The organism is Parendozoicomonas verongulae (assembly GCF_009711465.1).
Taxonomy (GTDB): domain Bacteria; phylum Pseudomonadota; class Gammaproteobacteria; order Pseudomonadales; family Endozoicomonadaceae; genus Sansalvadorimonas; species Sansalvadorimonas verongulae.
Genome location: NZ_SMME01000863.1, coordinates 1 through 57671 on the forward strand (window position 1 = coordinate 1; position 57671 = coordinate 57671).

55 protein-coding genes are annotated in these 57671 nt (G+C 49.7%); 12 read left to right on the plus strand and 43 right to left on the minus strand.

The window, feature by feature from the left end; genetic code table 11:
• Nucleotides 1-1915: hypothetical protein (locus tag E1189_RS18010; protein WP_196221507.1), on the minus strand; the 1915-nt coding region annotated here is incomplete at its 3' end.
• A 956-nt stretch (nt 1916-2871) separates the two neighbouring features.
• Between E1189_RS18010 and E1189_RS18015 the strand changes: the two genes are divergently transcribed.
• The 4 genes from E1189_RS18015 (at nt 2872) to E1189_RS18030 (ending at nt 6081) form a co-directional block, all read left to right on the plus strand.
• Entirely contained in the window at nt 2872-3171 is a 300-nt protein-coding gene (locus E1189_RS18015) for a YciI family protein (RefSeq protein ID WP_155162138.1), read from the plus strand.
• Nucleotides 3172-3279: 108 nt separating this feature from the next.
• Nucleotides 3280-4467, plus strand: a complete 1188-nt coding sequence (locus E1189_RS18020) for a dipeptidase (protein WP_230460505.1) — start codon at nt 3280-3282, stop codon at nt 4465-4467.
• A gap of 168 nt (nt 4468-4635) precedes the next feature.
• Nucleotides 4636-5205, plus strand: a complete 570-nt coding sequence (locus tag E1189_RS18025) for a YdcF family protein (RefSeq protein WP_196221508.1) — start codon at nt 4636-4638, stop codon at nt 5203-5205.
• Between the two features lie 96 nt (nt 5206-5301).
• Nucleotides 5302-6081, plus strand: a complete 780-nt coding sequence (locus E1189_RS18030; protein ID WP_155162140.1) for a hypothetical protein — start codon at nt 5302-5304, stop codon at nt 6079-6081.
• A 64-nt stretch (nt 6082-6145) separates the two neighbouring features.
• Here the strand turns inward: E1189_RS18030 and E1189_RS18035 are convergent, their stop codons facing one another.
• From E1189_RS18035 to E1189_RS18060, 6 genes are all read right to left on the minus strand, one after another.
• Entirely contained in the window at nt 6146-7639 is a 1494-nt protein-coding gene (locus E1189_RS18035) for an OprD family outer membrane porin (protein ID WP_155162141.1), read from the minus strand.
• Nucleotides 7640-7810: 171 nt separating this feature from the next.
• Entirely contained in the window at nt 7811-8809 is a 999-nt protein-coding gene (locus E1189_RS18040) for a type II asparaginase (protein WP_230460506.1), read from the minus strand.
• Between the two features lie 134 nt (nt 8810-8943).
• Nucleotides 8944-10479 carry an apolipoprotein N-acyltransferase gene (gene lnt, locus E1189_RS18045; RefSeq protein ID WP_155162142.1) on the minus strand — a complete coding sequence of 512 codons (1536 nt, stop codon included), beginning with the start codon at nt 10477-10479 and terminating at the stop codon, nt 8944-8946.
• Entirely contained in the window at nt 10479-11351 is an 873-nt protein-coding gene (locus E1189_RS18050) for a CorC family transporter (RefSeq protein ID WP_155162143.1), read from the minus strand. Before E1189_RS18050 ends, lnt begins: the two co-directional genes overlap by 1 nt.
• Nucleotides 11344-11814, minus strand: coding sequence for an rRNA maturation RNase YbeY (gene ybeY, locus E1189_RS18055; protein ID WP_230460507.1), 471 nt, complete (start codon nt 11812-11814; stop codon nt 11344-11346). The genes E1189_RS18050 and ybeY overlap by 8 nt, the downstream gene beginning before the upstream one ends.
• On the minus strand, nt 11814-12854 hold the full coding sequence (locus tag E1189_RS18060) for a PhoH family protein (RefSeq protein WP_230460508.1): 1041 nt from the start codon (nt 12852-12854) through the stop codon (nt 11814-11816). The genes ybeY and E1189_RS18060 overlap by 1 nt, the downstream gene beginning before the upstream one ends.
• Before the next feature lie 334 nt (nt 12855-13188).
• On the opposite strand from E1189_RS18060, the gene E1189_RS18065 reads away from it, so the two are divergent.
• On the plus strand, nt 13189-15171 hold the full coding sequence (locus tag E1189_RS18065; protein WP_155162145.1) for an SDR family oxidoreductase: 1983 nt from the start codon (nt 13189-13191) through the stop codon (nt 15169-15171).
• A 120-nt stretch (nt 15172-15291) separates the two neighbouring features.
• On the opposite strand, the gene E1189_RS18070 is transcribed toward E1189_RS18065, so the two are convergent.
• Nucleotides 15292-15840 (minus strand): hypothetical protein, encoded by a 549-nt coding sequence (locus E1189_RS18070; RefSeq protein WP_155162146.1) that lies wholly within the window; start codon nt 15838-15840, stop codon nt 15292-15294.
• Between the two features lie 160 nt (nt 15841-16000).
• A complete protein-coding gene (locus E1189_RS18075) occupies nt 16001-16630 on the minus strand; it encodes a TetR/AcrR family transcriptional regulator (protein ID WP_155162147.1) in 630 nt (209 codons plus the stop codon).
• Between the two features lie 156 nt (nt 16631-16786).
• On the opposite strand from E1189_RS18075, the gene E1189_RS18080 reads away from it, so the two are divergent.
• Both E1189_RS18080 and E1189_RS18085 read left to right on the plus strand, forming a co-directional pair.
• Nucleotides 16787-17845: an efflux RND transporter periplasmic adaptor subunit gene (locus tag E1189_RS18080; protein WP_155162148.1), complete on the plus strand. Its 1059-nt coding sequence runs from the start codon at nt 16787-16789 to the stop codon at nt 17843-17845.
• Between the two features lie 5 nt (nt 17846-17850).
• Nucleotides 17851-20892: an efflux RND transporter permease subunit gene (locus E1189_RS18085; RefSeq protein ID WP_155162149.1), complete on the plus strand. Its 3042-nt coding sequence runs from the start codon at nt 17851-17853 to the stop codon at nt 20890-20892.
• 243 nt (nt 20893-21135) lie between these two features.
• On the opposite strand, the gene ylqF is transcribed toward E1189_RS18085, so the two are convergent.
• Together ylqF and E1189_RS26300 are read right to left on the minus strand one after the other, a co-directional pair.
• Entirely contained in the window at nt 21136-22065 is a 930-nt protein-coding gene (gene ylqF, locus E1189_RS18090) for a ribosome biogenesis GTPase YlqF (RefSeq protein ID WP_155162150.1), read from the minus strand.
• 144 nt (nt 22066-22209) lie between these two features.
• The gene (locus E1189_RS26300; protein ID WP_155162151.1) at nt 22210-22602 is read right to left on the minus strand and encodes a hypothetical protein; all 393 of its coding nucleotides are present in this window, start codon (nt 22600-22602) and stop codon (nt 22210-22212) included.
• A 138-nt stretch (nt 22603-22740) separates the two neighbouring features.
• Here E1189_RS26300 and E1189_RS18100 point away from each other — a divergent pair, with 138 nt between their 5' ends.
• Nucleotides 22741-23238, plus strand: a complete 498-nt coding sequence (locus E1189_RS18100; protein ID WP_155162152.1) for a TDE2712 family protein — start codon at nt 22741-22743, stop codon at nt 23236-23238.
• A 63-nt stretch (nt 23239-23301) separates the two neighbouring features.
• On the opposite strand, the gene E1189_RS18105 is transcribed toward E1189_RS18100, so the two are convergent.
• Both E1189_RS18105 and E1189_RS18110 read right to left on the minus strand, forming a co-directional pair.
• Nucleotides 23302-23760 (minus strand): DUF2062 domain-containing protein, encoded by a 459-nt coding sequence (locus E1189_RS18105; RefSeq protein ID WP_196221510.1) that lies wholly within the window; start codon nt 23758-23760, stop codon nt 23302-23304.
• 34 nt (nt 23761-23794) lie between these two features.
• Nucleotides 23795-24214: a YacL family protein gene (locus E1189_RS18110; protein ID WP_155162154.1), complete on the minus strand. Its 420-nt coding sequence runs from the start codon at nt 24212-24214 to the stop codon at nt 23795-23797.
• A 118-nt stretch (nt 24215-24332) separates the two neighbouring features.
• Between E1189_RS18110 and E1189_RS18115 the strand changes: the two genes are divergently transcribed.
• A complete protein-coding gene (locus tag E1189_RS18115) occupies nt 24333-25007 on the plus strand; it encodes a transglutaminase-like domain-containing protein (protein ID WP_155162155.1) in 675 nt (224 codons plus the stop codon).
• Nucleotides 25008-25248: 241 nt separating this feature from the next.
• On the opposite strand, the gene E1189_RS18120 is transcribed toward E1189_RS18115, so the two are convergent.
• Nucleotides 25249-25875, minus strand: coding sequence for a YceH family protein (locus E1189_RS18120; protein ID WP_155162156.1), 627 nt, complete (start codon nt 25873-25875; stop codon nt 25249-25251).
• 121 nt (nt 25876-25996) lie between these two features.
• On the opposite strand from E1189_RS18120, the gene E1189_RS18125 reads away from it, so the two are divergent.
• Nucleotides 25997-27241, plus strand: a complete 1245-nt coding sequence (locus E1189_RS18125; RefSeq protein ID WP_155162157.1) for a hypothetical protein — start codon at nt 25997-25999, stop codon at nt 27239-27241.
• Here E1189_RS18125 and E1189_RS18130 read toward each other — a convergent pair.
• The 7 genes from E1189_RS18130 to E1189_RS18160 form a co-directional block, all read right to left on the minus strand.
• A complete protein-coding gene (locus E1189_RS18130) occupies nt 27238-27876 on the minus strand; it encodes a hypothetical protein (protein WP_155162158.1) in 639 nt (212 codons plus the stop codon). The genes E1189_RS18125 and E1189_RS18130 overlap by 4 nt on opposite strands.
• Nucleotides 27877-27990: 114 nt before the next feature.
• A complete protein-coding gene (locus E1189_RS18135) occupies nt 27991-28611 on the minus strand; it encodes a YgjV family protein (protein ID WP_155162159.1) in 621 nt (206 codons plus the stop codon).
• A gap of 101 nt (nt 28612-28712) precedes the next feature.
• On the minus strand, nt 28713-30017 hold the full coding sequence (brnQ, locus tag E1189_RS18140) for a branched-chain amino acid transport system II carrier protein (protein WP_155162160.1): 1305 nt from the start codon (nt 30015-30017) through the stop codon (nt 28713-28715).
• Nucleotides 30018-30062: 45 nt separating this feature from the next.
• Nucleotides 30063-30746 (minus strand): class I SAM-dependent methyltransferase, encoded by a 684-nt coding sequence (locus E1189_RS18145; protein WP_230460509.1) that lies wholly within the window; start codon nt 30744-30746, stop codon nt 30063-30065.
• A gap of 182 nt (nt 30747-30928) precedes the next feature.
• On the minus strand, nt 30929-32542 hold the full coding sequence (gene pckA / locus E1189_RS18150; RefSeq protein WP_155162161.1) for a phosphoenolpyruvate carboxykinase (ATP): 1614 nt from the start codon (nt 32540-32542) through the stop codon (nt 30929-30931).
• Between the two features lie 165 nt (nt 32543-32707).
• Nucleotides 32708-33184, minus strand: a complete 477-nt coding sequence (locus E1189_RS18155) for a cobalamin biosynthesis protein (protein WP_155162162.1) — start codon at nt 33182-33184, stop codon at nt 32708-32710.
• Nucleotides 33185-33231: 47 nt separating this feature from the next.
• Nucleotides 33232-35985 (minus strand): hypothetical protein, encoded by a 2754-nt coding sequence (locus E1189_RS18160; protein WP_155162163.1) that lies wholly within the window; start codon nt 35983-35985, stop codon nt 33232-33234.
• 190 nt (nt 35986-36175) lie between these two features.
• Here E1189_RS18160 and E1189_RS18165 point away from each other — a divergent pair, with 190 nt between their 5' ends.
• On the plus strand, nt 36176-37609 hold the full coding sequence (locus tag E1189_RS18165) for a hypothetical protein (RefSeq protein WP_155162164.1): 1434 nt from the start codon (nt 36176-36178) through the stop codon (nt 37607-37609).
• Between the two features lie 15 nt (nt 37610-37624).
• Here the strand turns inward: E1189_RS18165 and E1189_RS18170 are convergent, their stop codons facing one another.
• From E1189_RS18170 to E1189_RS18180, 3 genes are all read right to left on the minus strand, one after another.
• A complete protein-coding gene (locus E1189_RS18170) occupies nt 37625-40816 on the minus strand; it encodes a PAS domain S-box protein (protein WP_155162165.1) in 3192 nt (1063 codons plus the stop codon).
• A gap of 261 nt (nt 40817-41077) precedes the next feature.
• A complete protein-coding gene (gene ssb / locus E1189_RS18175; protein ID WP_155162166.1) occupies nt 41078-41785 on the minus strand; it encodes a single-stranded DNA-binding protein in 708 nt (235 codons plus the stop codon).
• A gap of 117 nt (nt 41786-41902) precedes the next feature.
• Nucleotides 41903-43255 carry an MFS transporter gene (locus tag E1189_RS18180; protein ID WP_155162167.1) on the minus strand — a complete coding sequence of 451 codons (1353 nt, stop codon included), beginning with the start codon at nt 43253-43255 and terminating at the stop codon, nt 41903-41905.
• A 222-nt stretch (nt 43256-43477) separates the two neighbouring features.
• Between E1189_RS18180 and uvrA the strand changes: the two genes are divergently transcribed.
• Nucleotides 43478-46300 carry an excinuclease ABC subunit UvrA gene (uvrA, locus tag E1189_RS18185; protein WP_329602108.1) on the plus strand — a complete coding sequence of 941 codons (2823 nt, stop codon included), beginning with the start codon at nt 43478-43480 and terminating at the stop codon, nt 46298-46300.
• A 118-nt stretch (nt 46301-46418) separates the two neighbouring features.
• On the opposite strand, the gene E1189_RS18190 is transcribed toward uvrA, so the two are convergent.
• From E1189_RS18190 to rplN, 19 genes are all read right to left on the minus strand, one after another.
• On the minus strand, nt 46419-47579 hold the full coding sequence (locus E1189_RS18190; protein ID WP_155162169.1) for a pyridoxal-phosphate-dependent aminotransferase family protein: 1161 nt from the start codon (nt 47577-47579) through the stop codon (nt 46419-46421).
• A gap of 71 nt (nt 47580-47650) precedes the next feature.
• Nucleotides 47651-48913 (minus strand): amino acid permease, encoded by a 1263-nt coding sequence (locus tag E1189_RS18195; protein ID WP_155162170.1) that lies wholly within the window; start codon nt 48911-48913, stop codon nt 47651-47653.
• Nucleotides 48914-49064: 151 nt separating this feature from the next.
• Complete coding sequence (gene rplQ, locus E1189_RS18200; RefSeq protein ID WP_155162171.1) at nt 49065-49451, minus strand: 50S ribosomal protein L17; 387 nt, start codon at nt 49449-49451, stop codon at nt 49065-49067.
• Between the two features lie 32 nt (nt 49452-49483).
• Nucleotides 49484-50485 (minus strand): DNA-directed RNA polymerase subunit alpha, encoded by a 1002-nt coding sequence (locus tag E1189_RS18205; protein WP_155162172.1) that lies wholly within the window; start codon nt 50483-50485, stop codon nt 49484-49486.
• Between the two features lie 30 nt (nt 50486-50515).
• Nucleotides 50516-51136 (minus strand): 30S ribosomal protein S4, encoded by a 621-nt coding sequence (rpsD, locus tag E1189_RS18210; protein ID WP_155162173.1) that lies wholly within the window; start codon nt 51134-51136, stop codon nt 50516-50518.
• An 18-nt stretch (nt 51137-51154) separates the two neighbouring features.
• Entirely contained in the window at nt 51155-51544 is a 390-nt protein-coding gene (gene rpsK / locus E1189_RS18215) for a 30S ribosomal protein S11 (RefSeq protein ID WP_087112141.1), read from the minus strand.
• Between the two features lie 44 nt (nt 51545-51588).
• Nucleotides 51589-51945, minus strand: a complete 357-nt coding sequence (gene rpsM, locus E1189_RS18220; protein WP_155162174.1) for a 30S ribosomal protein S13 — start codon at nt 51943-51945, stop codon at nt 51589-51591.
• Nucleotides 51946-52142: 197 nt separating this feature from the next.
• Entirely contained in the window at nt 52143-52259 is a 117-nt protein-coding gene (gene rpmJ / locus E1189_RS18225; RefSeq protein ID WP_155162175.1) for a 50S ribosomal protein L36, read from the minus strand.
• Between the two features lie 32 nt (nt 52260-52291).
• Complete coding sequence (secY, locus tag E1189_RS18230) at nt 52292-53617, minus strand: preprotein translocase subunit SecY (RefSeq protein WP_155162176.1); 1326 nt, start codon at nt 53615-53617, stop codon at nt 52292-52294.
• Entirely contained in the window at nt 53618-54052 is a 435-nt protein-coding gene (gene rplO, locus E1189_RS18235; protein ID WP_155162177.1) for a 50S ribosomal protein L15, read from the minus strand.
• Between the two features lies 1 nt (nt 54053).
• A complete protein-coding gene (rpmD, locus tag E1189_RS18240) occupies nt 54054-54239 on the minus strand; it encodes a 50S ribosomal protein L30 (RefSeq protein ID WP_155162178.1) in 186 nt (61 codons plus the stop codon).
• A gap of 7 nt (nt 54240-54246) precedes the next feature.
• A complete protein-coding gene (gene rpsE, locus E1189_RS18245) occupies nt 54247-54756 on the minus strand; it encodes a 30S ribosomal protein S5 (RefSeq protein ID WP_155162179.1) in 510 nt (169 codons plus the stop codon).
• Between the two features lie 9 nt (nt 54757-54765).
• Nucleotides 54766-55116, minus strand: a complete 351-nt coding sequence (gene rplR, locus E1189_RS18250) for a 50S ribosomal protein L18 (RefSeq protein WP_155162180.1) — start codon at nt 55114-55116, stop codon at nt 54766-54768.
• Between the two features lie 25 nt (nt 55117-55141).
• Entirely contained in the window at nt 55142-55675 is a 534-nt protein-coding gene (gene rplF / locus E1189_RS18255; RefSeq protein WP_155162181.1) for a 50S ribosomal protein L6, read from the minus strand.
• 12 nt (nt 55676-55687) lie between these two features.
• Entirely contained in the window at nt 55688-56080 is a 393-nt protein-coding gene (gene rpsH, locus E1189_RS18260) for a 30S ribosomal protein S8 (protein WP_155162182.1), read from the minus strand.
• Nucleotides 56081-56105: 25 nt separating this feature from the next.
• The gene (gene rpsN / locus E1189_RS18265; protein ID WP_155162183.1) at nt 56106-56411 is read right to left on the minus strand and encodes a 30S ribosomal protein S14; all 306 of its coding nucleotides are present in this window, start codon (nt 56409-56411) and stop codon (nt 56106-56108) included.
• Nucleotides 56412-56424: 13 nt separating this feature from the next.
• The gene (gene rplE / locus E1189_RS18270; RefSeq protein WP_155162184.1) at nt 56425-56964 is read right to left on the minus strand and encodes a 50S ribosomal protein L5; all 540 of its coding nucleotides are present in this window, start codon (nt 56962-56964) and stop codon (nt 56425-56427) included.
• Nucleotides 56965-56975: 11 nt separating this feature from the next.
• Nucleotides 56976-57290 (minus strand): 50S ribosomal protein L24, encoded by a 315-nt coding sequence (rplX, locus tag E1189_RS18275; RefSeq protein ID WP_329602109.1) that lies wholly within the window; start codon nt 57288-57290, stop codon nt 56976-56978.
• A 9-nt stretch (nt 57291-57299) separates the two neighbouring features.
• Nucleotides 57300-57668, minus strand: a complete 369-nt coding sequence (rplN, locus tag E1189_RS18280) for a 50S ribosomal protein L14 (protein ID WP_155162185.1) — start codon at nt 57666-57668, stop codon at nt 57300-57302.
• Nucleotides 57669-57671 lie beyond the last annotated feature (3 nt).

Below are 57671 nucleotides of genomic sequence, written 5' to 3' on the forward strand. Positions count from 1 at the left end.
CAGACTCCTCAGCAACTGCTCTCCCCCCCAACCCCAAGACTGTAAGCATATTAATAATAGGATCTCTCGATATAATTTCACCAATACTATCATTAAATTGCACAATTAAATGAGTAAAGTGTCGGAGAAACCCTTGCTTGTCCTCATCTATTGCAACCCTTGAAAAGTATGTTTTTGGTGGGGGAGCCTCAACTTGGGGTTCTACCTGTGCACTCATCTCTGCAGTAGGCATTTTTTCTTTATGTCCTAACCAATGGTCTAAATCTACACCGTATCCTAATGCGAAATTCACCTTCAGGTTATTACGAGCTCCCTCATCCAGGATATCATACATATCGCGAAACACTCGGCGATTATCTGTGCGGACCTGATCATAGATCATTCTCAGGTGCTGATATTGAAGGGGTTGTAGATCATCCCACAGTGTATGACCTTCTATTATTCCTGTCGCATCAGTTAGCAGGATAACTGTTATCAAGTCTGAAGGTTTTGATAAAAGCAGATACTTGGCATACCTTTCAAAAAAATAACTAGCAAGGACTGGTTGTTTGCTTGATGTTTGCCTGGACATTTTGAATACAAGTTTATTACTAACCGCTGTGTCAGAAGATGTTCGAAATTGATTTTCATCGGGTTGATATTGGTAGTGATGTTGCAACATTCTATAGCTGTTGTAATACAAATTATTAAATAAAGAATAATCTTCTATGACAGTATATTTAGGGGCACCGATAGGATGTGCTTCTCTTATAAAATCCAGAACTCTCTCTCTTGCAGGGAGTGCCGGGTCACTTTGAAAAATTAATTCTGGACTGGCTACCCAGTGAACCCTCTCGCGGTTTAACATCGAGGGAATGCTGGTCACAGCCTGGCTGGGATCTATAAAGTTAGTGACCAGAAAGGAAGCAGGATCTGCATTAACTCTTGTTACAAGCCCTGAAACCAGAAGGCCGGTGTAGTATAAAACATCCTGACTTTGATTATATCTCCCCAAAGCACTGGCTAATCTTTCTATCAGCTGGTACGTATTGCCATTAGAAGCTCTATGTGCGTTGAAAAATGTATTGATAATCTCTAACTGATCCTCAGCTTGCAACATATGCGGGGGAGATAAAGACAGAAAGTGCAACAATAGCTTATGGGGAGAGTAGCCTCCCAGGCGTCCAAAGGCACTTTGAATGGAAGGCGATCTTTTTATTCCCTGCCCTATAAAAGTCAGAAGAGCTCGCTGTTGATCCATTTGTACATCAAGGGATGGCATCTTGTGGGTTAACAGAGTCACGTCCACACTATCATCTTCATCGTCAGAGACAACTATAACTCGTTGCTGCTGCTGTTGCTGCTGGGCTGGTGTCATGATGCTTGGAGAGGGCACGCTAAGAGAAGGACCGGTATTAACTCCAGCTTCAATGGCCGTTTTATCATAAGACCATCTTTGTACTCCATCTGTTGAGGAGTAAGCAGTTCTGGTCAGGTGGCTGTCCACATAAGAGGCACCCGCCATGGAGGAAGGGGGGTCCATAACAGACTGGCGGCCAGCGTTTGGTGAATAATCAGTCGAGGAGTAGTGACTGGATGATACAGAAGGAAAACGGCTTGGGGCTTCATAAGAATCAAAGAAACCTGAGTAGCCTTCAGATTCTGGGAGTGAAGCCTGCCTGGGGTCATACACTCTCTGAGTGAGAGCCCTCGAGGGCAGCTGGCTGACTTGCCAGCTGCGCAGTTGAGGCTGACTTTGCGCTGCATATGCTCCTGGTTGTGACATTGCTACAGACGTAATATTGCTCATTTGAGCAGCGGGAGGCTGTGATATATAGGGAGATAGCCCTTTCTCCGCCACCCTCGCATAACATTGTTTACATAAGGTATAGCGTTTACCACGCTGATCCTTATATTGTTGCGTGTCCGTATTCATACAGGGTCTCTCCCATGACCCCATGGACAAAAGTTCGCCCGGTAATTGATTATATTCGCAGGATGTAATACTGACGAAGCTCTCATCACCATGTTCTCTGCCATGTTGTTGTGCGTGTGTGGGCACAGTGGAAGAATCCATGGGTAAGGGAGGAAGGCTGAGCAGGGATTTCTTTGAGAAAGTATTTATATGTCTAGTTAATTTGGCTTTATAGGCCTGAATATCAGTCTGGCAATCGAGACACAACGGATACGTCTTCCCTTCAAAGAGGTAGTTGGTACGCGCTTCGTTTCCACAGGGGCTGTCTGTTTTCTGCCCGATTTCGTTCCAGAAGCTGGCTGACTGGCATGACTCTACAACCTCATAGGACGGCATAGAACCACTGTAGCTGCCACCTCTGCCGGGCTCGTCACCTCCTCCTCCAGAACCACGGGAAGCACCGTACCCTCCCTGCCAGCCCAACTGGGATTTCTCGCCATGTCTGTTGGTTGATGAGCCCTGACTACTTGCACCCTGGGGAGAGTTTCCAGATGACCCTTGAGGGTTTTGAGGGCATGTCCGGACAGGAAGAGACTGCTGGCTAAGGTTTAATACAGACGATGAATCGCCATTCACACCCTCCTTGTGCTGTATTGTGAATTCCAGAACAGCAGGCTTCAAAAGAGGGGACTCAGAAGAAGGGGACTTTGCCTGAAGAGAATATGGAATCCAGAGAAGCACAATAAACAGCAAACTATAAAAATAAATCCTCTGTCGCATGCTTGTGTCGAGCATAAACATTTTTTCCCCACCTTTTTATTGACCGCAGGGAGTGTAATCCAATTTTTTTTTTTTGCCGGTTAAAGTCTGAAAAGCACGTGCAGTGCTGCGGGTATCTTACAACTTCTGCTATGTGTGATCTGCCGCAGTATGGGATAGACTACCGGCGTTTTCTTTCCAATACGACAGGAGCCCCCATGCTATACGCTGTTATGACACAGGACGTCGATAATTCCCTGCCACTTCGTAAAACCTGCCGTACCCAGCACCTGGCCCGCTTAGAGGAGCTGAAGTCTGAAGGGCGTCTGGTTATGGCCGGGCCTTTTCCGGCGATCGACAGCAACAACCCCGGCGAAGCAGGCTTCACCGGCAGTTTGATTGTGGCGGAGTTTGATAGCCTTGAAGCGGCGCAGACCTGGGCTGATGCTGACCCTTACGTGGAAGCGGGCGTGACCGATAGCGCAGTTGTTAAACCATTTCGGAAGGTTCTGCCCTGACGGAGTGCTGCTCAGGCTGGCAATGTTGTCAGCCTGCTTGATAAAGACAACACTGACCAAACCTGTTTAAATCATTCTGACAATAACACCAATAAAAAACGCAACAAAATGATGAAAAGGCTTTTCAGTACAGGTTCGTTTCTACTTTTAAGCATTGTTGTACTGCTGATCCTCTGGCTGGTACCTCCTGCCGTTGAGCGCAGCATGAATAAAGTAAAGCCCCATGATCCTTACGAAGTGTCTGAAGAGGCTCAGGCATTGCACGACAGCCTTCTTATAGCTGACCTCCATGCCGACAGCCTGCTGTGGAGCCGCGACCTGAAAGTGCACTCGAACTACGGCCATGCCGACTTGCCAAGAATGAGGCGGGGTAATGTGGCGATTCAGGTATTTCCAGCGGTGACCAAATCCCCCAGCGGTTTGAACTACGAAAGCAATGTGGCGGAATCCAGAGATAACATTACCCTTCTGGCTATTGCGCAAACCTGGCCTCCCAGAACCTGGCGCAGCCTCACGGAGCGTGCGCTTTATCAGGCTGAACGATTGGCTCGATTGGAAAAACAGATACCGGAGCAGGTTCGGATTATTCGATCTGCCAAAGACCTCAAGGTTGCACTGGCCACACGCAATAATGAAAACCGCATGGTTGCAGCGCTGCTGGCTACAGAAGGCTCCCATGCTCTGGAAGGGAAGCTGGCCAATATTCAAACCCTTTATGATGCCGGCTACCGGATGATGGGGTTGCATCACTTCTTCGATAACCGCCTGGGCGGTTCCCTTCACGGTGTTACCCGGGAGGGAATGACAGACTTTGGCCGTGCTGCAGTGAATATTATGGAGGAGATGGGCATTATCGTTGATCTTTCTCACTCCTCTGCGGCGGTTGTGAATGATGTTTTGAATACTGCCAGTCGCCCGGTGGTAATATCTCATACCGGCCTGCAGGGGATGTGCGATTCCCCACGAAATATTTCTGACCGGCTGATAGAGCGTATTGCAGAGAAAGGTGGTTTGATTGGTATCGGCTTCTGGGAAGATGCGGTGTGCGATGATTCCCCTGCCGGTATTGCCCGCATGATAATGTATGCCATTGATATTGCAGGCGTGGATCATGTGGCGCTGGGGTCTGGTTTTGACGGGGCCGTGAAAACCTCTATGGATGTTTCAGAAATTGCCGCACTGACACAGGCCCTGTTAGACGAAGGGCTTTCTGAAGACGATATCCGCAAGGTTATGGGAGAAAATACACGGGACTTTCTGCTTAAGTGGCTTCCACAGAATGCTGTGAGACTTTAAAGGGCGTACCTCATGCTGAAAAGTTTATTCCAACCACCGGGCATACAGCTGGTTATGCTGGTAGTTGCCTTACTCTGCTGGTTTCGTTTTCGACATTTTTCCTTTGTGCTCGTATGCTTTGCTTTTGTTTCCTTGTACTTGCTCTCGACTGCCGCAGTTTCAAACGCTTTGCTGAAAGGCTTAGAGACTGGTGCCGTATTTCACGCATCCAAAGATGGCAGCCAGACTGCTGATGCCATTGTTATCCTCGGAACCGGCGTGCTGGGTAATACACCTGAATACGATATGAAACCTCAACCGGGAGCACTGTTAATACAGCGACTCCGCTACGGGTTAAAGCTTCATAAGGAAACCGGCCTGCCCATTCTTGTATCAGGGGGAAGCCGTTACAACATCAATGAAGCTCAGGTTATGAAAGCCTTTCTTGAAGAGCATGGCGCTACGGTTCGGTGGACAGAAGCGGATAGTCGCAGCACTCGAGATAATGCCCGAAACAGCGCAGCACTACTCGGGCAAAGTCGTGTACTGCTTGTCACTCACGCATGGCATATGCGTCGGGCAGCTGGTGAATTTGAACGTGCAGGCTTCGAGGTTACCCGTGCCCCTACTGCAAGGTTTGGAACACGCTTATCACCCTCCCGGTTTGATGCCTGGTTGCCCGATGTGCGTTATCTACGCAAAAGCCAGCTGGCACTCCATGAATATACAGGTATGGCCTGGTACTGGTTTTCAAAGTGAGTCTTGCCAACCCATAGATTCGGCTTTTACACTGGGAAAACCAAGGTGTAATCGCCGTTAAATATAACAACAAAAAATCCAAGGGATAGGATAGCCATGGCTGACCTGAGACGTGCTTTTTCGTTCACGCTGTTAAGCGCTTTACTCTCACTTTCCAGTTCTCTCTTTGCTGATAATCAGCAACTACTGCAAAAAGTCTACGATCTTTCTGGCCTTGAGAAACAGTTTGTTTATATGGGACATACCTTCACAGAAGAAGGCTTGCGCATGGGACGAACGGAGCTACCGGACAATGAAATGAGCAACCAGTTATTGTCCCGCTTAGAGGAGGGGCTCTCTGCTAAATATGCCCCGGAACGTCTCAAAAATACTGTACAGCATGTGCTGGCCAGGGAGCTTGATCAGGCGAATATTGAGGAAATTATTCAAATCATGGAGGGGCGCATCTGGCAAAAAGCTGTTCGGCTGGAAAACAGGGCCAATAATCCGGACAACCTGAGCGAGCTGGAACAGTATGTTTCTGTACAGTTGCAGGAGAAACTTCCCAGACAGATTCGTCTCGATTTAATAAGAGATCTGGTTCAAAAAACCAACGCTGTTGATACCACTATGAATATGATGGTGAGCGGAGCGCTGTCTGCAGCTGAAATCATGATGGGCAGTGAAAAGATTCCCGCACAATTTGAACAAAGCATGCGCACCCAGATGACGTCAATGAAAGCCGAGTATGAAGAGATGGTGACAAGGCAATTTTTATTTACTTACCGTTTTATGTCTGATGAACAGCTGAAAACCTATGTGAGTTATTACAATACCCCTGCCATACAGTCACTCAATAAAGCTGTTACTACTTCACTGGTAGAAGCCTTTCAGTAAGCAACTCACTAAAAAGACTCACCCAATAACGGTGAGTCTTTCTTAAAAGACAAATGAGCAGACTTTAGAAAACCATGGATTTGTATTCAAGATAAACCCGTTTTGCGTTTCTGTCGCCGGCAAGCTCTGAGCCATCCAGTCTCTTACCACTGGGTCGATACATACCATAACGAATCCGGAAAGAGAGGCCCTCAAGGGCTGCACCCTGAAATGCATATTTGATATCAATATCGGTTTCTTTCTCTTTCAGGCTCTTGCCACCATCCTTAAAGCCGTCACCACTGGTATAGGAAGCTTCTGCAGAAAGTCCGGGGACAAACTCATCAAACTTGTAAGATGCACTTATAACCCAAGCTTTCTCATTATCGAAGAAGAAATCACCAACCAAGGGTGCGGTCGGCAGCATGAAACCACCATAGGTATTTATGCCAAAGTCATAGTAATAACGGCCTAGCTGTTTTTTGCCATCTTTATCTTTGTATACAGCTTTCGTTTTGGAGAAACCCAGAAGCAGACTTAAATCACCGATATTGGTTGTAAAGTTAATATGCTTGATGTCGGCATCTTTATTAAAGGATGTATCGCCAAATGTATAGCCAGTCCAGAGCTTACCGTCCTCTTTGGCTTTGTAATACATCAGGTTCACGCCAATGGCCAAGTCGTCGGAGATATTAAAGGTATAACCGGCATTCAGGTTGTAAGAGTAGAGAAAGTCTTTAGCGTGGGCATCTTTGTAGCTGAGGGACAGCCCCATCAGGTCATAACCAAGCTCTGCTCCCCAGATAGAATCAATTTTTTCTGCTAGTGCGAGAACTTTGGTTGAGTTACCATCTTTGCTACCATCTTTATTATCCTCATCATACTTTCCCAACGTCGTGCTATTTGGTGTTCCTTTCTTCTTGAACGACTTCAGCTCATCAAAGTTTGAAGAGTTACGCGTCGAGATCCTGTTGACCCATGCAAGGCCATAGTGTAGCCCGGCAATACCGCCACCAATATCAACCCCCTGCCACGAAGAAGGGATAGCGCGGGAGCTTGATCCGGCAATCAATCCGGTATAAATCCTTTCTCGGCCCCCTTTGAAAGTCAGAAGGGGTTCTTCATCGTCCTCCAACTGAACCTTTGCTTTAACGTAGGATTGGCCCAACTTACTGAAGCCGGTATGCGTCCCGTCATCTTTTGTAACGAAAAGCTGTCGGTCTTTATCGTAGGGAGAACTCATATTACCGACAGTGTAGAGCGAGGCATCAAAACCAATAAAGTCAGCTACCAAACCCGATTTGAAGTTAAGCTGGACGCCTAATGCATCACCACCTTCTCTCACTTTGCTGGTTTTTTTCAGGTCACTTCCATCTTTCGTCATATAAGGTTTAGTTTTACGATGAAACTCCACCAGCCGAATACGGGCTTCCAGACTGTTGAAGTCCATAAAGCTCGTCATCTCATCTTCAAAATAACTACCACTGGGGCGGTTCTCTCCAGTAGCAAGGGAGTCAGCAGCAAAAACAGGCATGGCGATGGTTGCCAGGCCGGGTACAAGAATTGAACGCAGGTTCATAAACCAAGACCTATAGGCTCAGAATGAATACCCGGTACAAGATAGATGCTGTTTTGAGGTTTTGCGCAATGACAGTGAGGGGGATTTCTTGTTTTTTTCCGGGAAGAATCCGGAGAAAAGTCAGCGCTCCGGTTACCAATACCGGAGCGCTCCTATAAACGTCAGTCAACGTTAGTAGGTTTTGAAGAACTCGCGGATGCGGTCACGATCCTGAGTTACAGTCAGTGCCAGCTGCAACAGGATGCGAGCCTTTTGTGGATTCAGCAGCCCGGCTGCAATAAAGCCGTACCGTGCATCGTCCACTTCACCGGCTTCGGTCACGGCACCGCTCAGAGCACGGGACGCGCGAATCACTGTTATGCCGCTCCTGGCTGCTTTCGCCAGAGCATCGCCTACAGTCTGATTGAAGTTACCATTACCAAACCCAGCGTGGATGATGCCATCATAGCCGTTAGCAGCAAAGGCCTCGACTGCAATCGCACTGTCACCACCAGCGTGGGCATAAACAATGCCCACCTTTGGCAGCTCTTTCACATTGTCCACATTAAATTCAGAATCTGTAGTATGAATACGCTGAGGCTTACGCTGGAACTCTACATTCTGAGCATGTACGTGGCCAAGAGGGCCAAAGTTTGGAGCCTGAAACGTGTGAATAGCTGTCGTGCAGGACTTGGTTACATCACGGGCGCCAAACACTGTATCGTTAGTTACAACCATCACACCGCGGCCGCAAGAGTCTGGGCAAACAGCGGTCGCCACAGCTTCAAACAGATTCATAGGGCCATCGGCACTGTGAGCATTCGCAGGGCGCATGGCACCAGTTACCACAACGGGTTTGCTGGAGCGAATGGTAAGATTCAGGAAGTATGCAGTTTCTTCCATGGTGTCTGTACCATGGGTAATCACCAGACCATCAACATCGTCACGAGCCAACAGCTCGTTGCAGCGCCTGGCCATCGGCAGCCAGTTGCTCTCATCCATATCCTGAGAGCCGATGCTGGCAATCTCTTCACCAGACACTTCAGCCAGATTACGAATCTCAGGAATTACGGAAAGAAGATCTTCAACACCAATCTGGCCAGAGGTATAAGCACCGCCAGTTTCAGCGGCAGCTGCACCGGCAATAGTGCCACCAGTTGCGAGAATAACAATGTGTGGTTTTCTGGACATGAGCAGTCCCTGCAGAAGAACAGATAGACAAAGGATAGTGGGAAATCAGCACAGGCTGACCCCGGATCATGGGATGCGGCACAGACTAATAGTAGAACTGTGCCGAAACAAGACGACTTTACAAACTTTAATATTTAAGAGCTGTAAGTACCCGGAGCACTATCAGAACGCCTGACACGCCCAAACAACACAAACCCCAACGCCAGAATCAGCACTGGCCAGGAGCCAAAGTCCATAAAGGGTGTGCTGCCTGTCATACCGGGAATCTCCCCTTCCAGTACACCAGCCTGATAGCGTGGGATAGAGCTGAGTATCCGCCCAAAAGGATCAATCAGCGCAGTCATACCATCATTTGTCACTCGCAACTGATAACGGCCGGTTTCGAGGGAGCGCATACGCACCATCTGAAAATGCTGCTCCGGGCCAATGGATGTGCCAAACCAGGTATCGTTCGAGACAGTCAGCAAAATGTCCTTACCAATCGCTTCACGGGCGGCAAAGTCCGGATACACCACTTCGTAACAGATATAAGCAGCAACAGGCTTACCCTGAATTGACAACCCCATTTGTTCCGGCGTACCGGCAGAGAACGACGACATGGGCAAATCAAAGAAACTGATAATGCCGCGAATCAAACCCTCAAAGGGCACAAACTCCCCAAAGGGCACCAGCTTCTGTTTGAAGTAGTGGCCTTCCGCTTCTCCCAGCCCCACGAGACTGTTGTAGTAGATACTGCGATTGTCGTCTTGCCCTTCATACCATGGCATACCCAGAATCAAAGCTGTGTCGGTCTGGCTGGCCTGAGTTTCCATCTGTTCCATCAGCCTCGGCACATTCTGGTAAAAAGTTGGAATCGCATTTTCCGGCCAGAATACCAAATCCTTTTGCCACTGGTTTTCGGAGAGTGCCCAGTATTTCTGGACTGTTTTATCCAGATGACCCGGTTCCCACTTCAAATCCTGAGAAATATTGCCCTGCACAGCACTGAACGACAGTGGTTCCTCAGTATCCGAAACCGTCCATTCAAAACCTTTCAGTGCAAAACCACCTGCTGCAAACAGAGCAACGCCAATAGCTACACCCAGCAAAGACCTACCTTGCTTCCGTGAAGAGACACATAGCGCACCAACCAGTGAACCTGTGAGTGCAACCAGCAACGTTAAACCGTACACACCCGTGACTGGAGCCAGGCCCGAAAACGGTGTATCCAAAAGGGTGTAGCCGGAAATAAGCCATGGAAACCCTGTCAGCAACCAGCTACGCAGCCACTCTCCAAAAACCCACAAGCCTGAAAATATCAGAACCTTTCGCCAATGAGCCTGCGCGCGAGAAAGACGGCTGTAGAGATATCCAACGGGAACAAAAAAAGCGAGAGAAAGGGCCAGTACAAACAACCCCGTTAGAAAGCCTGCCAAAACAACAGGTGCATCACCAAACTGATGGATGCTCACATAAACCCAGGATGCACCAGTGCCATACAGGCCCAGGCCATAAAACAGGCTGCGAATCGCTGCCGCCCTGGGAGACGGGGCTTTAGTGAGAAGAACAAACAGCGCTGCCACACTGGCCATCATCAAAGGCCAGTAATCGAAGGGGCTAAAGGCCAGTGTCGCAACGGCACCAGCCAGCCCGCCCAACAGATGGCCAGGCCAGAGTTTTGAGTTAAACATTACAGATGCGCGGTAGCTTTAGTCACTCGAAGAAGGCGTATACGACGGTTATCTGCATTCAGAATCTGGAAGCAGAGCTTATCCATCATCACAGTTTCGTTACGTTTGGGCAGGTGCCCGAACTGCTGCATCACGATACCGCCAATGGTATCAAACTCGCCGTCGCTGAAATCGGTATTGAAGTGTTCGTTGAAGTCTTCGATGGGGGTAAGGGCTTTCACCACAAACTCCTCGTTGCCGAGTGGTTTGATAAAACTGTCCTCTTCCACATCGTATTCATCTTCAATATCGCCAACAATCTGTTCCAGAACATCTTCAATGGTTACCAGGCCGGCTACACCACCGTATTCGTCAATAACGATAGCCATGTGATTGCGGTTGGTGCGGAAGTCATTCAACAGAACATTCAAGCGTTTGCTTTCCGGTACAACTGTGGCTGGTCGCAGGTGGTCCTTGATGGTGAACTTTTTACGGTTGTCTTCAAGAATCAGGGGGAGGAGGTCTTTAGCCAGAAGAATGCCCAGTACCTCGTCCTTGTTATCACCGATAACCGGAAAACGGGAGTGGGCAGCCTCAATCACAGCAGGAAGAAACTCTTCAGGCCGGCGTTCAGAATCAATGCATACCATCTGGGAACGGGGAACCATAATCTCCCGCACCTGCATTTCAGAAACCTGCAGTGCTCCTTCGATAATCCGAAGTGCTTCACTGTCTATCAGGTCGCTGTGTTGCTCAGTATCACGGAGCTGGTCGAGCAGCTCATCACGGGTCTGGGGGTCGCCTGAGAAAACCTGTTTCAGTTTTTCCAGCCACGTTTTATTGGAGCCGGAATTGGAACTGTGGTTACCGTTTCCCGGGTGGTCGTCAGCCATTGTCTTCTGTTTGTTCCTCGTAGGGATCATTAAAGCCTAAAGAGAGCATAATGCTGGTTTCCAATGCTTCCATGGTTTCAGCCTCATCATCTTCGATGTGGTCATAACCCAGCAAATGCAGTGTGCCATGGATTACCATATGCGCCCAGTGAGAGGTGAGAGTTTTCTGCTGTTCATCGGCTTCGCGCTCCACAACCGGGGCACAAATCACCAGATCACCCAACAGGGGAAGTCCCAACTCTACAGGCAAATCCGAAGGAAAGGAGAGCACATTGGTGGCGTAATCCTTCTGGCGCCATTGAGCGTTCAGCTCCCGGCCCTCTTCAACATCCACAATGCGAACGCTGATTTCTGCTTCATCCCGCTCATCACGAACGGCAGCTGTCGCCCAGGCTACAAGCTGTTCTTCAGAAGGCAGGTTGCCGCTTTCGCCGGCAACCTGTAAATCGATAAATACTGACATCAGTGACTGCCCTGAGGTGCGCGCTGTTCTTTATGCATCTCATGGCGATCATAGGCCTCAACAATCCGTTGCACCAGCGGATGACGAACAACATCACGGGAGCTGAACTGGGTCATTCCAATACCTTCTACACCCTCCAGCACCTCCTTGGCATGGCGCAGGCCAGACTTGGTGTTGCGAGGCAGGTCAACCTGCGTGATGTCACCGGTGATGACCGCAGTAGAACCAAAGCCGATACGGGTGAGGAACATTTTCATCTGTTCTGTCGTGGTGTTCTGGGATTCATCCAGAATAATAAAGGCATTATTCAGAGTGCGGCCACGCATGTAGGCAAGAGGTGCTACCTCAATCACGTTTTTCTCAATCAGGCGAGTCACCCGATCAAAGCCCAGCATTTCGTAGAGAGCATCGTAGAGAGGGCGCAGGTAGGGGTCGATCTTCTGTGCCAGATCACCGGGCAGGAAGCCCAGTTTTTCACCCGCTTCCACCGCAGGGCGCACCAAAAGAATGCGCTGAATCTCTTCACGCTCCAGAGCCTGCACCGCACAGGCCACCGCCAGAAAGGTTTTGCCAGTGCCCGCAGGGCCGATACCGAAGTTGATATCGTTTTGCATGATGGTACGAACATAATCCTGTTGATTCTTGCCACGGGGGCGAATCATGCCCTTACGGGTGCGGATGCTCACTTCCTGTTCACTGGAGTGGGTGTCCAGCTCTTCCATGCCGGTTTCCTGAATGTACAGGTGCACCATATCAGGGGTGAGGTTGCCACCATTGCCTGTCTCTTCGTAGAGGCGCTGGAGAACATGACTGCCAGCACGAACGGGGTCATCATCCCCCGACAGCTCAAAACGCTGCCCTCGGCTGCTGATACGGATACCCAACCGGTTTTCGATCTGTTTCAGGTGTTCATTGAATTGGCCGCAGAGTTCCGCGTAGCGGCGGGCGTCGAAGGGCTCGATATCGAACTGCAGAGAATCTGGATGTGCGTTCAAAATGTAGTAATCAGCCTTTAGCAATGGAGTTATCTGTTTAAGCATATATCGGGGCAGAAAGCTTTAAAAGCAAGGGCGGGAGAGTTAATAAAGACAAAAAGAGGATTCCTCATCATTAAGACCCAAACCAGTCGATTCGCAAAAGATAAAGTTCAGACCACACCACCATTGTAAAATCTTGGTAAAGAAATTTCAGCACTTTGAAAAGGATGTGTAATGTCAGCGATCTTTGCACAATTGTTAGCCAGAAGTGCCCCCCTGAACTGTTTTCACAGCAAGCAACTTTTGCCATATTGTGCAGCTGGTGTTGGGTAGCCATTCCAGGCTTGTCGAGACACAAAAAAACAATCTTTACAGTGCTTTAGATAGAGGGATTTTAATGAATTATTTCGTTACCGGTGGCACAGGATTTATAGGCCGTTTTCTGGTAGAAAAACTTCTGGCACGTGGCGGTACGGTTCACGTATTAGTGCGGGAAAGCTCCCTCGATAAGCTGGAGGCACTAAAAGAGCGTGTGGGAGCCGGAGCCGAGCGCATCCACCCTGTAGTTGGTGATCTCACCCAGGCGGCGCTGGGTCTGAGTGATAACGATCAGGCAGCCCTGACGGGCAAGATTGATCACTTCTTCCACCTCGCAGCCATCTACGACTTGCAGGCCGATGCAGACTCTCAAGAGCGCGCCAACGTTGAGGGCACCCGTGCTGCTGTTGTATGTGCGCAAAATCTAAAGGCAGGTTGCTTCCACCATGTCAGCTCCATCGCGGCTGCTGGCTTGTATCGCGGCACCTTCCGTGAAGATATGTTTGAAGAGGCAGAGCACCTCGATAATCCTTACCTGCGCACCAAGCATCTGGCAGAAAAAGTGGTGCGGGATGAAAGCAACGGTATGGCCTGGAAGGTATATCGTCCGGGCATGGTTGTCGGCCATTCCCAAACGGGTGAAATCGATAAGATCGATGGCCCGTACTACTTCTTCAAACTGCTGCAAAAGCTGCGTCGGACCCTGCCACCCTGGATGCCAACCATTGGCGTAGAGGGCGGCCGCATGAATATTGTGCCGGTGGATTACGTGGTGAATGCCATGGATCATATCGCTCACAGTGCCGAGGTTGACACCCAGTGCTTCCACCTCACCGACCCAGAGCCTGCCAAAGTAGGCGAAGTAATGAATATCTTTGCCGAAGCTGGTCATGCACCCAAAATGGCCATGCGTATCGATGCCCGCATGTTTGCCTTTGTTCCCAAGATGATTCGTGATGGCATTACCAAACTGCCACCGGTACAGCGCATTCGTAACGCAATTCTTCAGGATATGGGTATTCCCCCGGAAACCCTGAAGTTTCTGAACTACCCCACCAAATTTGATAACCGTGATACTGAGCGTGCACTGAAAGGCTCAGATATCGCCTGCCCTCCCCTGCAAACCTATGCGGCCAAAGTTTGGGATTACTGGGAACGAAACCTTGATCCTGAGCTGTCAATTGATCGCACATTGAGAGGCCGGGTAGCAGGTAAAATCATCATGGTAACCGGTGCAACATCGGGTATCGGTAAAGCCACAGCCCTGAAACTAGGCGAAACTAATGCCAAGATTCTGCTGGTCGCAAGAACACCGGAAAATCTGGAAGAAACCAAGTACGAAATCGAGCAGATGGGGGGCGAAGCCCATATCTACCGTTGCGACATTTCCGATACAAGCGACTGTGACCGACTGGTTCAGGAAGTGCTGCAGGATCATGGATATATTGATGTACTGATAAACAACGCCGGTCGCTCCATTCGTCGTTCTCTGGCACTGTCATTTGATCGTTTCCACGATTTTGAACGTACTATGCAGTTGAACTATTTTGGTGCACTGAAGCTGATTTTAGGTTTTTCCCCAGCCATGCTGGAGCGTAAGAGCGGCCACATCATCAATATTTCTTCCATTGGAGTGTTAACTAAGGCGCCACGTTTCTCGGCCTATGTGGCCTCTAAGTCAGCACTGGATTCTTTCTCTCGTTGTGCAGCGGCCGAGTTCTCTGATCGCAATGTGAAGTTCACCACTATTAATATGCCGTTGGTGAAAACCCCGATGATCGGTCCTACCAAAATCTACGACTCCGTACCAACCCTGACACCAGAAGAGGCGGCGGATATGGTGTGTGAGGCCATTATCAATCAACCTAAGCGCATTGCGACCCGTCTGGGCATTTTTGCTCAGGTGATGAATGCGGTTGCACCTCAAATGAGTGAGATCATTATGAATACCGGATTCAAGATGTTCCCGGATTCAAGTGCTGCTCAGGGCAAGGATAAGAAAGAGGCGATTTCTTCCGAGCAGGTGGCCTTTGCTGCTTTGATGCGGGGTATTTACTGGTAATAAGTTGTGTTGGGTTACGCCACTGCGTGGCAAGCCCAACCTTACTATCAAGCCTCTTCCGACAGGCTGCCGGAAGAGGCTTGATAGTAAGGTCGGTTTGAAGTAGTGCTTGAATCCAGCTTAACGCCTCTTAGGTGAGCGAGTAATCATTGGTTTAAGTGCTACCGAAGGTTCCGCGCTGGGAAAGGAGCGCCTAATCGCTGGCTTAAGTACTGACGAGCGCTGCTTCCTGGGTTCACTTTTCAGATACTGACTGTACCGTTTCCATGAAACACGTTCTGGGGGATAGGTAACATAGTTTTTATAAGAAACGACAGTGGCGATCTTTTGATGGCCCTTTTTGTCTATAGTTATTGTTACCGAGCCGGTTCCAGAGTCGGTTTCAGAAATTGGGCCTACGGCAACTGGACATCCAAGACATTCTTTTTTTTCATTATAAGCAATCCATATGGCATTCAGGCCAGGGCGTTGATATAGATTTAACCACTCTTTATGGCCATCATCTTGAAAAATGACTTCTAGTTGATATATACGATATAAACGATACTTTGCATAAGCAGAGCTACAAGCAACCAATAAAAGAAGTACGACACTAAGTACCCAAACCTTTGCTTTCACATACCCTGGCGACGTCTTTTTCCGCTCTTGTTTCGTCTTAACTCTGGTCACGCAGCGGGCTACGCTCCCGACGTTGTGCCTTGAAGTGCGAAAGCAGAGGTTAGGGTACTTAGTAATGAAATGCATAGGGTGAAACCCGCAAGCTAAAGTGATGGATTGTAGCCATCAGTTTTATGTGCAGCTAACCCAACAATGGTTTGGGTACTTATAGTTATCGTTTGTGTGGTCTTTTTCCCTCAAAGATCAAGCGCAAAGACAGCTTAAGATCAAACTCAAATCCCTCCGGCATGCCTTTATCTAACATCCCGTCTATTGCCATCATGGCGTGGCCGTGAATTTGTGCCCAACAGTTCTTGGCCAGGAACCAGGCCTCGTACTCATCAGTAATGCTGCCTTGGGAAATTGCTTTTTCCATAATCTCCACCAATGCTGCGAGGGCGGCCGGTGGTGCACCATGCATAAACTCAGGTTTGCGCCACTCGTTTAAAGCCGGTCCAAACATAAGTCTGTAGAGCGCAGGGTTTTCCTGAGCAAAAGCAATGTAATCTTCTGCGCAGAGCAGCAAAGCTTTGTAGGCATCTGGATTGGACTGCGACGTTTCCTGCACTCGTTGCTCAAGCCTTCTGAAACCTTCTACCGCCATAGCAACAAATAACAAATCTTTATTGGGAAAGTGTCGATAAGGTGCTGTCTGAGATACACCCACATCTCGAGCCAGAGCCCGCAGGCTCAGTTTCTCCGGCCCAGTTTTGTGAAGGTGCTCGAATGCTGCCAACAACAGTGCCTGACGAAGATTACCGTGGTGATAGGTGGCTTTGGGGTGGCCTGTGGCTTTTGTCATGCGTATCGAGGCATAGCTTTTGAAATCATTATCTTTCAATAGTGTGAACGAAAGTTGACAATGTCAATATTGTTGACAGTGATTACATGAAAACCTAGAGTCCTCATTACAAGAACAAATACAACACCACCTAATAAAAACGGAACGAAATAGCCCATGGGCAATTTTCTCTCAAAAATGCTGGGACGCGTTTGTTTAGCCACTGCACTGTGTGTTTCTGTTCATCAGGCTTTCGCTACACCGCCACAAGCTTCCATTCGCCCGGTTGAGGTGGCTACAGTTCTCTACGAAGAAGCAGCTCGTCCCATCAGTATCAGCGCTTTACTAGCCTATAAATCCACTCAAAAGCTGGCCTTTAAGGTTGGTGGCCCTGTTGCCAGAATTCTCGTGGAAGAAGGCGATGCCGTGAAAAAGGGTCAGGTACTCGCACAGCTGGATACGGAAGAAGTTCAGGCACGGGTTGGCGAGGCAGAAGCACGCTATGAGAACGCCCTGCGCAACGTAGATCGCCTCGAACAGCTCTACAAACAGAATGTTGTATCTCTGGATCAGCTTCAGGATGCAGAAACCGAACGGAATGTAGCAGAGTCCCAGTTGCGAGTCGCTCGATTCAACCTCCGCTACTCCTCCATCAAAGCACTCTCAACAGGGCGTATTGTCAGCCGCACAATTGAAGCCGGTGAGCTGGTTGCTCCCAATCAGGTGGCTTTTACACTGGCGGATGAATCCAAAGGCTGGATTATGCGCACGGGGTTGTCTGATCGAAAAGTGGTGCTGATCAATCACGGTGACCCGGTTTCCGTACGCTTTGACCCTTGGCCCCTGCAAAACTTCGTTGGCAGGGTTAGCCAGATTTCTGAAGCGGCGGAAGAGCGCTCCGGTATGTTTGAGGTGGAAATCGCCCTCGACCCAGTCAACGAGCTTCGCCTGCGAGATGGCTACATCGGTCGTATTCGCATTGAACCTACTCAGAAAGAGCGGGTTGTGAAGCTGCCTTCTCTGGCACTGGTGTCTGCCATGAGTCCGGTAGGTGTCGTTTATGTACTGACAAGTGACAACACCGTGGAAACAAGGCAGATTCGCATTCACTACCTTGAAGGCAGTCATGTGGCGGTATCTGGCGATCTGAAAGAAGGCGAGTCTGTTATCACAACCGGTGCCGCCTTCCTCCACGACGGTGACCGTGTACGCGTCGTCGGCCGCAAAAAGGGTTAAATATCATGCATTTACCCCGTATTGCTATTAACAACTTCCAGTTCACGCTGGTTATTATTCTGCTGTTGATTTTCCTCGGCATTGTGTCGTTGAACACCATGCCCCGCTCTGAAGACCCCCAGTTTGATTTCTCTGCTGCCATGGTGCGAGTTGTGTATCCCGGCACCAACCCGGTAGATATGGAGAAGCTGGTTCTTGATCCTATCGAAGCAGCCATCAAGGAACTCGACGACATCAAGGAATTAAAGGGAGACGTGGAAGATGGCCTTGCCGTAGTTCGGGTAGAGTTCCTGTTCGGTACTGATCCGGAAGAGAAGTATGACGATGTGGTTTCGGAGGTGTCCCGCATTCGGGATCAACTGCCAGAAGGGATTCAGTTTCTCTCTGTTGATAAAATTTCCCCGGCTGATGTCAATATTCTCCAGGTGGCGCTTATGTCGGAAACCGCCAGCTACCGGGTGCTGAAAAGTCAGGCCGAGAGGCTGGAGAAGAAACTTGAACGTGTCTCGGGCGTAAAACGTGCAGATATTGATGCCTTTCCTGAGCAACAGGTTCATATCCGCGCTGATCTGCTGAAAATGCAGGCACTGAATATCGGGTTGGAAGACCTTTTGAGTGCCGTGCGGGCATCCAGCGTAAACCTCCCCGGCGGCCATGCCCTTGCGGGTGAACGACGCATGACTGTTCGCACCAGTGGTGACTTTCGGGATCTTGACCAGATTCGCAGGACAGCTGTCGTGTCATCCCCTGCCCGGGTTGTTTATGTAGAAGACATTGCCTCGGTATCCCAGGGCGATGCCCTGCCTTCCTACGAAGCTCGCTACAACGGGCAGCGCAGTGTTTTTATCTCCGTGGTGCAGCGTAAAGGCAGCAACATTCTGTCGGTGCTGGATGATTTGGATTTGGCTGTGGATAATTTCGCTCTCAACCTGCCAGATGATATGAGCGTAGCTTATGTGCACGATCAGGGCGTGAGTGTTGAAAAGCGCCTGAACAGTTTCGTGGGTAGCCTGCTGCTGGGCCTGGCACTGGTTGCAGGAATCACTTTGATTGCCCTTGGTTTGCGTTCAGCTTTTGTCATTGTGATCGTAATCCCGATGTCGGTGATTATTGCGCTGGGCTGGGTGGATTTAAGTGGCTTTGGCCTGCAGCAGATGTCCATTGTCGGGCTGGTTATTGCCCTTGGTCTGTTGGTGGATAACGCCATTGTGGTGACCGAGAATGTTGGCCGTTTTCTGCGGGGCGGGTATGATCGGCAAACGGCAGCCGTTGAAGGTGCCAGTCAGGTAGGCTGGGCTGTCGCCAGCGGCACAGTGACAACTATGCTGGCCTTTTTCCCTATGCTTTTGCTGCAAACTGGCGCGGGGACATTTATTCGCTCCATGCCGGTTACGGTTGTGCTTACCCTTGCCGCTTCCCTGCTGATTGCCTTGAGTCTGACACCCTTGATGGCAAGCCGCCTGTTTCCCGCGAGAGTGGATAAAGAACCACGGGTTCTTCAGGCCATAGAAAATCTGGCTCAGGGACCTTACGCCAAAGTGCTGAAGTCGTCACTCAATCGCCCATGGCTGGTGTTGCTGGTTTCTGTTGGCCTGTTTGCGGGAAGCCTGACACTGCTGCCCATGGTGGGCGTAAGTATGTTCCCCAAAGCGGATAAGCCTATGGTGCTGGTGAATATTGATGCGCCGGAAAGTGCCAGTTTCGACCGCACACGCCTGCTGGCACTGGATGTGGAAGATATTGTGAACCGCCACCCTGAAGTTGTGTCAGTCACCACCAATATTGGCAAAGGCAACCCACGGATTTTCTATAACGAAATCCCCAGGCGTCAGGTGCCGTCTTATGCGCAATTGCTGGTGCAACTGGAAGCGGGAGATGACTTATCTCGCAGCCAGTTTGTGACAAAAGTGCGTGAAGACTTTGCCCGCTTTTCCGGCGCAAAAGTTACGGTGAAAGAGCTCCTGCAAGGCCCTCCCTATGAAGCACCGGTCTCTATTCGTGTATTGAGCGATGACCTGGAACTGCTACACAAACAGGCATCTATCGTCACCTCGACAATGGAATCGGTTGAAGGTCTGGTGAGTGCAGACAACCCTCTGGCTCACCGCAAGATTGATATGCATGTGAATATCAATCGCGAAAAAGCCGCCATGCTCGGCGTTCCCATCAATGCGATCGATCAGGTCATTCGTGCCAGTCTCGTGGGTTTGAATGCAGGACAATTCCGGGATGTGGACGGTGAAGATTACCCGATTCTGGTGAAGTCACTAGGGCAGGACCGCCCACAAATAGACGACTTTGAATATATGATGGTGCGTTCCAGTAACGGCGCCCTGGTACCACTGCCCCAACTGGCCAGCTTTGAACTGCAGGATGGGCTGGCACGTCTGCAACATAACCGAACGGAGCGCATGTCCCGGATCACCGCTGACGTTGCACCGGGTTATCAGGCTGAGGCTGTGACCAATGCGGTTATCGAAGAGCTGAATAAGCTGTACTGGCCAGAAGGTGTTACCTATCAAGTGGGCGGTGAACAGGAGAAGCGTAAAGAGTCTTTCGGTGGAATGGGGCAAGTAGCTCTTGTTGCACTGATGGGCATTTTTGCTGTGCTGGTGCTGCAGTTCCGTTCTTTCAGTCAACCGCTGATCATTTTTGCCGCCATTCCCTTTGCGATGACAGGCTCGATTCTCGCACTGCTGTTTACTGGTAACACCTTCTCGTTTACAGCGCTGGTGGGGTTGACCTCGCTGGTTGGTATTGTGGTTAACAATTCCATCATATTGGTGGATTACGCCAATCAACTCAGACGGAGCGGGCGAAGCTTAAAGGCTTCGGTCATTGAATCGGCTATTACACGACTTCTGCCAATTATCCTGACAACGCTCACCACGATTGGCGGCCTGCTGCCCCTCACTCTGGGGAACTCGTCCATGTGGGCGCCTATGGGCTGGAGTATTATTGGTGGGCTGTTGGTGTCCACTCTACTCACGCTGTTTGTGGTGCCCGTACTGTACCTGCTGTTCACACCCAGAATGACAAAAGAATAATAAGCAGGATCGAGCAATAAGTGAAAAGTCATAAGTACCCGGACCATTGTTTTCACATAATGATGGCGAGTGGATTTTTTCGCTCTTCAAGGAACAGCGTCGGGAGCGTAGCCCGCTACGTGATAAGAGTTGTGACGCAGCAAGGGCGGAAAAAGACGCCGCCAGACTATGCGAAAGCAATGGTCCGGGTACTTACAGCTGGGTTATCTACCCCACGGATAACCCAGCCTGAGAAGAAGGATATCAGGCTTTAGACTTCTTTTTCTTCTTGCGCTCACCCTTCTCTTTCTGCTTAGCTTCCCGTTCGGCGATGATGGCTTCCATACGGATTTTCTGCTCTTCAATCATTTCCGGAGTTTCCAGAGTAATGCGCCCCATTGCACCACTGCGATAATCATTCAGAAGAATCTCGGCCACTTTATGGGTATCCGCAAAGCCCCCCTTACGCATACAGCCACGGCGGCGACCAATTTCGTCAAAGATTTCGATTGAGCTGGCTGGAATTTCACTCAGGTTATATCGCTGTTTCAGCACCTCGGGGTGAGCGTCCATAAGGTATTCCACCAGGAACATGCCAACATCTTCAAACTCAAGCACAGTATTTTTGATGGCGCCGGTTACAGCCAGACGATAACCACACTCCTCTGGTTCCAGCTTGGGCCAGAGAAACCCGGGAGTATCGTGCAGCACAATATTGTTGGAGAGTTTGATACGTTGCTGGCTTTTGGTAACCGCCGGCTCATTACCGGTTTTAGCAATAATGCGATTGGCCAGATTATTAATGGTGGTGGATTTACCTACGTTGGGGATACCGAGAATCAAGGCCCGCAGAGGCGTTCCTTCAAAGTTACGGTGGGGCAGCATTTGTGGGCAGATTTGTAGCAGTTCCCGTACCTTGTTCGGTTCATGCTGACTCATGGGGATGGCCTTTATACCCTGCTCTTTTTCCAGAGCCTGCTTCCAGCGCTGGGTGAGCTCTGGGTCTGCAAGGTCAGCCTTGTTCAGAATTTTGATGCACGGAGTGTCTTTGCGCAGTGCGGGAACCAGTGGGTTCTCGCTGCTGAAGGGGATGCGGGCATCCAGCACTTCAATGATGAGATCGACCTGAGGCATTGCCTCGCGGATCTCTTTTCGGGCTTTGTGCATATGCCCGGGATACCAGTTAATCGCCATGCCGTTGTCCTGAGAAAAGCGCCCTGAGATAAACGCTCAAAAACCTCCATTGTAACCGCATCGTGTAAAGCTGTCTTTCCGTGACACTCGTTACTGTTCATTGATTATGCTGGTTTGGGATTAAGCCGGTTTGAAGTGAGCAGCTCACTTTTTTTCAGGCTCTTTAGCCTTGGCAGCCTCTTCTTCGACCACTTTCATTTGCTGCTTTTTCTCCTGCTCTTCACGAGCAAGGCGTGCTTTTTCACCGAGGCTGATTTGACCGCTGACTCCTGATGGAATCTGGTCAATCTGACCGCCAGATTCAAGGAAAGCATTTATTTGTTCTTCAATAGAGCGGCTTGTTTCCTTGGCTGCTGGGCCATCCTGTTTGAGGCTGATCGTGTATTCATTCTTCTTGGGCATATAACTTGTCCTTCCTGATTCTTTTGGGGAGAGAAGTATAGGCCACGGAACAACTCTTGCAGTGTACGGTTTGTAACCAATGCTGGTGTTTTTTTGTACTGCTGTGATGATGGTTGTAAAGCGTATTAACAACATTCAAGTTTTGTTGCTTTTGGTCATAAAGAGTGGCGAAAAATGAGTTTAGGATGACAGTCGTTTTCAAAATGCCTGACATCGTGGCGTGTTATTGGAATTGCCATGGGCCGGGCACTGAGTTAATCAGGAGTAGGTATTATGGCGATTAAAATGAATATGGAAGTCATGGAGTTGATGTTTTACTTCTGGCAAGCCACTACAGACCGTGAAAAGGTTGGCGAACCTTTCATCATGACAATTGCTGATCACGAGCAAATGAAACCTGTTTATACCGAAGAGTTCCAGCCTGAATCAGTACGCCGTGCATTAAGTGCTATCAGCAACCGTGAAATTTTCAGTGCTGATCACAAATGCGAGTCTCGTTTCTGGAATAACAACATGTGGGCTATGGAAGATATGGGCCTGATGGAAGAGATGATGGCTCCTCTCAAAGTAATGAACTTTGATGGCATTACTGTTGAGGGCGATAAAAACGTTGTTGTTCTTCCCATGCACATGGATGAATATCTGCTCAAGGGTGACACCCTGTATGTAAACTTCTTCCGGGTTCAGGCTGATATGATGGGCGACGGCCCGCTCACCATGGCAAATGTCGAATTCAAAGAGTGGGTTGAGAAAACTTTCAGAGCCGCTTAATTCTCCCCTTGCCCTATCTGGCTATGTGACTTCTCACTGGCCAGATACTTTGATCCTGGCCTGTTATCCCTCCGCTCTTGCAGGGATAAACTGCAAAATCAGCTTCTGCAGCAACCATATCACCGGAATCGCCAGCATCAGCCAGACAACACACGCTCCAATAACCGCCAATCCATAGGTTTGAAAAAAGGTGAGTGGGTGCTGCCATAGCATATTTCCCATCACTGAAGGGTTTACAGACACTGCCGGAATGCCCAGAACAGACTCCCCAAAACGAATCAGCGGCACAAATAACACAAACTGCAGAGGGTAGCCCGCATAGTTCGCAGCCTGAATAGCTACCTGATTCAAACCCATCCGCGCAGCCACAATCACGCACAGAAAGGTTGTTACCCCGAAAATGGGGAAGGTCGCGACAACAAAGCCAATGGCCAGAGTCATAGCCAGGTTTTGTCGGCCCAAGCCCTGCTGTAAAAGGGCTGAAACAGGACTAAGAATGCGCTTGGATATTGGTGTCTTCAAAGGGTTTTTCTCTTACTTTTCATCCCATGTTTTATCAATAGCGTGCGCCATTAACGAACAGCTCCCACTCTTTCAGCATATTTTTGAAGTCATCAAGACCACAGCTGGAACGGGCTTCGTCATCATAAAAGTCCATATCCTGACCTTCGCCCATATCCACGCCATCCACACGGAAAGAATCGGCCTCAAAATCAATTTGTGCATTACAAATTTCAGCCTCTGAGCAGGTCAGACGGAGATTGTACTCCACTCCATCCAGAACATATTCCCAGCGCTCATGGTTTTGCAGTTGGTCGATGGCCTTATAAAGAGCAGGCAGCACAGGTGTGCGCTGCCCAATTTCTTCGAGCAGCCATGCTGCTATGGCTTCATGACCCATGGAAAAACTGGCACTCAGCTCACCGGTTATATCTTTTCGGAACTCGTATTCCAATGTATCGCTCTTATTTGCCACTCATGGCATCAGGTTGTGGCAGAAAACATCAACACGTATGCGATGTTCAAGCCAATGTTTAAGAAAAATGAACTGATATACTCGCAGTCAGAACAATAGCGAATAAGGATTACATCCTATGGAGGAGTATCTCGCCCCCACGGCATTCTTTGACTACGAACACCCAGCTGTTCAGGCATGGGTTCACGGGGTAACAGGTCAGGAACAGAACCCCGTTTTGCAAGCCATCAGATTATATAAGGCAACCCGGGACGGTATCCGATATAACCCTTATGTTTTTCGCCCTGACCCAGCCACACTCTCTGCCAGCTACTGCCTGGAAAACGAAGAATCCTACTGTATCCCTAAAGGGGTTCTGCTGGGCGCAGCCTGTCGTAGTATCGGTATCCCTTCTCGTCTTGGGCTGGCCGATGTTAAAAATCATATTTCCAGTCAACAACTTATCGATCACCTGCGCAGTGATATCTTTGTAATGCACGGGTTTATCGAGCTTTATCTGGAAGGGAAATGGGTTAAAGCCACTCCTGCCTTCAACGCTGATCTGTGTACCAGAATGGGGGTTGCACCGCTGGAATTTAATGGCCGCGAGGATTCTATTTTTCACGAATACGGCACTGATGGTGCGCGGCATATGGAATATCTGGCGGATCACGGCACCTTCGCTGATGTACCGGTAGATTTTATCGTGCAATCAGTCAGCAAGGCTTACCCCCATTTGGTGAACACCTATCTGGATCAGATGAACGGCCACACTCTGGAAAGCGATTTGGCAGAGGTCTCAGCTAAAGCTTAACACTCTCGGGCCTGTTGACAGTTCCAGCACTCTAAAATTCTAAGTACCCGCTTCCCAGGATGGAGGTTGTCATGCACAAAATAGTGGTTTTACTTTTTGCTATTGGAATCACCTATCACCTGCTCCATAGGAGCCATTTTCATTCGGAACAGGCTCAGGCTTCTGAATGGGGAAAAAGGCACTACACCTATAGCGGCAAAGGTGAAGATAAACTCAGTATCTTATCTGTCAGAAGCGATAATCAGCCCTGACTCTCCTGAAGCTGATAGCGAAGTCGCTCAATCTCGGCTTTCAGCTCTTCCACTTCCTGTTCCAGTTCGTGGATGCGATTCTTGCTGGCATTCACTACCTGTTCTTCAGGAGCCGTTTCTACTTCGCCGGAAAAGAGATGAGCAAACCGTGATTCCCTACGGCCAGCTTCCCGTGGCATTTGAGCCACCAGCTTTTTCTCCACCATTCCTTTAAGGACCAATTCCACTTCTCTCACATCGCTGAAGGCAGTTATTCTTCCTGACCGACTGCGCAGCTCTCCGGGTGTTTGCGGCCCGCGAAGCAACATCAGGCAAACAATCGCGCGCTCCTGTTCCGAAAGTTGAAGCTGACTGAAGGCCGTATTACAGAAGCGGTGTTTGTAGCGGCTTACTCGGGAACCACTTTCTTCACTTACCAGACGCTGGTCGATAAGACCATTTATGGTTTGTGAGACTTCTGCATTGGTCAAAGATAATACTGGCTCACGGCTGCTCTTCTGATTACAGGCATTCACCAGAGCATTCAGGCTGAGGGGATATTGGTCGGGGGTTGTGCTCTCTTTTTCAAGCAGGCAACCAATGACTCGGGTTTCGTGCAAACTCAGGTGGATATCCATCCATTCACTCCAACAACAAGCGCGGCCAGGTTAGCAATTTTATACGCTAATCAGTCAAAACGTTCACTGCCCGGCATCATGTCCTAGTCTTAATAAACAACTTAGGCAAGGATGCTCTCCCATGGGGCTCGATAAAATCAATCAGGCCAGTAATCCCCTTCCACCTGTTGATGCTGAGGAGGTGACAGGCCCTGTAAATGCTGGCCAACACCCTACTCTCGGTTCAGTCAAAACTACTGAGGCCGAACCCAGGCTAGCTGGCAAAAACCTTGGAAAACACATCGCTGGCAAAGGCGTTAAAGGGTGGGTTCTTACTTTTCTCAAACACCCAAAATCGACACTTCACCTGATTAGTGGAGAACTTGGCCGGATGAGAGCAACGAATCCGACCCAATATCTGGAGGAACTCAGCGGACTCTGCTCCACCAAATCGGATTGGACATTCCTGTTTAACGAAGGGCAGAGCTTAAAAGCCGATGCGCATCCCGATGTTAAAAACCAGCTGGAAGGATGGCAGTTTGTTGCTTTGGGAGAGTTTGCAAACCAGGCACCAGGCGGGCTGGTTCCAGCATTCACTCAACATCTCAAGGAATTTACTGAACTCAGCACACGCCTGGGTACAAAAATTCCCTTCCGAGGCAGCAATGAGCAACCTGACACAGGGCTTTTAAGACTGGATAGATTAGCCCAAAGAGTCATCCCCAGCGCCAACACTAACAGCATCATGAAGATAAATAATTTACTCACCAAAGCCTGTGCCTGCATCGATAACCAATCATCCCAAAGAACTCCTCTGTCAAGGCCTTTGCAAACGGCTCGGGAAAAGGTCACAGCAGCGGCTGAAATGCAGGGTAACCCAACACCTCTGCCAGAGAACGAAAATATGCCTCCTCCCCATAAGCGCTTCGCCTGGAAGGTTAGTCAGAAACCCCATGATGATATAAAAACAATTCAGGAAGAAAACTTTCCCAAGGAGCTTGAGGGAATCCAATCAACGCTGCTGGAGAACCCTGATGATGTCGATGCCTGGGAGCTCTTTGATGAGATTGAGGGGGAGTTGCCCCTTCAGGACAAAACTTCATTTCTGGAAGCTCTTTATGACGCTCATCCCGATAACGTCACCGTAGCCAAATTTCTGGTGTTTCACGGACTCCCAGCAGCCCCTCACAGTGCGAACTTATGGGATGTTTTTGACAGGATTTCAGACACTATTCCTTTGGAAGCCAAAATAGCATTTCTGGAGCCCATGTATCGGCAGAATAACGACAATACAGTTGTAACGGCACGATTACTGGACGCTCTGCAGAATGTGGCGCGCACTTCCCACTACGACCAACTTCTTGATGACATCATAAAGAATCACTAGCGAATAACGGAAGATGAAGGTCTTCTGGCATAGCGGGTAAAGGTAACTCCCGGATACCAGTGCTTCTGCCCCGGCAAGTGGCGCCCTACCAAGCTTGTCAGTCGCCAGCCACTTCTGGGACTCTCTGGTGTTTTCCATGCTCGGGAGTATTCGATTTTAAAGATATTGCCCCGCTCATCCTTGATATAACTGACCCACCCTTTATACACAGGCCCTGCATCTCCCGCACCGGGGCCTGGTCGGGTACCTGGTAAGTGGTCATGAAAAATCCCGGTAATATTCTTGTCTGTCGGTACTGTGAATGTTGCTCTGGCAATCTTTCGGTGAAGAATAGCCTCTACGCCCTTGGGCTGAGAGGCTGTCACCTCACCTGAAAATTCATCCGTAACAAGATACCCTACGTTCTCAGTATGCCGTGAACGATTCAGGGGAAGGGCACGAAGCGCGGCAATCGCCACTTTATCCATCTCTGGTGTAGCCACCACATCAAAAGCTGGCTCTTTCCGCTCTTCTATCGGGGCTCCTGCGGCGGTTGCAGGCAAGCTCAGGATGCGGTCGACATCCGAAATTTGATAAAGGTGATTCCCAAAAACTGCCACCAGAAAGGTAGCAAGAACAAGGCTGAAAGATTTCATTCCGTGCGCTCCGATAACTCATACAGTTATCGGCAGATGTGCACAAGATTGAGGCAGCTCAAAAACCATACCGTAAATTAGAATATTTGCGGTATGAGTATTAGGGCTTTGGCACTAGAGGCTTATTTCCAGTCGGCCATTGGCAGGCTTAAAACCAACCTTGGTAAGATACGCTACGTGAGCATCACTGCCTTCGGCACTGATAATCCGCGAAATGCCCTTCTCTGTGAAGAAACGACTATTCTCACAGAAAACAAACTGGCCAGGTTTAAGATCACGGTAAGGGGGCAGTACGAAGTCCAGATCCACTTCCACGGTTTTATCGTCGATACGATGACAGATAAACACACCGGCAAGGGCAAGATTGCGATGAATCATCAGAGCCGTGTATTCACGGCCATCCTTCAGATGGAACGAAGGGAAAAACTCACGAATCTCGCTCTTGTTGAGATTCACGAATTCATTGAGATACAGGTCAGAAACTGAGGCTGGCAACACACGGAAATGGCTCTTCTCTGTGTACATTTTCCAGAGGTAGTAGATGTTCATGAGCACCAGATAGTAATTCATGAGCGCAACTGGCAGAGAGCCAATCAAAACACCATAGGTTCCAAAGCAAAAGCTCCCGATCATATTGAGCCAACGCAACCGTACCAGAGAACTCATACTCAAACTGATAGCTGTCATCAAGCTGGCAAGGTAGCCAAGCATTTCCAACCAGTTAAGCTCCGACATGGCATTTCCCTCCGAAAAAGGTGCGGATTCTAATATATACCGTCTTTCCAGTCATTGTACGTTTCGTGCCCCAAGACAAAGCAAGGAACACTTGCAGGGGTTTATACGTTTTCCTTGTTGCTAAGAGCTCCCGAAAGCCTCACCAGCCAACCACCGACGATAACAGCCAGGCCGGGTACCAGCCAGCCTAGCCCGTTATCAAACAAAGGGATGCTGTGAACAAAAGAATCTGCCCCCAGCACCTCGGCAGCACTCAAACCATCCAGGCAGCTGAAAGCAAAAACAACGGCCAGAGCAACACGCATACAGCGGCTCGTGATCACCACCTTCTGCCGAAGGATTTCAACAAAGATAATAATGATGGCCACAGGGTAGATGGCCACCACAACAGGTATGGAAACTTTGAGCAAAGTGTTTAACCCTGCATTGGCCACCAGCATAGATAACAGCGACACCAAAACCACCCAGAACCGGTAGCCCACATTGGGCCAGCGATGGTGGAAATGATCACCAAAGGATGTTGTCACTCCTACGGCGGTAGTAATACATGCCAGCGTAATCACGGCAGAGAGGGCAAACTGTCCACCTCCACCCAACAGGTGAATAACCATTTCTGAAAGAATATGTCCTCCATTTCTGGCATCAGGGACAATATCTCGACTGATGCCCCCCAAGTAGAACAGCCCAAGATAAACCAACGACAGCCCTAATCCCGCAATCAATGAAGCCTGTATCGTATACTTCACCACGCTCTTCTTATCGGTGATATTGAAACGACGTACTGAAGCGGCAATCACAATACCAAACGCCAAAGCCCCTAGCGTATCCATGGTCAAATACCCCTGAATGGCGCCCTCAAGCATCGCATGCTCTGCCCAGGGTCCCCGTCCTGCCCCAAAGACAACAGGAGGCTCAAATATCATGGCCATGCAAATTGCACCTAGCACTATTGCCAGAATAGGGGTAAGAATTTTGCCTACAATAGTGATCAGCTGCCCGGGGTTAAGACATAGCCACCCCACGGCGGCGAAAAAGATAAGTGAATAAATCGCGAGATACAGTTGGGAATCCTGCCCCACCCAAGGAAGGATCCCCACTTCATAAGCCACCACAGAGGTGCGGGGAACAGCGAATGCCGGGCCAATAATAATGAAGGCGGTTACCCAGAAAGTCAGTGCAAGAGGGGCTGGTATATCCCGTGTAAGGTTTTCTACGCTGCCTGCCATAGCGATCGCAATAATAGCCAATAGAGACAGTCCCACATCGGTGGCTAGAAAACCTGCCAGAGACAGCCAGAGATTTTCACCAGAAAGCTGCCCGGCCCAGGGTGGAAAAATCAGGTTCCCGGCTCCCAGGAAGAAAGCAAACACCATTAATCCCAGTCCAAGGAGGTCGCTTCTTCGCATAGGCACTTATCTCTACTGAAATCTATTGAGGGATAACTATAGGCGTTAATTCTCTTCAGGCATGTTCCAGGGCTTTTTTAGAAGCACCACATCATTCCCCACAAATTCCAGCTCACACTGGTGGCGTTTGGCAACCCACTCAAATGTCTTCCTGCTGAAAAAACTGATATGGGTTTTGTCGCGAATATAATGCCAGTTTATGAACTCTTTCTGACCGCTCACCAGCTTGGTCATTAAACCGAGGAAGCCGCCTGGCTTCACCATAGCCAGCAGTGTGTCTATCACATCTTTGGGGTTTGCGAGGTGTTCCACCACTTCCGTACTGGTTACAAAATCATAGGTTTCTGTGAGCACGTCAGGGTTATTGGCGTAATACAGGTCGTAGACCTTCATGGTGTAGCCATACTCAGCAAACATTTCCGCAAGAACCGGGCCGGGGCCACAACCAAAATCCAGCCCTTTTGCAGGAGCAGCTACCAGCTCCGTGATAGGGGAATACATACGAGAGAGAAAGCGTCTGTAACCCGAGTTATCACCACTGTTCTCGTGGAGATCGTAACAGGCTTTTTCATCTTCCGACGAGAGATGCCAGGCTTTAGGAACGAACACCAGCTGACAATTCTGGCAGCGCAGGTATTCACGGTATTTATCTTTCCAGAAAGGCGTATTGTGGGTTTCCCCGCACAGCGGACAGACAAGATCAGGCATAACAGTTCTACAGGACATCATTACATTCGGCTCCCGAACCAATTTCGCAGTTCGCATTGTCACAGTTCATTACACTGGGAGCACAGGTTAAGAGGTGTGAACAAAGGATTACATGACTGAGTCGTTAGGCAAAAGAAAAACGACCCGCAATGCGGGCCGTTTGAGCTAGCAACCTGTCGGACTTAGCCGACCATACGAGGCCGTTACAGCTGAGGGCCAGCCTTCAGTAGCGCTTTGCCTGCTTCGTTATCGGTGTACTGGGCAAAGTTGGTGACAAACAGATCCGTCAGATTCTTTGCCCGTGAATCCCACTCGTCTACGGAGGCCCAGGTGTTACGGGGGTCAAGAATGCTGGCATCTTCTACGCCGGACACTGCCACAGGCATGTCCAGATTGAAGTAAGGCAGTGTTACAGTTTCAACCTCATCAATAGAGCCATCCAGAATTGCATCAATAATGGCGCGGGTGGCCTTGATGGAAATCCGCTTGCCAGTACCATTCCAGCCAGTATTCACCAGATACGCTGTGGCACCGGAGGCCTGCATGCGCTTAACCAGAATCTCAGAATACTGGGTGGGGTGAAGACTCAGGAAGGCCGCACCAAAGGCTGCCGAGAAGGTAGGTGTAGGCTCAGTGATGCCACGTTCAGTACCTGCCAGCTTGGAGGTATAACCGGACAGAAAGTGGTACTGGGTTTGTTCAGGCGTCAGCTTGGACACAGGCGGCAGAACACCAAAAGCATCTGCCGCCAGGAAAATTACGCGGCTGGCGTGGCCAGCTTTAGAGACAGGCTTAACAATATTCTCGATATGATGGATCGGATAAGAAACCCGGGTATTTTCCGTCAGGCTGTTATCGTCGAAATCAACGGTGTTATCGTCGCAAACTATCACGTTTTCCAGCAGTGCATCGCGACGAATAGCGTTGTAGATATCAGGTTCGGCTTCTTTGTTCAATTTAATGGTTTTGGCATAGCAACCACCTTCAAAGTTGAATACGCCATCATCATCCCAGCCATGCTCATCATCACCTATCAGCTGACGCTTGGGATCAGTAGACAGTGTGGTTTTGCCAGTTCCAGACAGGCCAAAGAATACAGCCACATCGCCATCATTACCGACGTTGGCGGAGCAGTGCATGGAGGCGATACCCTTGAGGGGCAACAGGTAGTTCATGACGGAGAACATACCCTTCTTCATTTCCCCTCCATACCAGGTGCCACCAATCAGCTGAACTCCCTCAGTCAGGTTGAAGGCTACGAAATTCTCAGAGTTCAGTCCCATCTCCTGCCACTGATCATTAGTACAGCGGGCACCGTTCATGACGACAAAGTCTGGCTCAAAGGCATCCAGTTCTTCGTCTGAAGGACGAATAAACATGTTAGTTACGAAATGCGCCTGCCAGGCAACTTCGGTGATAAAGCGAACGGACAGGCGGGTATCAGGGTTAGCACCGCAGAATGCATCCACAACAAACAGGCGTTTACCGGAAAGCTGATTGGTCACCAGCCTTTTCAAGTGACCCCATTGCTCCTGATTAATAGGCTTGTTGTCGTTCTTACCCTGATCTGACCACCAGATAGTATTTTCAGTGGTTTGATCCTTCACGATGTACTTGTCTTTGGGGGAGCGACCGGTAAACACACCGGTATTGACTGCAACAGCACCGAGATCTGTAACCCTGCCTTTTTCAAATCCTTCCAGCTCCGACTTGGTTTCTTCTTGAAAGAGGAGGTCATACGAAGGATTACGCACGACATCTGTAGTGTTGATAACCCCATAGGGTGACAGGTCCAGCATGGTCTTGGTTTCACTCATGAAAGTTCTCCCGCTCTGGATGTGTTGTTGTCGGGGGAATCGCGATACTGCACTCCCTGGCAGATCGTCTATCTTGTCTAGGACTGCTTGAAAATATGTTTTCCAGAGAAACTTTATTCATGCAATCCTGCTTATCACACGGAAGCGTTTGTACCTTATTACCCCCTAAAAATCCAGATATGGCTCGCTTCTTTCTCTATCTTGCACCTGTGCTCTCAACACCTTACACACTGAAACCACCACGCCTCGTTCTCCCAGACAAAGGCGAAATGAAAAGGAGGGTGCCAGCAATTGTTGAGCCCCACTGAAGAACAGAGCTGATCGCTCGCTTATAGATTTAGGGTCAAACCATGGAATGGAGGGGTCTGAACATCCACTCACCGCGCTAAGGGTGACCGCATCACAAGTGACAAACGGCACATCATGCACCTGAGCAAAACGGCCATAGGCCGGGTCATACTGCTTGATCTCCAGACTCGCCACCAGCACATCCTGAATATCAATATCCAGTTGATCCAGATATTGCATAACGCCCTGCCCTATTACTTCCAAAGGCGTTCCCCGTTCGCTGCCAATGCCAACGACATAAGCCGCCTTGACAGAACCGGCAAAACGGTTATTTGTACAACCATTGTCACTCATTGAGTTATTCACTTTTTATGACAAAGATGGCCAAGCATAGTTGAGTGTTACTTGGTTGTAGCAGGAGAACATGGAATGAGCATGTCAACTGCACGGGGCGGGGATGACGGAGGAGTTCCCCCTCCGGAAAAAGAAGCAGAAGACATGCCTTCCAGATTGTACTTCTGAAGTGAAGATCTCTCTTTTCTGATCCGCTTACTTTTCTGCTTTAGCGGCGATATTTTTCTGTCGGCACTGCCTTTTCTTTTGACCGGCACAGGGCTGATTGCTAAAACACTGGGGCGCGAGAAAACGACAGGGCTGGCATCGCAGGCTGTCTTTTCCGGTACATTGAATGTCATCAACCAGCCTCTTAACAAGCTGCTTTGATATTCTTTAAGGCAATCTTCACGACTTCTTTTACCACTCACTGACTCGAGTTTCAGCTGGGTGATTTGCTCAGCCATCATCTGTTTTGCGAAAGTCAGGCCACTACGCCAGTGGTTCTCGTCGTAACTCAGTGGTCGAACATCTGCAAAAAGATCAGCTTCTGGATCAATATCATAAACAGGCTCAATTTTATTTCCCTCACGATGATCCCCCTTTACATAACGTTCAACCATCCCTCGCAGCAGAGGTAACAGTTCATCGGGAGTCAGGTTGCCTTCCTTGGCAGACTGGATATAACCACAGAACTCTCCAGCATAAAGCTCTCTGGCCCATGCATTCAGAGCACTTTCATCAGAAGTAGCAGACATCACCTGTCGTGTTTCCCGGTCTTCATCCTGATTCAGAATTTCTGCCACAGTCAGAAAATCCAAAGCAAGGCGAAGGAGCATATTTTTCTTCACTCGTCCGACCCAGTATTTTATCGCTCCATCCATGGAAATTTCACCTGGGAAGTTACGCTGGGAAGCAATACTGTTTATTTTTCCAACAATCGTTCCCAATAATTGATAGCGGTTTCCAGTTTGGGCACTTATTTCTTCTAAAGCCTGGGTGAAAGGGATATTTTGATAAATTAAATCCAGTGAGCTGGCTGCCAGTTTCTGTAGCATTGTGACCGGGTTAGAGTATCCCTCTCTTTTATCCTTATAACTATTCACCATGCCTTTTCTGACCAGAGTGTCTACCCCTTCCGGTCGATGAAAATAGCGGTCAAAAATTTCAAACTGGGTATGTCCATTACTGTCTTTTGGGTGGCGTCCGAAGATAAGAAGATGGACAGGAAACAAATCAAAGTACTTTACAACCAAGTCACCATCATCATCTCTATCGAGAGCATAGTTCGGGTATTTCGCGTCCAGAAAACCTTCAATAATTTTTTCATAGCCCTCCTGTGCATCCTCTGCAATAAAACTCTCATTCAAATCATGTAGACGTTTCACACCTTTGATGATGAGATCGGTCACCTGACACAAAAACGCCTCGACCGTCATCCATCGCCCCAAAACCTTTATCTGGGCATCTGGAGCTAAATCGCCTTTTACGATTTCTTCGAAGTAGTTTTCCAGGAGGTTTTCTGATTTAAGAAATGGCTGGGCGATAAGAACCGTTTGATGGTCTGACTTCCAAAACTGAACCGGAAGAATATCGATGTCGTTTTCTTTAAGAAACCTTACCTGCGCCATCTGATGATGATAAAACTGGTTTGCATCGTCTTTACTCGCATACTGGTTCGAGTCTTTCTTACTGGCAAAATAAATCCGACGAAAAGCCAGTTTGGGTAGTACACTATTCAAATCCCGAAAAATAAGCTCCTGATCCGGGTGCTCAAATTCATGGTAACGAAACACCACTGTACTGGTACCAATGCCGACCACAGTGGCCTTAATGCTTTGAGCATACTCACTGAGAGCCGGGGGATGAAATTCAAAAGGCCCAATAACATCTCCCCTCTCATACATAGGCACACGACCTGAGGATGGACGGTGTCCTTCTACATGCTCCAAAAACTGGATAACGCTTTTGTTTATCCTTCGGCTCTCTACCAGCTGTTCAGAAGTGGTATCGCCATCCCCCCGGATTAACTGATGAAAATCCGGTGTTCTCTCAACCTCTTCGAAGCCGCAGCAAATCTGGTAAACCCTGGGGCTGTCCCCTCCTGTTTGTGTACTTTCCAGATAATAGTTACAAAGGCTTGCCACCATGGCATCAGGGTTATCAGTTGGGTTTACAGCCTGAAAGGGGGTTCGTTCCCGGTTGTGCCTGAGTTTTCTTATATAAAGAACTCCTGCCTCTTCCTTCTTTTCAACTACCGCCCTCGGGGAAGAAACATGCTTCGGCCACTCATAGAAGACCTGGCGAAAAGAACTGGGACTGGAAGAGGAGCTGGATTCTTCTCCAACACTGATGGAGCGATTAGGCGGAACGACCGGGGATCTTTTTTCTGATAGACCAAAAACGGGCAATAACGGGGAATCCGCACGATAAGAGTGGGAACCGGATCCGAGCATGTGAGGAGAGGCCGTCAATGGCGTTTGAGTCCTTGGAGTGGGTGCAGGTGTTCTTGCCGGACTAAAAGAATACGATGTGTCAGCAACATAACTATATGGGCTGTCAGTGCTTGTACCTTGTCGTTTAGCAGCATAATCAACCATGGTCACAACGCTGCCTCCCTTTGCTTTCAAAGCTCTGATTTTTACCCACTCATCAATATAATCACCTTCGCTTTGAAATCGCTCTTCTGCCCTGGCAATTAAATCCTGGCTGTCACGACTGAGGATTGTTACGCACTGACTTACACCAAGATCCTTGGCGAACACACTTCCAGCGATAAATACACTCTCCCACAAAAGCCAACCGTATAGCAGGTTCTTCATCACTGATCTTTGGGAAGTATCCGCCTTGAGCACTTTAAATATCTGCTTATTCCAGTTCTTATTCAGGGTGGCTTCTCAGACTAGGAGATTCTTGGGTTTTGTACAGGTGATGGGGTATGGAAGGCAGGATTTATTCACTCCTTACATCTATAGTCTTGTGCAAAAATGCTTACTCAGGCCCTCACAACAAATGACAAACAACTCCAATTCGCTTGTCGTTGACTTCGCTATCGGACTGACAGCCGGGATTCTTATCCCTCTTGGCCTTCCTCCCCTCTCATTGTGGGTTCTTTCCCTGATCGGGATGATTCTGCTCTTTTCCCACACTCAACGCCCTCTTGGAAAAAAACAGACCGCTGGTGCATTGGGGTTTTCTGTGAGCTACGCGATGTCAGGTCATCTCTGGGCCTATTACAGCCAGTATGTACTGAGTGATTCACCGGTTTCTGAGAAAATACTGGCGATCTTCACAGTTTTCATCAGCCCTCTACTGATCATTTTTGCCACATTGATGCTCTACCCAGTGTTACGCCGCAGGCTCAGCATTGCACCATACAGCATCGCCAGTGTTATTCTTTTCAGCTGCTGCTGGATAACCTTTGAAATTGTCTACTCCATGCCTTTCAGTCCATTGCCCATACTCATTAGCGGTTATGCTCTGCTCGGATTACCTTCCGACGCCCTTGTCCCTATCTTTGGTGTTTTTGGAAGCAGTCTGACCCTTGTCATGGTTGCAGGTTTAACCGGTTCTCTGATTTACCAGTTACGAAAAAAACACTCCAGATCCCTGCCCTACCTTGCTATATCATTGTTGATTACCCTCGCAGCCGGGCCACTGCTGTCCAGAGTTGAATGGACCTGGCCCTATGACCTCCGGCCGTTCAATTATGTGATGCAGACCAGCTGTGGAACAGGGGCTGCTTTCGAATTGCTGGACACCGCAACATTCCCCGCACCCAGGCTCGCTCTTATTTGTGGGGTTAAAGGCGATGTTGAGAAACCAGAACTATCCCGACAAATTTACAAACTCAATGAAAGCAGACAAACAGCCTACCTTGCTCAATTTAGTATTGCAGGAACCCATTGCCCTTACTTCTATTGCAGCTTTGGTGAGGGTGAGGGCTGTATTCCCGAGCAGATCAGAAAAGCTTCACAATATATTGATGATGGCAGCTGTGATATTTACCCTCTCTCCATCACTGCAAACTCTGCTACGCGACATCCCGCCGCTGACGCTTACCGCATGACTGTTTTAAGCCCCTTATCTGACAGTCACCCCTTTCAGACCGCGTCTGAATCTATTGGTTCTGAGTTTATAGTGGCTTTTGACGGGACTGAAGAGGGGCAGGTCTTCCGCGAATGGATGATTCGTGCAGATAGGGCAAGGGCACTGGAAACAGGTCGCCCCCTGCTGCGCTATAGCAATATTGGGATGTCGGTAGAAATCAATCACCAAGGTTTTGTTCTGGCCAGGTTTTTACCAGAACAGGACTTGGTTACTGGCAATATCCAGCCCATGAGCGGCCAGACTCCTTTCATGTATTTTGGTCCTTACGCCCCGTTAAGCCTAATTGCTCTGGCTCTGGTGGTTTTTTCATATCGTCGTCTGTTTCTGACGTTGTGATGTCCCCTTCACCCTTTAGGGGTAGAGCGATTTCCCGGCAGTAATGTTCCAGTCTGTCGAAAGCAAAGGCATTGCATAAATCATCCACTTTTCGTACAAACGCCACACCTCAGGATCAGCCTCCTGCAGCTGCTGGGTCAGCATCCGAATGCGATCAACATCCCCCATTTCAACAGCTTCAAGGATGGTTTTCAGCAGCGGCTTCAAAGCCTGGTTTGAAAGTGGACTGAGTTGGGAGTCGGGTATCTCTACATCTATTTCTTTACGGATAAAATGCACGTTAAGAGTCCGCTCAATCTGCTGGAACAGGTCATCAATACGGAACGGTTTACCAACATAGCCATTGAAACCTAAGCCTTCGATTTTTTTCTGTTGAATCGGATCAACACTCGCGGTAACAGCGATAACAGGTACAGGATTACCATTCCTTCGCAGCTGTCGAACTGCATCCGAACCACTCATGACCGGCATACGAATATCCATCAGCACCAATTGCGGCTGACTGGCCTGAATACAGTTCAAAGCATCCAGTCCGTTAACGGCTTCAAGGGTTTCAAAACCAGCGTCGTCCAGTAGGCGCACCAGCATTTCCCTATTGATACGACTGTCATCAACAACCAGAACCTTAGCCGTCTCTTCTGGAGGCAGGTGAAAGCTACAGACATCATGACTGCTGGCACTGCTCTGCGCACCTTCATCTAAAACTGCTCGACGTAAAGGCAGCGAGAAGTAAAAACGGCTACCAGCCCCCAGAGAGCTGGCGACCTTCAAAGCGCCCCCTTGAGCAGAAACCAACCGCTGACTGATAGCCAGCCCAAGCCCTGTGCCCCCTGGGTGATCCTGAAAGTCAACTTGATGGAAAGGTGAAAATATTTTCTCCTGTTGATCGGCCTCAATACCAATACCGGTATCACTCACAACATAGACAATACGTTCACCATCCTGCACCACCCGCAACTGCACCTGTCCGTGATCTGTAAACTTAATGGCATTCCCCAAAAGGTTAATCAACACCTGCCTCAGCTTTGTCACATCAATAAGAATGACCGGTGGTAAATGCTCATCAACATTCAACAGTAGCTGAAGGTTTTTACGATCAGCCCGGGGCCGCAAAATGCGGCAGACTTTGTCCAGCATCGGCCGTAACTTCACAGGCTGAAACTGTACCTGTGTACCGGTGGTTTCAATTTTGGTCAGATCCAGCACATCATTAATCAGCATAAGTAGGTGTTGCCCGCAATCCTCCACAGTTTCAAGGCTTTCCCGTTGCCTTGGTTCCAGTTTCTCTGTACGCAGGAGTAACTGCACATGGCCGAGTATGCCATTGAGAGGTGTTCTGAGTTCATGACTCATATTGGAAAGGAACTGGCTCTTGGCATGGTCAGCCGCTCTGGCTTTATCTCTTGCCAGACGTAAGTCCCGCTCTGTTGCCTTTCGTTCGGAAATATCCCGAATGACGATAGTGACCAGTGTGCCGGATGCTGTTTTCAGAGGACTGGATGTCACCTCTGAGGAGAAGCTTGTGCCATTACGACGTCGGCAAATGGTTTCAAAACCCTGTTGCAAGGATTCCGTTTCATATTTCTGTCGGGGAAGAAGATAACCGGCACGCTTGCGGCTCAACATCGCCAGGGGCTGGCCAACAAGCTCCTGCCTGCGATATCCGAACATTTCCTCAACACGGGCATTAACCATAGTGATAATTTCTTCCGTATCCGTTATCACAATGGCATCAGGTGCAGCCTCCAGAAGCCCCCGGAATTTTTTGGTATCCCCTACCAGCTCAGTGACATCGTGCCCCATACCTTCAACACCACTGATACGTCCTCCCGGCTCGACTACCGGTACATTAATAACTTCGATGGTACGGGTTCCCCCATCCTTATGAGGCAGCTCAATTTGAACCGCATCATTTTGCGGGTGACCCTGTAAAACCCCCTGAATAACTTGCCGTAAGGCCTTATGCCCCGATGTACCAGCAAAGACTGGTGCCATAGCCTCAACCAGCTCATCCGATGAATACCCCAAAATATCGCTGACAGATGCACTGATATAGGACACCCGACCGCTGTCGTTCAGCATGTAATAGAAGTAACGCCCCCTGAGCCGCTCCGCCATATGACTGATATTGGTAGCACGCAGATCTTTCAGGGCCTCATCTCGCTCCGAGAGACGGTGAGCCATGGCTGAAATACTTCTTGCCAGCCGACCGGTTTCATCATCCGCTTTATGTTGAAAAGGCAGGTGCCAGTGACCATCCCCCAAATTATCCACCGCACGGGTGAGCCGTACGAGAGGACGCGTAATAAAGCCGGACACTTTCAATACACAGGCACTCACTATCAGCAAGACCAGTAACAGCATCATAGCGCTGTTTATGGCTGGCTGACGTGCTGCCCCCAAGGCTGTTGTTTCACGGATATGAGTGAGCAAAATCCAGCCAGCATCAGGTACAGGGCTGGAGAAATACCAAGTTGGCCAATCCCGGAAGAACACTGTTTCATGGCCTCGTGTCCCACTGTGTACAGGACCATCTACCAGTTTTAATAAAGAGTCGGAACGGAGCCTCAGGGCTGTGTCCCGCAATGAATCATCCGGTCTTGTAGAACGCATATCGGAGTGAATGAAATGGCTATCCCGATCCACAATAACAAAACGAAGGTTACGAGGGTTATCGTGCTTTAGCAGTTCAATAAAACGATCAATCCGTACAAAAAAATACAGTTTGGCAACTTTAGGAGAATGAAACGCAACTACCTTTTCATCAGACATAGGGCTTTTGAACGGTCGCGACCATCCCCATGCATTAGCATCCAGCGGGCTGTCTACCGTTTCAGGCCAGGGTACCTCCTGAAAGCCGGTATCGGCATAGTAAAAGATGCGACCTTTACCAGGTTCACCAAAAAAAATCCCCTGCACAATACGGTCATCTTTGAGAGTGCTGGAGAGTAGGTCATGGTATTCCGATATATGTTCGGGGTGCTTACCCAGACTATGGGAAAGAGCATCCCCAAGAGAGGCAATATGACGAACCTGACCATTCAGTAAGCTGGCAAAGTGCCCAGCCTGTTGCTCCATAAAGGCTTCAACACCGCCTTTGGCAACACGCAGGTTTTCAAGAATATGAATAACAAAAATAACACTATAGAGGAGGGTTATCGGAACAATGGCAAACAAAACGACCTTGTTTCGGATCGACGACCACATGAAACCCCACCTGAATAATGTTGAAAGTATGGTTTAAGCACCTCTGTCATCCCTGTAGTTATTCTATTTTGATCCCATTTTTAGTTACACCAGCCTAGTAGACAGATGAATAACCCGCAAAGGTCTATGCTTGCTAACTTAATGTCTGATGATGCTGCTGCAGCATGGGCTGGCGCTCAGTCTTTATAAACCTGCTGACTTTCCACAAAAAAACGCCCTGCAAAGCAGAGCGTTTTAGAATTTTGACGACGATATCCCGTTTTAGAATGGGATATCATCATCGAAATCATCAAAGCCACCAGAAGGTGCTGCCGCTGGAGCAGGCTGTTGTGCAGGAGCCTGTTGCTGTTGCTGACGCTGGCCGTAACCCTGATTAGCCTGAGACTGCTGTGGAGCACGGTTCTGCTGACCACCTTGTGGCGCCGCCTGCTGGCTCTGATTGTAGTTTCCATAGCCCTGATTCTGTGCAGATTGCTGCGCAGAAGACTGACCGTAACCTTGATTCTGAGTAGGTGCAGGTGCAGGTGCAGGTGCAGGTGCAGGAGTAGACTGACGAGGAGCCTGCTGCTGTCCATAGCCCTGACTACCGCCACCCATGTTGGCGTTACCACCGTCCTGACGGCTATCCAGCATCTGCATGACACCATCGAAGCCGTCTATCACAACTTCTGTGGAGTAGCGATCCTGACCCTGCTGATCCTGCCACTTGCGTGTTTGCAGTTTGCCTTCCAGGTAAACCTTGGAGCCTTTGCGCAGGTACTGACCAGCCACCTCTGCCAGCTTGCCAAACAGTACAACGCGGTGCCATTCCGTGCGTTCCTGACGCTGATTGGTGTTCTTGTCGATCCAAGATTCGCCAGTAGCAACACTCAGGTTGGTGACAGCACTGCCATTGGGGGTATAGCGAACTTCCGGATCCCCTCCAAGGTTACCTACCAGTATGACCTTATTGATGCCACTTCGAGCCATTGCCGTCTCCCATTTCTAATCTAATAACTGTCTATAAGAACGCTATCTAATAACGTATTGAATGGCCTGCCTGTGCACAAGCCATTTTAAATTTGATTCTGCCGACGACCTGGCTAATTACCAATCTCCGTACTGGCGCAGATGCTGCTCATTCAGTTGATCTGTGTCGACCTTCAGATAAGCCTTCTGTTCTTCAACGATCAGGGATACTTCCCTGACCCCTGCCACCGTAGCGAGACGGTCGTTCATTCGGCCAGCTTCTTCCGGGGCAACCGGATAAAGGTCCAGCACGATACTGCTGACATAAGAGGGGTTATTCATGGTAACAGACAATAACCACCAGAGGGCAGTCGCAATTGCCACCAAAGCATAGATTCCCGTTTCACCATACTGCTGGTAGAAATAACCGGATACAGCTCCGCCCAATCCTGCACCAAGAAACTGGAATGTGGAAAAGGCTCCCATTGCCGTTCCACGACTCCCCGCCGGAGCAATACGACTCACCAGAGAGGGCAATGTCGCTTCCAGATAATTAAAGGCAGTAAAAAACAGCAGAACACCACCCACCAAAGCAGTTAAATGGCTTCGCCCCAGCCAAAGCACGGTTTGCGCCAGCAGCAGCAATATAATCGCGCCTATCATAATAGGGCGAATCAGGCGTTTTTTCTCTCCAATAATGATAAAGGGCACCATGGCAAAAAATGACACGCCCATAGATAAGAGATACACCCACCAGTGCTGTTCACGGGGTAACCCTGCAAGCTTTTGTAGAGCCACAGGCAAATGCACAAACAGCGCCATCAATACAAAGTGCAAAGTAAATACACCGGCATTCAAACGCAGTAATTGTTTATGGCTCAGTACAACACGAATTTGAGAGGTGGCCGTTACAGTTTCGCGATTGGCCTTCTGCCGAACCGGTGTGGGCACACCAAAGACCACCAGCACCATGGCTACCACCGCCATCACGGCAGATACATGAAACAGCCCGGAAATACCCCATTCATCCGCCAGAACAGGCCCAGCTACCATGGATAAACAGAAGGACAATCCAATACTCATACCCACCATCGCCATAGCACGTGAGCGGTTTTCTTCCCGGGTTAAATCAGCAATAAGAGCTGTAATCGCGGCAGCAATAGCCCCAGCGCCTTGAAGAAAGCGCCCGGCAATTACGCCCATAATCGAATCACTGCTACCAGCGAGCAGGCTTCCCAGAGCAAAGATCAACAGCCCACCCAGAATCACCGGTTTACGACCAATACGGTCAGACAATAAACCCGCAGGAATTTGCAGGAGAGACTGGGTCAGTCCGTACGCGCCAATAGCCATACCCACAAGAAAGGGTGTACTACCAGTCAGTTCATCTGCATACGCTGCCATAACCGGCAGCAGTATAAACAGCCCCATCATGCGCAGGGCAAAAACAAGAGCAAGAGAGGACGCGGCTCTCACTTCCAGTGAATTCATTCTTTATTACGTCACTACCATTTATTGAACATTTAGCCGAACCCACAACTATACCAGTGCATCCAGAATCCGGCACAAAGTAATCATCCATTCCCTCTAGGGATTAAACCCCCTCAGCCATTGTATTCGCCTACTGAGATTGCGCCACGACTCTTAACGTAACTGAATGATTCACAGGCTTACCTGCTTTATAATCGTCCGGTTCTCTATGGGAGTTATTTTGTGGATTCCATTACTGTACGCGGCGCGCGCACTCATAATCTCAAAAATATTGATGTCAATCTGCCCAGGGATAAGCTGATTGTCATTACCGGGCTGTCGGGGTCAGGCAAATCGTCGCTGGCGTTTGATACTTTATATGCCGAAGGCCAGCGCCGGTATGTAGAATCTCTCTCAGCCTATGCCCGCCAGTTCCTCTCGATGATGGAAAAACCGGACGTTGACCATATTGAAGGTTTGTCCCCTGCCATTTCTATCGAGCAGAAGTCCACCAGCCATAACCCACGTTCTACCGTGGGTACCATCACCGAAATTTACGACTACCTGCGTCTGTTGTTCGCACGGGTCGGTACACCTCGCTGCCCGAAGCATCACCATCCGTTGGAAGCACAAACTATCAGCCAGATGGTGGATCAAGTGCTCGATCTGCCGGAGGGATCCAAGCTGATGGTGCTGGCACCGGTTGTCCGTGCTCGCAAAGGTGAACACCTCCATGTCTTCAGTGAACTGAAAAGTCAGGGCTTTATCCGTGCCCGCATCAACGGCATTGTGACCGATCTGGACACGCCACCGGCATTGGAAAAGAACAAGAAGCACACGATTGAAGTGGTTGTGGATCGCATCAAGGTGCGGGGCGACCTTCAGCTGCGCCTGTCCGAATCCTTTGAAACCGCTCTGGGTTTAACTGATGGTCTGGCCACCGTCAGCTTCATGGATGGCGAAGCAGACGACATTGTCTTCTCAGCACGCTTTGCCTGCCCAGAGTGTGGCTACAGCATTAACGAACTGGAGCCCCGCCTGTTCTCCTTCAACAATCCGGCCGGTGCCTGCCCCAGCTGTGATGGCTTGGGTGTGAAGCAGTTCTTCGACCAGGATCGCATCATCCATAATCCGGAATTGACACTGGCAGAAGGTGCCATTCGTGGGTGGGATCGCCGCAGCGTGTACTACTTCCATATGTTGAAGTCTCTGGCCAGGCACTGTGGTTTCTCTATCGATACGCCTTTTGAAGAACTCTCTGGTGATCATCAGGATATTATCCTTCACGGCTCTGGTGATGACCTGATCGATTTCAGCTATATAAACGACCGTGGCGATATTTACAAAAAGCGCCACCGCTTTGAGGGCATCATTCCCAACTTTGAGCGTCGCTACAAAGACACAGAATCCCAGTCTGTTCGGGAAGACCTGAGCAAATACGTCGCCACCCAGCCTTGCCCTAAGTGCAAAGGCACCCGTCTGCGGGAAGAAGCACGCAATGTGTTTATTGAAGACACAAACCTGCCACAAGTATCCTGTCTTCCTGTTGAAGGGGCGCTGCAACACTTTGAGGCCCTGAATCTCACCGGCCAGAAAGGGGAGATTGCATCCAAGATTCTGAAGGAGATTCAGGAGCGCCTCAGCTTCCTGAATAACGTAGGCCTGAACTACCTTACCCTCGACCGCAGTGCCGACACCCTTTCCGGCGGTGAAGCCCAGCGCATCCGCCTTGCCAGTCAGATTGGTGCGGGCCTTGTAGGTGTCATGTATATTCTCGATGAGCCGTCTATCGGCCTCCACCAGCGAGATAACGACCGCCTGCTAAAAACCCTCACTCGCCTTCGTGATCTTGGCAATACGGTTATCGTCGTGGAACACGATGAAGATGCGATCCGTACCGCAGACTATGTGCTGGATATCGGCCCTGGTGCCGGTGTGCACGGCGGTCAGATTATTGCCAGCGGTACACCTGAAGAAGTCATGGACAACGAGAAGTCCATTACCGGTCAGTACCTGGCAGGGGTTCGCCGTATTGAAGTGCCTTCCAGGCGTGTTCCTGTGGATAAGAAGCGCAAGCTGATGCTTTCAGGTTGCTCCGGCAATAATCTGAAGAATGTTAATCTGGACGTTCCCCTGGGTCTGCTGACCTGCGTGACGGGCGTGTCTGGCTCGGGCAAATCCACACTGGTAAATGGTACGCTCTACCCCATTCTGGCGGAGAAGCTGAACGGGGCCACAACCCTGACAGCGGCTCCGTGGAAAAAACTGAAGGGCCTTGAGCATGTGGATAAGTGTATCGACATCGACCAAAGCCCTATCGGCCGAACACCACGCTCCAACCCTGCGACCTATACCGGTATTTTCACGCCTATCCGTGAACTTTTTGCAGGCACACAGGAAGCCCGCTCCCGTGGTTACAAGCCTGGCCGATTCAGCTTTAACGTGAAGGGTGGCCGTTGTGAGGCTTGTCAGGGTGATGGCGTAATCAAAGTGGAAATGCACTTCCTGCCAGACATCTATGTACCCTGTGACGTCTGCAAAGGCAAACGCTACAACCGTGAAACTCTGGAAGTGAAGTACAAAGGCAAGAGCATTGATGAAGTTCTGGAGATGACCGTGGAAGAAGCACTACCTTTCTTCGACGCCATTCCTGCCCTCAAACGTAAACTGCAAACTTTAATGGATGTAGGCTTGTCGTATATTCACCTCGGCCAGAACGCGACCACTCTTTCTGGCGGTGAAGCCCAGCGGGTCAAACTGGCTAAAGAACTGTCCAAACGGGATACCGGCAAAACCTTCTACATCCTCGATGAACCAACCACTGGCCTGCACTTTGAAGATATTCAACTACTGCTAAAGGTTCTGCACCGTCTGCGTGATCATGGCAACACCGTTTTGGTGATTGAGCATAACCTGGATGTGATTAAAACCGCAGACTGGGTTGTAGATCTTGGCCCGGAAGGGGGGGACGGCGGCGGACAGATTATCGCTACCGGCACGCCGGAGGAGGTAGCTGATATGGAGGTTTCCCATACTGGCCGTTTCCTGAAACCAATGCTGGCGTAATCAGCATACTGGCTGGATCTGCTGGAACATGCCTTTACAGGTTGTCAGGCTACAACTAATTCCCGATATTAAAAGCCGCAGCAATGAAATCATCTGCGGCTTATGCGAGAAACTCTGATTAGCTGTTGTAGACGGTAAGTGCCGCCTCAGTCGCTCCTGCTTTACCCAAAACCGCTTGCAGCGCTCCCAGACAGAACAGGACATTTGTTTTGGTCGCTGCACAACCCATCAGGCCAATTCGCCAAACCTTACCCGCAAAATCGCCCAAGCCTGCGCCGATTTCCAGATTGTAGTCTGCCAACAGCTGAGCACGCACAGCAGCTTCATCAATGTTTTCAGGAACAGTCACGAGATTCAACTGTGCCAAACGCTCTTCAATAGGAACGACCATTTCCATGCCTATAGCTTCAAGACCAGCTACCAAAGCGTTGTGGTGTAACTGATGACGCGCCCAGGAGTTCTCAATGCCCTCTTCCTGCAAAATTACCAGAGATTCATGAAGAGCATAGAGCGTATTGACAGGAGCGGTATGATGATAGGCACGCTTGGCACCTTTGCCCCAGTAACCCATGACCAGATTCAGATCGAGGAACCAACTTTGCACCCTGGTTTTACGATTCTGAATTTTATCCACAGCCTTCTGGCTAAAACTCACAGGGGAGAGGCCGGGTACACAGGAGAGACACTTCTGGGTTCCGGAGTAGATGGCATCAATGCCCCAGGCATCCACTTCCAGCTGGCTGCCACCGAGAGAAGTTACGGCATCAACGATGGTCAGGCAGTTATGCTCCCGAGCCAGGGCACACAGCTTTTCTGCATCACTGCGGGCACCGGTAGAGGTCTCGGCATGAACAAAGGCCAGAATCGCAGCATCAGGATGAGACTTCAGGGTTTCTTCAACAGCAGCAGAGTCAACAGCTCGACCCCATTCGCCCTGGACAATAATAACTTCACCACCACAGCGTTCTACATTCTCTTTCATCCGCATACCGAATACGCCATTGATACAGACGACCACTTTGTCTTCCGGCTCAACCAGATTAGCAAAACAGGTTTCCATACCAGCCGAACCGGGAGCAGACACGGGCAAAGTCAGGGTATTCTCTGTGCGGAATGCGTATTGAAGCAGATGCTTCACTTCATCCATCATACGAACGAATTCTGGATCAAGGTGACCGACGGTTGGGCGAGAAAGGGCCTCAGTAACTCGAGGATAAACATCTGAAGGGCCAGGGCCCATAAGTGTACGTTTTGGCGGATGAAAAGATTGAATCGTCATGTATACCCTGCTCAATAATTCTCGATTTTAGAAGCACATGGAATCATATCAGTCTTTTTGCGTAAAAATATTCAAAATGTTAAAGAAATAAGGAACCCCACTATTACGACAGCACCCCCAGCAAAAACATAAGCATCCTGCAATTGACTTCGCATAAACATCAAAGTCTTAAATCGATAAATGGCATAGATAGGAATAAAGAAAACAACGGCAGCCATCATTGGTGCAACCAATCCGGCGATAACCTTTAAGATATTCCAGTTGCATACAGCTGCCAGCCAGCAACCAATAGCTGCAATAGCAATACTTATTCTGTGAACAGATGCCGGTGACGTTGTGGTTTTCCCAAAAAAGCGATTAATAGCGTGGGAAAGAATGCCATTAATTAATTCGACCGTTCCCAGAAAAAATCCCAGAAATGACGTTGTTATCGAAAGAAAAGCGATGAGCGGAGCTATAAAAAAGAACCAGTTATTGCCAGAACTGTTGGCAAGCACTGAAAGAATAGGAAGATTGCTGTGCTGCTCAACAACCAGTGTGTCTTTGGGAAGGGACAGCAGACATGAGAGAACAAAAAACATAATCACAACAAAGAGAAAAACGGTACTGAGGAGATGAATATTATCTATTGTTCGATAATGATCTTCCGTTTTTCCTCCGTGTTCCCTGTATCGCCTGGCCATAACTGCACACATAGGCGCATGATAGAAAGAAAATATAACGACAGGCAATCCAAATAAAATGACCCTCCAGAACTCACCATGCCCTGGAATGTAAAACAGATAATCCAGCTCCCAATGAGGGATGAGGTAAATTCCCATAAAGAGCATGATAATTGTGAGCGGCACTACCATCGCGCTAGCCACACGCAGCAGCCACTTCTCACCACCGACTAAAACCGTAACCAGCATCATAATCAACACGGCTGAAATATAGATATTATCTGGTACATGATGCTGAAGTTGGTGACGAATGAAGCTGGACGTAATATTTGTAATACCAATGGAATAAATAAGAAGTGTTGGAAAAACAGATAGAAAACAGATAAGGAGAAAGATACCTGAATAACGCTTTGGGAAAATATGTTGTATTACGCTGTGCATATCGGCGCTGGGCATTTCCGGACTGAGACAAACTCTGGACAGGTTGCGGTGGCTAAGCATCACCAAAGGCAGACAGAAAAGCGTGAGTGTAAGAATTGGTAATATCCCCCCAGTTCCAATAGCGAAGGGAAGATACAGCACACCAGCCCCGAGTCCGGTTCCTGCCAGTGCGAAAACCCATGCCAATTCATGACGGCTCAACAACAAGTTCTTTTTCTTTTGTCTATCCAAACCAAATCCCCCGATACACCGGCATGTCAGTATAGATTCAGATTCGTGTTGGAAATGATCAAAAGAGGCCAAGTCTGTTGAGATTTTATAATTCACTTTTTTAAGACAAAAAAAACCGGGCTAAAAGCCCGGTTTTTCAGATCTGGAGATCTTATTCCTCGTCAGCAGCTTCCACTGCAACAGGGCGATCAACCAGTTCAACGTATGCCATAGGAGCAGCATCGCCTTGACGGAAGCCACACTTCAGGATACGGATGTAACCACCAGGACGCTCTTTGTAGCGAGGGCCCAGATCAGTAAACAGCTTACCAACGGTAGCTTTGTTACGCAGGCGGTCAAATGCCAGACGGCGGTTGGCTACGGAGTCTTCCTTAGCCAGAGTAATCAGAGGCTCTGCTACACGGCGCAGTTCTTTGGCCTTGGGCAGAGTCGTCTTGATCACTTCGTGCTCAACCAGGGAAGCAGTCATGTTCTTGAACATCGCCTGGCGATGTGAACTGTTCCGGTTAAGCTTACGTCCACTCTTACGATGACGCATGATTCTTCATCCTTACCAGATAGACTGGTGGTTTAAGCTGAAACCTTGTCGTCGGACTTCAAGCTAGCCGGTGGCCAGTTGTCCAGGCGCATGCCCAGACTCAAACCACGAGAAGCGAGAACGTCTTTGATCTCGGTAAGGGACTTTTTGCCCAGGTTCGGGGTTTTCAGCAGCTCAACCTCAGTGCGCTGAATCAGATCTCCGATGTAGTAAATGTTCTCTGCCTTCAGGCAGTTGGCGCTACGTACAGTCAGCTCCAGATCATCTACAGGACGCAACAAGATAGGATCGACTTCGTCTTCCTTCTGCTCCGGTTCGGGTTCTGCATCACCTTCCAGGTCAACGAAGACTGCCAGTTGTTGCTGCAGAATAGTAGCAGCGCGACGGATAGCTTCGTCTGGATCCAGGGTACCATTGGTTTCCAGATCCAGGACCAGTTTGTCGAGATCAGTACGCTGTTCTACACGCGCACGCTCAACAACATAGGAAACTCTGTGCACTGGGCTGTAAGTAGCATCCAACTGGAGACGACCGATTGAACGTGTCTCTTCTTCATCGGTGCGACGCTGATCTGCAGTTTCATAACCGCGACCACGACGAACCAGAAGCTTCATGTTCAGATCGCCCTTTTCGCTTACGTGAGCAATCACGTGCTCAGGGTTCAAGATCTCAACATCGTGATCCAGCTGAATATCACCAGCAGTAACAACACCCGCCCCTTTATGGGACAGGGTCAGGGTCGCTTCATCGCGACCGGTCATGTTTATCGCAAGACCTTTCAGATTCAGGAGGATGTCGATGACATCTTCCTGAACACCTTCTACTGTGCTGTACTCATGCTGCACCCCGTCGATCTCGGCTTCGACAACAGCACATCCTGGCATTGAGGACAGCAGAATACGCCGCAGTGCATTACCCAACGTATGACCAAAGCCACGCTCGAGTGGTTCGAGAGTAATCTTGGCACGCGTTGCGCTGTGTTCCTCAACGTCGATGTGACGCGGAGTCAAAAATTCTGTAGCCGAGTTCTGCATGGATGAACACCCCACCTAGTTATCTATCCCTTACTTGGAGTACAGCTCGACGATCAGGTTCTCGTTGATGTCGGCTGACAGATCACTCCGCTCAGGCTGTGCCTTGAAAGTACCTTCTTTCTTCTTGGCATCAACCTCTACCCACACGGAGAAACCGCGTTGGGCGGCCAGTTCCAGAGCAGCGTTGATACGCAACTGGTTCTTAGCCTTCTCGCGGACAGCGACAACATCACCAGGCTTAACCTGGTAGGACGGGATGTTGACTGTCTTACCATTTACCATAATGGCCTTGTGGCTCACCAGCTGACGTGATTCAGCGCGGGTGGAACCAAAGCCCATACGGTATACTACATTATCAAGGCGACCTTCCAACAGTTGCAACAGGTTTACGCCAGTTGCGCCTTTCAGACGATCAGCTTCTTTGTAGTAGTTGCGGAATTGCTTTTCCAGTACACCGTACAAACGACGTACTTTCTGCTTTTCACGCAGCTGGACACCGTAGTCGGACAGACGTCCGCGACGTTGACCATGTTGTCCGGGGATTACCTCAGCGCGACACTTGGACTCGTGTGGACGTACACCGCTCTTCAGGAAGAGATCAGTGCCTTCACGACGAGACAGCTTGCACTTGGGACCGATATATCTTGCCATTTTGACCGTATCTCCTGTTTACACGCGACGCTTTTTAGGCGGACGACAGCCGTTGTGCGGGATCGGGGTAACATCAGTGATGTTAGTGATCTTGTATCCGCAGGCATTCAGTGCGCGTACAGCAGACTCACGGCCTGGGCCGGGGCCTTTTACACAAACGTCAAGATTCTTCAGACCGTACTCAGCGGCTGCATTTCCCGCGCGCTCCGCTGCTACCTGGGCAGCAAATGGAGTGCTCTTACGGGAGCCACGGAAACCAGAACCACCAGCAGTGGCCCAGGAAAGCGTGTTGCCCTGGCGATCGGTAATTGTCACGATGGTGTTATTGAAGGAAGCGTGGATGTGTGCAACACCGTCCACAACTGTCTTCTTCACCTTTTTACGTGAACGAATACCTGGCTTTGCCATATCAGAATTGTTCCTGTATTCAGACGACTGGAAGAACCAGTTGTTTACTTACGAATCGGTTTACGTGGGCCCTTACGGGTGCGCGCATTAGTTTTAGTGCGCTGTCCACGAACCGGAAGATTGCGACGATGACGCAGACCGCGGTAGCAGCCCAGGTCCATCAGACGCTTGATATTCATGTTGATTTCGCGACGCAGGTCACCTTCGACGGTGAAGTCACCGACGGCGGTACGCAGTTTCTCGATATCATCATCGCTCAGATCAGAGATCTTGGCACTTGGATTAACACCAGTAGCCGCACAGATTTTCTGAGCAGTGTGCTGACCAACACCAAAAATGTAGGTCAGAGAGATAACAGTATGTTTGTTATCCGGGATATTGACGCCAGCAATACGGGCCATTCAATCGTCTCCGTGAGTTTCGCCTAATTGCAACGCGAAGGTCTAAACCCAAATCGAAAGGTGCCGCATAATACATGCTAAACCTTCTCAAAGCAACCGCCTGGCTTTCAGTGAGCCTATCAGCTCAAGCCAGGCGTGTATCCCAATGGGATCTCGTAAGAGTGTCGCTTAGTTCAATTTGGTCTCAAACCGAGCGATTAGCCCTGACGCTGCTTATGTCGGGGTTCTTTGCTGCAGATTACGCGAACAGCACCCTTACGCTTGATGATCTTGCAATCGCGGCAGATCTTCTTTACAGAAGCACGAACTTTCATTGTTCTCTCCACTATCGGCAGAGTTATGTTTCCTATCGGATCAGGCCGCCGGAACCATAACCCTTAAGATTAGCTTTTTTCATCAGGGACTCATACTGATTTGACATCAGATGAGACTGAATCTGCGCCATGGTATCCATGACAACTACTACAACGATCAGCAGTGATGTACCACCTAAGTAGAATGGTACGTTTGCCCATACCACCAGGAACTGGGGCAGCAGACAAACTGCAGTCATGTAAACAGCGCCAACCAGAGTAAGCTTTGTCAGAACGCTATCAATGTAGCGAGCTGTATGCTCACCCGGACGGATACCGGGAATAAAGGCTCCTGACTTCTTCAGGTTATCTGCAACGTCTTTCGGATTGAAAACCAGTGCAGTGTAGAAGAAGCAGAAAAATACAATACCAATCGTGAACAATACAATGTTCAGCGGTTGGCCTGGCCCCAGGGCCAGAGCAACATCCTGCAACCAGCTCATACCTTCACTCTGACCAAACCATTGTGCAATGGAGGCAGGGAACAGCAGAATACTGGAGGCGAAGATCGCTGGAATAACACCAGCCATATTCACCTTAAGTGGCAGGTGACTGCTCTGAGCCGCGAACACCTTGCGACCTTGCTGGCGCTTAGCGTAGTTCACTGTAATGCGGCGTTGGCCACGTTCTACATAGACTACACCAGCGATGACGGCGACAGCCAGTACGGCAACCACCAGCAAAGCAAGGATATTCACGTCACCCTGACGGGCTGACTCGAAGGACTGCACAATGGCGCCCGGCAGCCCTGCGACAATACCTGCGAAAATCAGAATCGAGATACCGTTACCGATACCACGCTCTGTAACTTGTTCGCCGAGCCACATCATGAACACGGCACCTGTCACAAATGTTGCGACAGCCACAAAGTAAAAGCTGAAGTCGGTAGTGAACGCCACACCCTGATTCGCCAGGCCAACAGTCATACCAGTACCCTGAATCAGGGCAAGGATGACTGTACCATAGCGGGTGTATTGGCTGATCTTACGACGACCGCTTTCACCTTCTTTCTTAAGTTGTTCCAGCTGAGGGCTGACCACTGTCATCAGCTGCATGATAATCGATGCAGAGATGTAGGGCATGATTCCCAAAGCCAGTACAGACATGCGCTCCAATGCACCACCGGAGAACATGTTGAAGAGACCAAGAATGGTTCCTTCGTTCTGGCTAAACAACTGTGCCAATCTATCTGGGTTGATACCGGGAACGGGGATATGAGCCCCGATCCGGTATACCAGGATGGCAAGAAAGACAAACCGTACGCGAGACCAGAGCTCGCTCAGTCCGTTCTGATTTCCCACAGGTAATGTCTTAGCCATTTAGTCCTCGATTTTACCACCAGCGGCTTCGATAGCGGCACGGGCACCCTTGGTGACTGCCAGTCCCTTGATGGTAACAGCCTTGCTCAGCTCACCAGACAGAACAACTTTGGCACGCTTGATGCCGCCGTTGATCAGGTCTGCTGCGCGCAGGGCTTCCAGATCGATAACTTCTGCATCAACCTTGGCCAGTTCAGCCAGGCGGATTTCAGCAGTTATACGAGCCAGACGAGAGCTAAAGCCGTACTTTGGAAGACGACGCTGCAGTGGCTGCTGACCGCCTTCAAAACCTGGCTTAACGCCGCCGCCGGAACGGGACTTCTGACCTTTGTGACCACGGCCACCAGTCTTACCGATTCCGCTACCGATACCACGACCGACGCGCTTACCACTCTTGTGGCTACCTTCGGCCGGAGACAGAGTATTCAGTTTCATATTACTCTCCTTCGACGCGAACGAGGTAGTTAACCTTGTTCACCATACCGCGAACGGAAGGGGTATCTTCCACTTCTACGGTGTGACCGATTCGACGCAGGCCAAGACCCTGAACGCAGGCCTTGTGGCTTTTCAGTCGACCGTTAGCACTCTTTACGAGTGTCACTTTGATCTTCTTGTCTGCCATGGGAACCTCACAGGATCTCGTCGACAGTCTTGCCGCGCTTGGCTGCAACTTCTTCAGGAGCGCGAACGCCCTTCAGACCGTTGAATGTAGCGCGAACAACGTTGACTGGGTTGGTAGAACCGTAGCACTTGGCCAGTACGTTCTGAACACCGGCAACTTCCAGTACGGCACGCATTGCGCCACCGGCGATAACACCGGTACCTTCAGAAGCAGGCTGCATGTAGATCTTGGAAGCGCCGTGAGCAGCTTTCACCGGGTACTGAATGGTAGTGCCATTCAGATCAACCTGGATCATGTTGCGACGAGCGGATTCCATAGCCTTCTGGATAGCGACTGGCACTTCACGCGCCTTGCCACGACCGAAGCCTACTTTGCCTTTGCCGTCGCCAACAACAGTCAGAGCGGTGAAGCCGAAGATACGACCACCCTTAACTACCTTGGCAACGCGGTTTACTTGAACCAGCTTTTCGATAAGGCCTTCGTCGTTAGCCTTGTCTTTGCGATCTTCTTTAGCCATGACGACCCCTTAGAATTCCAGTCCGTTTTCACGAGCTGCGTCAGCCAGAGCCTTCACACGACCGTGATACTTAAATCCGGAACGGTCAAAGGCCACCTTAGCAATACCAGCTGCCTTAGCACGCTCGGCTACCAGAGCACCAACCTTAGTGGCGGCGTCTACGTTACCGGTGGCTTCGCCGCGCAGTTCCTTCTCTACAGTAGAAGCTGCTGCCAGAACCTTGCCGCCTTCCGCGTCAATCACCTGTGCGTAGATGTGACGTGGAGTGCGGTGCACGGTCAGGCGGGCAACGCGAAGTTCACGCATTTTCATCCGTGAGCGCTTTGCACGGCGCAGACGGGCTACTTTCTTTTCGCTCATAATCTTACCCTTATTTACCTAACCGTTACTTCTTCTTGGCTTCCTTGCGGCGAACCATTTCATCAGCGTAACGGACACCCTTACCCTTATAAGGTTCAGGACGACGGAAGTCACGGATTTCGGCAGCTACCTGACCAACCAGTTGCTTGTCGATACCCTTGATCAGGACTTCAGTCTGACTTGGAGTTTCTGCAGTTACACCTTCAGGAAGAGCATACTCAACCGGATGGGAGAAACCCAGAGACAGGTTCAGAGTCTTGCCTTTTACCTGAGCACGGTAACCAACACCGATCAGCTGCAGCTTCTTTTCGAAGCCAGCATGAACGCCGGTTACCATGTTGCTGACCAGCGCACGAGTGGTGCCGGACATAGCTCGGGATTGCTTGCTTCCATCACGGGCTTCAAAAGTCAGGATGTTTTCTTCCTGCTTGATTTCTACCGCGTTATGGATATCCATCTGCAGTTGGCCCTTGCTGCCTTTAACAGCAATGTGACCAGCAGACAGAGTAACTTGTACACCGGAAGGAAGTTCAACCGGGGTCTTCGCGACACGAGACATTCCGATCCTCCCTTAGAATACGGTGCAGATTACTTCGCCACCAACACCCTGAGAACGGGCAGCGCGATCAGTCATCACGCCCTTGTTAGTGGATACAATAGCAACACCCAGACCACCGTTAACCTTTGGCAGGTCAGCAGCAGCTGCGTAGTTACGCAGACCAGGACGACTTACGCGCTTGATCTCTTCAATAACAGGTTTGCCTTCAAAGTACTTCAGCTCGATAGTCAGCTGAGCCTTTACTTCACCTTCTACCTTGTAGTCGGTGATGTAGCCTTCGCTCTTCAGAACGTCGGCAACAGCAGCCTTAATCTTTGAAGCAGGCATAACGACAGAAGCATGTTCTGCCATCTGGGCATTACGGATGCGAGTTAGCATATCTGCTAACGGGTCCTGCATACTCATGGTTGCTCTCTCCTAGTCAACGACCTTACCAGCTAGCCTTAGTCAGGCCTGGAACATCACCGCGCATCGCAGCTTCACGCAGCTTGATGCGACTCAGACCGAACTTACGCAGGTATGCGTGAGGACGACCGGTGATACGACAGCGGTTACGCAGTCGTGCCTTGGAAGCGTCACGTGGCTGCTTTTGCAGAGCCACGGTAGCGTCCCAACGCTCTTCTTCAGAGCTGGCAGGGTTGTTGATAATAGCTTTCAGTTCAGCGCGCTTCTGGGCGTACTTAGCAACAGTTTTCTGTCGCTTCAGTTCGCGCTGCTTCATGGATTCCTTAGCCATATACTTCGTTACCTCAGTTACGGAAAGGGAAGTTAAACGCTTTCAGAAGCGCACGACCTTCGTCATCAGACTTGGCGGTCGTAGTAAAGGTGATGTCCAGACCGCGCAGAGTATCAATCTTGTCGTAATCGATCTCTGGGAACATGATCTGTTCTTTCACACCCATGCTGTAGTTGCCACGACCGTCAAAAGACTTGGCACTCACACCGCGGAAGTCACGTACACGTGGCAGCGCGATATCAACCAGACGTTCCAGGAACTCGTACATACGCTCATCGCGCAGAGTTACCTTAACGCCGATTGGCCATCCTTCACGGACTTTGAAGCCAGCAACGGATTTGCGAGCTTTGGTCACAACAGGCTTCTGACCAGCGATCTTCTGCAGATCGCCCAGAGCGTGTTCGATAACCTTTTTGTCGCCGATAGCTTCACCAACACCCATGTTCAGGGTGATTTTGGTGATCTTTGGTACTTCGTTAACGTTCTTGAGGCCCAGCTCTTTTTGCAGAGCGGGTACAAGTTCCTCACGAAACTTTCTCTTAAATTCAGCCATTTGCCAGCCCCTTACGCGTCAACCGGTTTGCCAGTGGACTTAAACACGCGCTGCTTCTTACCATCTTCGATGGAGAAACCTACACGGTCAGCCTTGCTAGCTTCCGGATTCCAGATGGCAACGTTGGAAGCTTGAATAGGCGCTTCTTTTTCAACGATACCGCCAGGCTGGCCCAGCATCGGGTTAGGCTTCTGGTGCTTCTTCACCATGTTCACGCCCTGTACCAGGACACGACCATCGGTGTTTACAGCCAGAACCTTGCCACGCTTGCCTTTGTCTTTGCCAGCAATGACTACGATTTCATCGTCACGACGAATCTTTTTCACGGTAACTCCTTACAGCACTTCAGGTGCAAGAGAGATGATCTTCATAAACTGCTCACCGCGCAGTTCACGAGTCACCGGGCCAAAGATACGGGTGCCGATAGGCTGGTTCTGCGCATTCAGCAGAACAGCTGCGTTGCCATCGAAACGGATCAGAGATCCATCAGGACGACGAACACCCTTACGAGTGCGAACGACCACGGCATTCATAACCTGGCCTTTCTTCACTTTACCGCGAGGAATTGCTTCCTTTACGGTGACTTTGATGATGTCACCGATACCAGCATAACGACGGTGGGAGCCACCCAGTACCTTGATGCACTGAACGCGACGGGCACCGCTGTTATCTGCTACTTCGAGTTGTGTCTCGGTCTGAATCATACC

What these genes read in the sequence shown, in the direction of transcription:
- E1189_RS18020 (WP_230460505.1), top strand. Translation starts at nt 3,280, where the DNA reads ATGATGAAAAGGCTTTTCAGTACAGGTTCGTTTCTACTTTTAAGCATT.
- rpsN (WP_155162183.1), bottom strand. Translation starts at nt 56,411, where the DNA reads ATGGCTAAGGAATCCATGAAGCAGCGCGAACTGAAGCGACAGAAAACT.
- E1189_RS18115 (WP_155162155.1), top strand. Translation starts at nt 24,333, where the DNA reads ATGGAGGAGTATCTCGCCCCCACGGCATTCTTTGACTACGAACACCCA.
- E1189_RS18080 (WP_155162148.1), top strand. Translation starts at nt 16,787, where the DNA reads ATGGGCAATTTTCTCTCAAAAATGCTGGGACGCGTTTGTTTAGCCACT.
- ssb (WP_155162166.1), bottom strand. Translation starts at nt 41,785, where the DNA reads ATGGCTCGAAGTGGCATCAATAAGGTCATACTGGTAGGTAACCTTGGA.
- rpsE (WP_155162179.1), bottom strand. Translation starts at nt 54,756, where the DNA reads ATGGCTAAAGAAGATCGCAAAGACAAGGCTAACGACGAAGGCCTTATC.
- rplQ (WP_155162171.1), bottom strand. Translation starts at nt 49,451, where the DNA reads ATGCGTCATCGTAAGAGTGGACGTAAGCTTAACCGGAACAGTTCACAT.
- ybeY (WP_230460507.1), bottom strand. Translation starts at nt 11,814, where the DNA reads ATGTCAGTATTTATCGATTTACAGGTTGCCGGCGAAAGCGGCAACCTG.
- rpsD (WP_155162173.1), bottom strand. Translation starts at nt 51,136, where the DNA reads ATGGCAAGATATATCGGTCCCAAGTGCAAGCTGTCTCGTCGTGAAGGC.
- E1189_RS18155 (WP_155162162.1), bottom strand. Translation starts at nt 33,184, where the DNA reads ATGAGTGACAATGGTTGTACAAATAACCGTTTTGCCGGTTCTGTCAAG.
- rplE (WP_155162184.1), bottom strand. Translation starts at nt 56,964, where the DNA reads ATGGCTGAATTTAAGAGAAAGTTTCGTGAGGAACTTGTACCCGCTCTG.
- E1189_RS18040 (WP_230460506.1), bottom strand. Translation starts at nt 8,809, where the DNA reads ATGTCCAGAAAACCACACATTGTTATTCTCGCAACTGGTGGCACTATT.
- E1189_RS18170 (WP_155162165.1), bottom strand. Translation starts at nt 40,816, where the DNA reads ATGTGGTCGTCGATCCGAAACAAGGTCGTTTTGTTTGCCATTGTTCCG.
- ylqF (WP_155162150.1), bottom strand. Translation starts at nt 22,065, where the DNA reads ATGGCGATTAACTGGTATCCCGGGCATATGCACAAAGCCCGAAAAGAG.
- secY (WP_155162176.1), bottom strand. Translation starts at nt 53,617, where the DNA reads ATGGCTAAGACATTACCTGTGGGAAATCAGAACGGACTGAGCGAGCTC.
- E1189_RS18125 (WP_155162157.1), top strand. Translation starts at nt 25,997, where the DNA reads ATGGGGCTCGATAAAATCAATCAGGCCAGTAATCCCCTTCCACCTGTT.
- E1189_RS18130 (WP_155162158.1), bottom strand. Translation starts at nt 27,876, where the DNA reads ATGAAATCTTTCAGCCTTGTTCTTGCTACCTTTCTGGTGGCAGTTTTT.
- E1189_RS26300 (WP_155162151.1), bottom strand. Translation starts at nt 22,602, where the DNA reads ATGTTGTTAATACGCTTTACAACCATCATCACAGCAGTACAAAAAAAC.
- E1189_RS18075 (WP_155162147.1), bottom strand. Translation starts at nt 16,630, where the DNA reads ATGACAAAAGCCACAGGCCACCCCAAAGCCACCTATCACCACGGTAAT.
- rpmJ (WP_155162175.1), bottom strand. Translation starts at nt 52,259, where the DNA reads ATGAAAGTTCGTGCTTCTGTAAAGAAGATCTGCCGCGATTGCAAGATC.
- rplO (WP_155162177.1), bottom strand. Translation starts at nt 54,052, where the DNA reads ATGAAACTGAATACTCTGTCTCCGGCCGAAGGTAGCCACAAGAGTGGT.
- E1189_RS18165 (WP_155162164.1), top strand. Translation starts at nt 36,176, where the DNA reads ATGACAAACAACTCCAATTCGCTTGTCGTTGACTTCGCTATCGGACTG.
- rplF (WP_155162181.1), bottom strand. Translation starts at nt 55,675, where the DNA reads ATGTCTCGTGTCGCGAAGACCCCGGTTGAACTTCCTTCCGGTGTACAA.
- E1189_RS18145 (WP_230460509.1), bottom strand. Translation starts at nt 30,746, where the DNA reads ATGATGTCCTGTAGAACTGTTATGCCTGATCTTGTCTGTCCGCTGTGC.
- E1189_RS18120 (WP_155162156.1), bottom strand. Translation starts at nt 25,875, where the DNA reads ATGGATATCCACCTGAGTTTGCACGAAACCCGAGTCATTGGTTGCCTG.
- pckA (WP_155162161.1), bottom strand. Translation starts at nt 32,542, where the DNA reads ATGAGTGAAACCAAGACCATGCTGGACCTGTCACCCTATGGGGTTATC.
- E1189_RS18190 (WP_155162169.1), bottom strand. Translation starts at nt 47,579, where the DNA reads ATGACGATTCAATCTTTTCATCCGCCAAAACGTACACTTATGGGCCCT.
- E1189_RS18085 (WP_155162149.1), top strand. Translation starts at nt 17,851, where the DNA reads ATGCATTTACCCCGTATTGCTATTAACAACTTCCAGTTCACGCTGGTT.
- rpmD (WP_155162178.1), bottom strand. Translation starts at nt 54,239, where the DNA reads ATGGCAGACAAGAAGATCAAAGTGACACTCGTAAAGAGTGCTAACGGT.
- E1189_RS18015 (WP_155162138.1), top strand. Translation starts at nt 2,872, where the DNA reads ATGCTATACGCTGTTATGACACAGGACGTCGATAATTCCCTGCCACTT.
- E1189_RS18180 (WP_155162167.1), bottom strand. Translation starts at nt 43,255, where the DNA reads ATGAATTCACTGGAAGTGAGAGCCGCGTCCTCTCTTGCTCTTGTTTTT.
- E1189_RS18030 (WP_155162140.1), top strand. Translation starts at nt 5,302, where the DNA reads ATGGCTGACCTGAGACGTGCTTTTTCGTTCACGCTGTTAAGCGCTTTA.
- rpsK (WP_087112141.1), bottom strand. Translation starts at nt 51,544, where the DNA reads ATGGCAAAGCCAGGTATTCGTTCACGTAAAAAGGTGAAGAAGACAGTT.
- E1189_RS18160 (WP_155162163.1), bottom strand. Translation starts at nt 35,985, where the DNA reads ATGAAGAACCTGCTATACGGTTGGCTTTTGTGGGAGAGTGTATTTATC.
- E1189_RS18065 (WP_155162145.1), top strand. Translation starts at nt 13,189, where the DNA reads ATGAATTATTTCGTTACCGGTGGCACAGGATTTATAGGCCGTTTTCTG.
- E1189_RS18205 (WP_155162172.1), bottom strand. Translation starts at nt 50,485, where the DNA reads ATGCAGAACTCGGCTACAGAATTTTTGACTCCGCGTCACATCGACGTT.
- rpsM (WP_155162174.1), bottom strand. Translation starts at nt 51,945, where the DNA reads ATGGCCCGTATTGCTGGCGTCAATATCCCGGATAACAAACATACTGTT.
- lnt (WP_155162142.1), bottom strand. Translation starts at nt 10,479, where the DNA reads ATGTTTAACTCAAAACTCTGGCCTGGCCATCTGTTGGGCGGGCTGGCT.
- brnQ (WP_155162160.1), bottom strand. Translation starts at nt 30,017, where the DNA reads ATGCGAAGAAGCGACCTCCTTGGACTGGGATTAATGGTGTTTGCTTTC.
- E1189_RS18035 (WP_155162141.1), bottom strand. Translation starts at nt 7,639, where the DNA reads ATGAACCTGCGTTCAATTCTTGTACCCGGCCTGGCAACCATCGCCATG.
- E1189_RS18135 (WP_155162159.1), bottom strand. Translation starts at nt 28,611, where the DNA reads ATGTCGGAGCTTAACTGGTTGGAAATGCTTGGCTACCTTGCCAGCTTG.
- E1189_RS18060 (WP_230460508.1), bottom strand. Translation starts at nt 12,854, where the DNA reads ATGCTTAAACAGATAACTCCATTGCTAAAGGCTGATTACTACATTTTG.
- rplR (WP_155162180.1), bottom strand. Translation starts at nt 55,116, where the DNA reads ATGAGCGAAAAGAAAGTAGCCCGTCTGCGCCGTGCAAAGCGCTCACGG.
- E1189_RS18050 (WP_155162143.1), bottom strand. Translation starts at nt 11,351, where the DNA reads ATGGCTGACGACCACCCGGGAAACGGTAACCACAGTTCCAATTCCGGC.
- E1189_RS18100 (WP_155162152.1), top strand. Translation starts at nt 22,741, where the DNA reads ATGGCGATTAAAATGAATATGGAAGTCATGGAGTTGATGTTTTACTTC.
- rplN (WP_155162185.1), bottom strand. Translation starts at nt 57,668, where the DNA reads ATGATTCAGACCGAGACACAACTCGAAGTAGCAGATAACAGCGGTGCC.
- rpsH (WP_155162182.1), bottom strand. Translation starts at nt 56,080, where the DNA reads ATGAGTATGCAGGACCCGTTAGCAGATATGCTAACTCGCATCCGTAAT.